The organism is Arthrobacter sp. zg-Y916 (genome assembly GCF_020907385.1).
In the GTDB taxonomy this organism is placed as follows: domain Bacteria; phylum Actinomycetota; class Actinomycetes; order Actinomycetales; family Micrococcaceae; genus Arthrobacter_B; species Arthrobacter_B caoxuetaonis.
In genome coordinates, this window is the sequence record NZ_JAJJOD010000006.1 from 55,579 (window position 1) to 113,249 (window position 57,671).

Below are 57,671 nucleotides of genomic sequence, written 5' to 3' on the forward strand. Positions count from 1 at the left end.
ACGAGAACGCGCACCAACCGGTCTAAGTCGCTTTCAGTGACTTCCCGGGACCAGGACAGGGGCCTGCCCCTGTCATCTGAATTAGCTGAGGGAAGCCATCGATCCCCCGGGGAATCTTCGGCAGGCGTGTAAAGAAGAACTCGTCCATGACCCAGTGGGTTGGCCCGAAACCACTCACCGTGTAAGACACCATACATACCCGGGACCCGCATCCCGTTGGGCATGAAAAGTTCGAATCTCCTGGGGGCGGGAAGGGCCCTGGCATCCGCGTCTTCTATATCGGGGATAGGGGGTACCAACCGTAATCTAGTCAACGGAATTCATAACCTTTCGCGATCGCCGACGCATCGGCGCCAGTGGGATGCAGGATAGGTTGGGCCCTTTCGCCTAGTGAGGAACCGCAGTTATCCCCGGAACGCCAGGGACGGCAACCGGTTCTGGATCACCTGAACATCCTGCACCTGCGACGCCGGCACCACCGCCCAATACACCCCGGCATCAGCCTTGTTCAGCCCCAATGCCTCAGCCCGGTCCGCGTTATGCCCCGTATAGAACAACCGGTAGACCTGCCCGTCCTCACCCTGGGCAACGTCGGTGATCCGGAACGGCTTCCCCTGCCACGAACACGTCGCCAGCAGCTCATAGAAGTCCTGGATCTCCCCCAGTCCCACCGTCCGGCGCCAAACCCCCTTCGGGGTCCGCTCAAAACCCTCCACCCCGGGATCCGACGCGGCCGCCACCTCAACGGAGCGGCCCTCGTCCACCAGATCAGCACGGAACACCTGCCCCTGCCAGACCGCCGACCAGCCCATAATGTGCGACGGAGTATGTGCACCAGGCCTGGAAATCCCCGAGCCATCGGCCACACCCCAGCCGGTCGCTACCTCAAAATAAACCGCAATCAGTTCCTCAGGCTGCCCGGCCCGGATACGCCACAGCTCAGCTCCCGGCGGAATGGCACATTCATCCAGGAAATACACCGGCACCACACCACCGGACCACGCCGCGAAACCCGTCCCCGTAAACGGCGGACGGTCCACGAACTCCGGGCCCGCAGCATCGTGCACATAAACGGACAGCGGCACCTGGAACCGCAGCACATCAACGTACCCGGCACTCCGGTCCCACGGGGACCCCGGGAAATCCAGGCCATGAACCGCAAACAAGTCCTCCGGGGTCCGCGCATTCACCGCATCCCCGGCATTGACCACAAACCCCGAAACCGTATCCCGGTTACCACCCACCAGGAACTCAACCTGCGCCGGACTCAAAGCCTTCTGAAAATAATTCATTACTACCCTTCGGTAGATCAATCAGCCAATGTCGAACGGAACGGTTTCTACGTTGATATCCCGAATACGCCCAGCAGGAAGCCAGCCGGAAACCGGCACGTGCTCCAGCGGCTCATTCCTACTGAACGGTTCGAAGCCGTGATTATTGATGAGCTGCCGCTTATAGAGAGCTGCCATGGGATCAATGCTCTGGACTGCCAGGTTTCCGTCCCGGTCCTCGGCAAGGATTCTCAGCTCACGTCCCGGCCCCATCGATCCGGTAGCCGTTACTTCGTGAAGGTTGCTGACCTCCGCAGCCGGGACACGCCGAACATAGGCCGTATCCGGGTACGCGAACTGGTTCGGCTGTCGAATAGTCCGCCAGTCCGGTCCCGGCGCGGGTCCGCCTTCCACCACCAGCGTGAAGGTGCCGTTTCTGGGACGCAGGCTCCGGACTTCATACTCCTGTCCCTGCCATGTGCAGTATCTGCCGGTGAGCTTGGTTCCATCTTGACGCCACATACTCAGAGACTAATCCACATTCTGGAGTCCAAATCGTAAACTCCCACCAGGACCTCGTTCCTGTCCCTGTCTATCCGCCACATCTCGGCGCCGTCCTCCATATCCACTCCATACTTCACCTTTAGCTCCGGAACAATGGGCAGATCATCAACCCGGCTGCTTGTGAGACCGTGCCCGGTGTTCGGCCATCCAGCGGGGTCTTCGAGCGTCCATGCGCCGGCTTCCGTATTGGCATGTTCACGGTAGGCAGCCATGTCCTGTTCCTTGAGCCGCAGGTCTTCCGTGGTCTGTGTGCCGTTTGCGGCCCGGAGCTGCTCAGCGGAGCGGTCGCGCCGCAGCTCTTCCACCCGGGCATCGTTGGAGTAGTCCGGGATGTGGATGGGGTCTGCTTTCTGCGCGTGAAAACGCACCGCATACACAGCTTCGGTTTCTCCGACCTTGTACGGCATGCTGCCGTCGGGAAGAACGTAATCCAGCCTTAGGCCAAGAATGATCTCGTCCACTGTCCGCAGTGAGGCCGTATCCGCGGCTTGGGTGATGAATCCACCCATGCTGCCCTTGTAGGTGTCGGCATTGTCCAGAACGGTGCGAGCATCATCAGCGCCCAGGATCTTCTGGAACGGCTGGCTGATGTCCCCGCTGCCCAGCAGATGCCGGACGTCGTGGACCAGGACCGCCTGCGCATCGGTCAGGTCGTAGTAGTAGCGGGTCGGGATTCCGCGCAGGGCGTTCTCCAGCGGGCTGCCACCGGGGCGAACCGGTCCACGGGCCTCGCCGTCGAAAGCCTTCTCCAGCAGATCAGCAACCTGTGTTTCCACCACATCCGGCGGCAGCTTACCGTCCGGGCCGCGCAGCCCATCCAGGGCCTGAAACTCAGACGGCGGAAGATGGGCAGCAAGGAAATCGTCAGTGTTCTTCCACGTCGCAGGATCCAGGGAGCGCTGCAGCTGCGCAATCTGGTCGTGGCGGGTCGAGACAGTATGAGTGCGGTCCCCGAACTCAACCTTCTCCACCCGGCCCTCAGCGTCGTAGTGCACAACCGGCTTGGGCGCAGGCGCATCCATTGCATCCATGGCATCCGGCGCCTCAGCTGACGCGGACGAATCAGCGTCACCGTTCCGCTGGCCGCCGGCAGCATCGTCAACAGCACCAGGGCGCACATCGTCGGCGTCGCCCTTTACACCCGGACGGGCATCGTCAACGTCCAAGTGGCCCGCTGGAGCAGACGTCTCCGTGGTCCTGCCTGACGGCGTGCGGTCCTCCGGAACGGCATGCCCGGGCTTACCCGACGGCGGTTCAGCACCAGTACCGTTGCTGCGCACCGGGGCATCCGGTGTGGACGACCGGCCGCCGGAGGACTCAGGAACGTTCGTGCGCACCGGAGCATCCGGCGTCGCCGTAGAATGCGGGACCGTGGCCCCGGAGCCTGATCCGCCGCCGGTGCGGGTAGGCGGAGTGTCCGGAGTGAACGCCACGACCCGGGGCCCCGCCCCGCCGGCACCGGCCAGCGCGGGAGTGCCGAACCGGCCGTGGCCGGCGTTGGCCAGCACGGTATCAACCTTGTTCAGGGCCGAGTTCAGTGCCGCCCGGCCTGAGTCCAGCGCTGACTTGCTCGAATCGATCACGAACTGATCCGCCGCCTGCCACGCGGCGCCGACCTTGCCGACGGTCACCCGGGAGGTGTCCACCACGGTGGTGATGGCGTTGATCTTGAAAGCCTGCGCTGCGTCCGTGATCTTCACCGTTACAGCCCCCACTTTGCCGATGCCGGAGGCATTCACCACCGCAGAGACCTTGCCTGAGGCGTTGGCTATGTCGCCGATCTTCCCCGCTACCGAGCCGACCTTCGCCGTGGCTCCAGCGCCTGCCGTGAGCAGGATCGAAGCCAGGTCGAACGACGTCGCGCCGGCAGCATAGGCAGGATCGGTCTGCCATTCGTCCCAGTGGATAGCGGCCTTGCCTACGGCCAGCAGTTCGTCGCCGGCCTGCCGAACCCGGTCGCCGTTGCCGCTGGCTAGCAGAGCCACCTGGACGACGGGGCTGGTCATGATGGCCAGGTTGGTCGCCAGAGCCCCCAGGCCTTTCCAGGTCTGTGCGAAGGCCTCGCCGCCGCCGAGCCCCACCATGTTGCCCAGGCCGGTGACCGTGCCCGTAATACCGCTCCAGACACCCTTGCCGAAGGAGGCAACACCGTCCCATGCATCCCGGTACCAGGGTTTGTCCCATTCGGTGGGCTGCCCCCAGGGAACATTGCCCTCCACTGCGGCTGCGTCGAGCTGCTCCCCGCTGAAGCCGAACTCCACTTCGCCGGTGCCGGCGCCCTCTTCAGTGGTCAGGACGTAGGACGGGCCGCCGTAGATAGCGCTGATCGCGTTGGCGCAGACGCGCTGGGCTTCCTGGAGATCCGCGTACAGCAGGTTCAGGTCGCCGATGATGTTCTGTTCGGCCTGGATCAGGCCTTCGTCGTCATCCCAGTCGTCCTGGCTGCGTCCACGGGTCCGGGAGAAGAAGTTGGCAGCGTCGGCCTTCACCGCGTCCAGCCGCACCTTGAGGGCGTCCACCGTATCCGCGTAGGCCAGCACAGCTTTATCGACAGTGCCAACGTCGGAATCGAGATCCCCGGCGGAAGTTGTGACCGGACGGAAGGCGTTGAACACCACCTCGGAACCGGCGATGTCATAAACGTCCGGTGACTGCAGGTGCGACCACGCTGCAGATGATTCCTCGGCCGTGTCCACAACGTCGCCGACGGCGCTGACCAGCGCTGCGGCTGCCGCGCGGATCGCTTCCGGATCCGGCAGCACAGCCTCGAACGCTGCGATGTCGATACTCAATGGTTTCCCCCGGGTTTAGCTGGATACGAATGCCGACGCGACTGCGCCTGGCCTAAACGGCCTGTGGCCCAGGTCCTGAATGAACGGCGGGTTCAGGCGCCTGTGGCGGATTATCCGCGGCCCCCTGGGCTGCACGCATCGACGCTTCACGGGCATCGTCGGCCATCTGCGCATCGGATTCGAGCAGGATGGTCAGAACATTGTTGACAGCGTTCACGGCATTTGAGGACCGGCCGGCAATGTTGGTGAAGGCGGGGTTGATCAGCTTCTCTGTCAGAGCGCCCAGTTCCGCAGCCACCGGCTCTGCCATGCAGGCCGTGGCCAGCTCGCTGATCTTCTCCCCCACCGCGGTGAATTCCGCCTGGTATTCCTCCAGCAGCGGTGCTACCTGCTGGAGGACTCCGGACACTGCACCGGGGTTGACGTTGTAGCTCACCGGCTAGCCAATGTTCTGGACAGCGCTCCTGGCACGCGACCCGGCGCTGGTGGCGGTCTGGTCGTTGAGGTTCAGCGTCTGCTTGACCAGGGCAATGATGTTGCGGGTCTCGTTGGCGGCGTTGCGGAAGCGGTTTTCCACTGCCTGGTACTCCTCGGAGACACCGTCGGCCTGGAAATCGGACATGGCCGCGTTGACGGCCTTTTCACGCTCGCCAATCAGCGACTCAAGCCGGGCAACAATGCTCTGGATGTCCCCCTGCACGGCGGCAGAGGTGTCGGTGTCATAGCTCAAACGATCCTGGGACATGGCAGTTCCTTTCGAAGAACGGGTGGGAAGGGGCTTAGCGCGAAGAACCGAAGCGGGCGGCGTCGAAGCTTGCCGCACCCTGCTGCTGGGCCGCGTTGTCCGCCGATTCCTGGTCGCCCATCTGGAAGGAGCGGTCCATTTCGGACTGGCCCATGAGGATTGCCGAGAGCGAACTGTTCAGCTCATTGGCGATCTCATCAGTGCGGGCCTTGAATTCATCGAAGCGCACCCGCCCCTGGCCGTTGAACTTGCCCTGCAGCGGTGTGACCGCCTCCATCAGGTTCCGGACCAGCTGGCCCAGGTCCTCGTTGGAGTGCCCCGTCTGCTGCGTCAGTGTTCCAAGGGTCGAGGACCCCATATCGAATTTCATGTCAAACCACCTTCGGCACCTGCGTGCCCTCGTCCGGTCATTCCCCCCGCTGCCGTCCGGGCCGGCGAGTGCCAAGCCGTTCCGCTGAGCGGTACCCCACCATCCAAGCCGTATACGGAATCTGACGCAATGGGGAGAACTACCCATGTGGATAAGCCTCGCGCCGGCGCGGGCTGCGGCCCGTCATCTGGCAGGATATGTAGCGTATCTGTAGTTGGGGGGAGGCACATCATCGCAAACGACTACGACAACCAGCTCATCGAGTCTGTGGCGGTCCGCCGGAACCGGCTGCTCACTGCCTTGCTCTACGGCAACAACCCCAACGAACGCCGCTGGGCGGACACCGTGAAGCTCTTCCTGTTCAGCATTGCCGTTGCGGCCCTGATCGCAGCGGTCTGCGTCGGCTACTCCTTCGTCACGAACCTGCTGGAGCAGAACCGGGCCAAGCAGGAACAGCAGCAGCAGCAAAGCAGCGCAGGGGCACTCGGCGGAGTGCACGACGGCGGTACGGCCTCTGCCTCAATCCCCTTCCTAAGCATCGAGACAGGAGCCTGGCAGCCATGGCGCATGCCTATACACGGGTGACACTGGTTGGCCGGCAGCGCCATCTGGATTTACTGCTGCCCTCTGACCAGCCGGTGGCAGCCCTCATGCCCCAGGTCCTGGAACTGCTGGGCGACGAGCCCTCCGAGGATGTGGCCGCCAAGGTCCTGGTCGCCCCCGACGGCACAGAGCTCACTCCCGGCGACACCCTGGCCGGAGCCGACGTCCTGGATGGGACCTCCCTGCAGCTCTGCAACGCTTCCGAGGCTCCCCCGGCCCCGATTGTCTACGACGTTACGGACCTGGTAGTCGCCGAAACCGAAGCAGTGCGCGGACGGTGGAACCAGCACTGGAAGAACGCCTGTGCAGGAGTATTCGCCGCCGTGGGTCTCTGGACCGGGGCCGAACTGCTGCTTGAGGCGCTTGCTCCGGGCTCAGCCTGGTGGCTCCTTGCCGCCCTTTCCCTCCTGACCAGCGGCGCCGGGGTTCTCCTGGCGCGGCGGAGCCCAGTCTCGCCCGTGGGGCCGGCTGCGCTGGGTGCGGCATGGCTCATCGGCCTTGGATCATCCCTTCACGCCGCGGGGATCCTCGGCGGAGAAGGGGCTGAGGACTACAGGCGTGCCGGCCTGATCCTCGCCGGGACAACCGTCGTGGCATTGATGGCCCTGGGAGCAGCAAACCGCCAGCCCAAAGCCATGTATACCGGCGCGCTTGTGAGCGTGTTGGCCGCGGCCGGCTGGAGCGCGGCCGTCGCCGCCACCGGCAGCGCGGTCCAGGCCTCCGCTTTAGCCGGGATCGCCAGTGTGCTGCTGCTTGGGCTGCTTCCGGGCCTGGCGCTGGCAGCCTCCGGCCTCGCTGCACTTGATGACCAGCGTGCCAAGGGCGGCCAGGTGGGCCGTCCCGATGCCCTGGAGTCCGTCGCCTCCGCACACACCGGGCTCGCTGTGGGCGCAGCTGTCACCGCTACCTCCGCTGCCCTGGCGTTCTGGCTGCTGGGCACGGACAGCGAACAGCAGGCCTGGTCGCTTCCGCTCCTCGCCGTCCTCACACTGGCAGTGTTCCTGCGTGCCCGGGCTTTCCCGCTGGCACCGGAACGGCTGGCACTGTACGCCGCCACCGCCGTCGGACTCGCTGCCCTGATGGCAGGCAGCAGCCGCTGGTTCGCCGGGCAGCCCTGGGTTACCGGAGCACTGGTCCTGGCCTTGGCGGCAGCCGTATGGATTGCCCTGTCCCTAAACCTGCCGGACCACACCCAGGCGAGGTTCCGCCTGGCCGCCAAGCGGCTGGAAACCCTGGCGATCCTCGCCTCCGTTCCCCTCGCGGCAGGCATGTTCGGTATCTTCGCCCAACTGCTGGAGAGCTTCTAGATGACATCCATGGATCCCAGCGGAGGCTTCGGCGCACCTGGTCCGGTCTCCGACGACGGTTTCGAGTCCACACCGCAGCGCCTGCGGCGCACCCTGCGCACCCGGCCGGCGGAAGGGCCCGCACGCCGGTTCCTGGCCCAGGCCGCCGATATGTTCCGGGGCGATGACTATCCCCAGTCACTGGCCGAAGCCGCTGCCGGCGTGCAGCAGCCGGTTACCACCGGCCGGCGGATCGCCGTCGTCGGTTTCCGCGGCGGTGCCGGCCGGACCACTGCAGCGGCCCTGCTTGCACGCACCTGCGCCTCGCTGCGCGCTGACGCCGCGGCGGCCGTGGACCTCGCGGAGGCAGGGACGCTGGCCCTTCGGCTCGCTGCGCCGTCCGCGCCTCCGCTGGACGACATCGCAGCGCGCCTCGGCCGCACCATCCCCGGGTCGCTGGCAGAGGTGCGCGGCTATGTCGCCTCCCCCGGCCCGGAGAACCTGCTGGTCACCGGGAGGCGGTCCCCCGCCGCCGCGCAGAAAGCCACCGACGACGACGTCCTTCACCTTTCCCGGGTGCTCTCCCGCTATTGCCCGGTCACCGTGTTCGACTGCCCGCCCGGTTTGGGCCCGGAGGCTGTGCGCTGGGCTCTTGCAGAGTCCCATCTGGCCCTCTTCGTGACGCCGGCGAGCGTCGCGGGGCTGGACGATGCAGCACGCGCGGCTGAGCTGTGGCGTGGCAACCCGGCCCTGGCACAGGTTCCCCTGCTCGTGCTGCTGACCAGGACCGCGGCGCGCAGCGCCCTGCGTCCCGCCGCGGAAGCCCGGCGTCTGCACCGCGCCGGGGTGGAAACGGCCGTACTGGACTACGACGCCCATTTGGCTGCCGGCGTCGAGATCCAGCCCCGTCTGCTCTCCCGGGCTGCCCGGCTGCAGGCCGCGGAGCTCTCTGCCCGCGTGCTTTCCGCTGCATCCGCAGCTCCCGGCATGCCTGCCAGGCGGGCGGCATCGCGGCAGGCCGAAAGCGGGACCGGGCGAAGGGCACGGGTATGAGCATCAGGCTGCTCCACCGGCCCGCCCGGACCACCCCTCCCGCCCGCAGCATGGAAGCCTTCACCCTGGATGCCCCGCCGCAGATCGAGGGCGGCAAGGGCGGCATGAACATGATGTCCCTGGTGCCGCTCCTCGGCGCCGGGGTTTCCATGACGGTCATGATGCTGTTCCGCGGTTCGCCGCTCGCCGCGGTGGGTGCGCTGATGATGATCGTGACCATCCTGGCCTCGATCGTGATGATGGTCAGCCAGCGCGGAAAGCAGGGCAGGGCACGCCGGGAGCAGCGGGAGAATTACCTCGAGTACCTGGAGCGCTGCCGGCGGACCCTGCGGGCTGAGGAACAGAGCGCCGCTGCCGTCGCCCGCGCAGCCAGCCCGCCGCCGGACGCCCTTTTCGATATCATCCGGAACCATCGCCGGCTCTGGGAACGCCGCCGCCACAACGAGGATTTCCTGCACACCCGGATCGGCACCGGCACGCGGCGCAACCGGGAAATCACCATCCTCGATTCAGGCTCCGCCCTGGCCCGGGAAGACACGTTCATGGCCACCGAACTGCAGATCCTCAAGCGCCGCTACGAGGCGAGTCCGGATTTGCCCGTCACCGTGCCGCTCGACGGCGCCGGAACCGTCAGCGTGGTCGGTTCCCGGCCGTTCGTGCTTCAGGTCTCCCGCCTCCTGCTGCTGCAGTCCGCAGCCTTTTCCTCCCCCGAAGACCTGCACCTGGCCCTGGTGTCCGGGGAAGAATCCCGCAGCGACTGGGAGTGGGCCACCTGGCTGCCGCACCTGGCAGACCAGGACAAAACCCACCGCACCGGACCGGTTCGCCGCGTGGCCCCGGACATGGAATCGATGGCGGACCTGGTCCAGGACGACCTGGTCCGGCGGTCGAACATGGCAGCCGAAGCCCGCAAGAACTTCCTGCGCGGCGGCATCGGTTCCGCCCTGCCCCGGCTGCTGATGGTCTCGGACAGCTACGGCCGGCTGCCGGCAGAGCTGCCGCTGCCGGACCGGCAGGCATCTCCCGGCCAGCTGGGCATCACCACGGTCCACCTGGTCGAGGACCGGGGACAGGAACCCGGCGAAGTTTCCGTGCGCATCTCCGAAACCGAGACCGGTTTCCTGCTGGAGAACTTCCGGGCGGACCCGGTGGAACCGCGGGTCGATTCCGGTGTCCTCGACACACTTCCGGTGGCATTGGCGGAGTCCCTGGCCCGGTCCATGGCCCCCCTGCGGCTCTCACCGGATTCCCTGGAACACGAGACCTCCGGCAGCTCCGAGGGGTTCCTGGACATGCTTGGCCTTTCCCCGGCCCTGGATGAGGCTGATATCCGCCGCCTCTGGCAGCCGCGCAGCGACGTGGATTTCCTGCGGATTCCGCTCGGCGCGGACGACCGCGGGCGTCCGGCGCTGCTCGATTTGAAGGAATCCGCCCAGTTCGGCCACGGCCCGCACGGGCTCTGTGTCGGCGCCACCGGCTCCGGCAAGTCCGAGATGCTGCGCTCCCTCGTGGTCGGGCTGCTGGCCACCCATCCTCCTGAGCTCCTCGCAATGGTGCTGGTGGACTACAAGGGCGGCGCCACGTTCGCTCCCTTCGCCGATGCCCCGCAGGTCACCGGCGTCATCACCAACCTCTCCGACGACGTCAGCCTCATCGAGCGGGTCTACGCCAGCCTGTCCGGCGAAATCCAGCGCCGGCAGGAAGTCCTCAAGGACGCAGGCAACCTGGCCAACATCACCGACTACCAGCTGCACCGGCAGCACCGCATGGCCCAGGGCCAGGACGTTGCACCCCTGCCGCACCTGGTGGTCATCATCGACGAGTTCGGTGAACTGCTCACTGCACGGCCCGACTTCATCGAGCTGTTCCTCTCCATCGGCCGGATCGGCCGTTCAATCGGCGTCCACCTGCTGCTCTCCAGCCAGCGCATCGAAGGCGGAAAGCTGCGCGGCCTGGATACCTACCTCTCCTACCGGATCGGCCTGCGCACCCTCTCCGAATCCGAGTCGCGCACCGTGCTGGACACCCCGGATGCCTTCCACCTGCCCCCGGTTCCCGGCTTCGGCTACCTCAAGGTGGACACCACCACCTACACGCGGTTCAAGGCCGGCTATGTCTCCGGTCCGCTGGAAGACGCTGCACCGCCGGAGCCGGAGGCGGCAGACGAATCACTGCCCGTGCTCGAAGTCCCGCGTTATGCGGCCGCCCTCGAGCCCGCTGCCAACGCCCAGGGCGCCGCGGCGGCGTCGACGTCCTCCGCCAAACGCACCACCGGGCCCACGGTGCTCTCCACCCTGATGGAAACCCTCTCCCGGTTCCCCCGCGCCGTGGACCCGATCTGGCTGCCGCCGCTGCCGCGCGGCCTGGCGCTGGACACTGCAGCCGGCGGGGTGCTGACGACCAGTCAAGGCCTGCGGCTGAATGCCGGGGGTAACCTCTCCATCCCGGTGGGACTCCTGGACGACCCCGCCAAGCAGTGGCAGGGAATCTGGAACCTCGACCTTTCCGCCAACGGAGGCAACGCCGCGATCGTCGGCGGCCCGTCAACCGGCAAGAGCACCGCGCTGCGCACCATCGTCGCTTCGCTGGCGCTGACCCACACTCCCTCGGAAGTGGGCATCTATGCCGTGGACCTGCTCGGCAGCTCGCTGCTGCCGCTGGAGGGCCTGCCGCATGTGGGCGGGGTGGCGGTCCGCACCAACCGCGAAGTGGTCCGCCGGACGGTGGATGAAATCCTCGCCATGCTGACCCTCCGCGAGCGGATCTTCGAGAAATACCAGATCGACTCGCTGTCCACGCTCCGCTCGCTCTCTGCCCAGGGCCGCATCCCGGAACTTCCCAGCGCGGACATCGTGCTGGTCCTGGACGGCTACGGGCAGCTTCCGGATGAGTTCGAGGACATTGAAAAGTCTGTCCATTCCCTGATCTCACGCGGCGGCGGCTACGGCATCCACGTGGTGGTCACCTGCTCGCGCATGAACGAGATCCGCATTGCCCAGCAGAGTTTCTTTGGCAACCGGATCGAGCTGCGGCTCGCCGACCCGGGTGAGTCATCGCACGGCCGCAAGCTCGCAGAGGCGCTCAGCCCCGGCACGCCCGGCCGTGCCCTGACGGACCGGAAACTGCAGGGACACTTTGCGCTCCCCCGGATCGACGGGGACCCGGACGAGGGCTCAGCCATCCAGGGAACACGCAACCTGGTTGCCGCCGTCGCCGCCTCCACTGACGGGCGTGCCATGGCAGTGCGGGTCCTGCCTGCCACCGCACCGGCTGATCCCTCAACCGTTCCCACCGTGCAGGGCCTGGTTCCGCTGGGCCTGCGCGAGACAGACCTGGGGACGGAGAACCTGGACCTGCAGGGCCGCGAGCACCACCTGGTGGTCATGGGCGATGACGCTTCGGGCAAGTCCAACGTGCTGAAAACCATGATCCGTACCCTGGCCGCCCAGCACAGCGCCGATGAGATTGTGTTCGCCGTTTTTGATCCGCGCAGGGCCCTGGCCGGCGAAGTGCAGGAGGATTACCTGGGCGGATACGCGACCAGCGCGGCACTCGCCGAGAAGCTGGCAGCCGCCGTTGCGTCGGAACTGGAGAAACGCGTCGGCGCGTCTCCCGAAGAAGTAGCCGCATCCCCGCGCGTGGTCCTGGTTGTGGACGATTACGACGTCCTGACCGCCGGCGGGTCCTCACCGCTGGCACGGCTCACCCCGTACCTGCCCCTGGCGCCGGAAATTGGGCTGCACACTGTCCTCTCCCGGCGGGTACGCGGTGCCAGCCGCGGCATGTACGAACCGTTCTTCACCGCCCTGCGGGACTCCGGCAGCGCCGCGCTGATCCTCTCCGGTGACCGGACCGAGGGCGGACTGATTAACGGCGTCCGCGCGCGGTCCCTTCCGCCGGGCCGTGCGCAGCTCATCCAGCCCGGACGGCCGGTGCAGATGCTGCAGCTCTTCCTCAATGACGCCGATGCCGAAGCGTCTGTGGGGAGCGTCCGGTGAGTTACCGGTGGACGGTCCTCAGCACGGAAGAACCCAGCCGCAGGGTGATCGTGGAGTCCCTGCTGGAAACGATGCCGGACAAAAGCATGCGTGAGGCCGCCGAAGGCCAGGTCATCGAAATCGTCGACGGCGAGCGGGTCCCCGTTGCCGTCGAACTCCCCCGGCTGATCCGGGTTCCGGGCGAAGTCCTGCGGCTGGGCAAAGGAGCAAACGTCAGCGCCCCGGCCGGCTCCGGCGTCCCGGCGTTCTTCACCGCCGAAGGATCCGGGTCCGCGCAGCCGCTGTGGTGGCTCGATGTGTACGCGACCGGCGGGGCGCACGACGGCGGTGCCCTGGCCGATGCCCTCTGCCACGCAGTTGCGCGGCGCACCGCCGGTGTTGTCCTGCTCCCGGAAGGAACCGGAAGCTGATGCACGAGTCAGCCTATGATTTCCTGACACCGGCGACCGCCATGGTTTTCTGTGACCAGCCGGTGGTAAGCCTGAGCCCCTGGCTTGCCCGTGCCCACACCGGAGCGGTGCGCTCCGGGCGCCGCTTCGTGGTCCTGACTCCGTCCGCGTCCTCGATCACGCTGCCGCTCTCGGCCATGCTGGACGGGCAGTCGGCGGCCTGGCTGGCGACGTCGCCAGACGGCGGGTTCTATGACGCCGTGACCGGGCGGAGACAGGTATGGGACGGTGCCGAGCTGCGCCCCGGCGACGGCGTTGCTGCCGAGTTCCTGTCCGCAGAACGCGTCGAAAGCGCGTACTTCCATATCCGGGCCAGCGTGTTCCACCCCGCATCCCTCGCCACACAGGCAGGCGCTTTTACGGCCCGCGTCTTTGAAGCTGCCACCGGATCAGCGCCCGTCGGCTGGGGCCTGTATGAACCGGTCAGCGAGCTCTGGGACGCGGCAGCCTTCTCCGAGCACTGCTACCGCCGCTCGCCTGGCACCACCCGGGCGGTGGTCACAGGTTCCGCGCCGGGCCGGGCAGGCGGTCCGGCGACGGCGGCCGGAAGTGTCGCCGTCGTGACCGTCGAGCGCACCCGTTCGGGTGTGGTGGAAACTGTGGAGCTCCTCGCTGAGGCAGAGGCGCCCTTGACCGACGCCGGACTCGATGCGTTCCTGGAGGCCATGCACGGTGCCCGGTCACGAACCGCCGTGCTGGCCTACGGGCTGGGATACCGCGATCTGGCCCGGCCTGCCCGCTTCACCGGGACCGCCGTGCCCGGTTGCGCCCTGTTCGGCCCCGAAGCCCTGGCGGGCAGGTCTGCACAGTCCGCGCTGGCGCTGGCCGGCTCACGCGCGGGGCTATTGGGCACCGCTCCGGCACAGTCCCTCGGGGTGCGCTATGCCCCCGAACCCGTTGCGGGCGAACCCCATCCGCTCGAAGCCTACGGGCAGTTGCTCCTTGAGCTGGGCGGGTCCCCCGGGTCCTCCGCCTAGCCGACTTTGAAGTGCCGGTCCCCGAAGTAGACGGTGCTTCCCGCAGGGGCCAGCACGGGGCTGTGTGCCTGCAGGGCCGTATGCCGCCCGTCCGGTGCCACGACGGAGCTGCCGTTGGTCGAGTTCCGGTCCGTGACCCAGAGACCGGACGCGGCGTCTGCCTGCAGGTGCAGGTGGGTCTTGGAGACCGAACGTCCCATGTCCGCGAAGTCAATCAGCTTATCGACGCTCTCACCGATCGCCGCCGCGGGATTGCGTCCCAGCAGTGCAGTTCCCGTAATGCGTACCGCGGCGCCGTCGTCGAAGATGAGCAGAAGCGCCGCGCCGCCCTTCGGACGGGAGACGACGCGGGTCATTTCGACATCCAGCTCGTCGTCCGCCGGAGCAGGCGCCGGAGCAGGAGCAGGATACGGAGCAGGAGCAGGCGCTGGTGCTGGAACTGGTGCCGCTGCGCGGCGGGCAGATACTCCGGGCACCTGGCTGATGGGCCCGGGAGCGTCCTCGGCCTGCGGCACCCAGCCGGTCCGCACGGGTGCGGGACCGGCTGTGCCGGGTGCGGGAGGGGACGGGAGGCTGGCGCCAATGCGCCCCGCCAAGCCGGCGCCCTGAGCCGCCGGAGCCGCCGCGGATGCAGCGGAAGGCTCAGGGAACGGCTCCCGGTCCGCGAATGGTGCCTGCTTCGTTCCGGGGACTGCCAGTTTTTGCGGTGGCGCGACGGACGTCCCGTTGGTCCACCGGCCCCCGGTGAGCAGCGGATCGCGCCCGGCCCGGATATCCACCATGAGTGTGTGTGCAGCTTTGTCGTGCCAGCCCTGCCTGCGGTGCGGGTAGTCCCACAGGTTGGACACCGTGAGGATCCAGGGACCCGCCACGGTTACCCCCGAGGCCAGCAGTATCAGGTTGCGCACAAGTACGGCTGCGAGGCCCGGCGCATGGCCGTCCTCGCCCACGGTGCGCAGGCCCAGCAGCCGGTTCCCGGGAGTCTGCCCGCTGCCTGCTTCCCACAGCAGGATCCACAGGAGGTAGGCCGCGGCCGCAGCAGCGCACACCGCTAACGCCAGATGTCCGGGGATCATCAAGGCCAGCAGGACGAGCACCAGAAGGGGAACGCTGTCCACCGCCCGGGCGGCGAGCCGCTGCCCGGCAGTAGCGTTCACGAGATTTGGGTTTGTTGCCATGACCTTCCAGTTCCAGATTTCCAGCTTTGTCGCTTGCCGCACTCTGAGCCGCGCCGGAGCGCGGCCTTGCCGCTAGCCGTCGGTTTCTTCGCTCATCTGATCGAGCAGGCCCAGGTCTGCTGCGGTCACCAACTGGGACGTCACGGCATGCTCCACCAGCCTGGCACGCCGGTTCACGGCCAGTTTTCCCGGTCCGCCGCGAAGCCCGGCAACGCCCACCCGGTCGAGTTTGTCACAGACGTTGTCCAGCTTCCGGTTGAACCTGGTCTGCGACCATCCCAGCCTCGCCGCAGCATCGGCGGAGGAAGGCAGCGAGCTGTACCCCGTCCCGTCCCGCCGGAGCAGCGGTTCGGCCAGTGCCACAATCACGGCGCGCTGCGACGGAGTGAAGACCACCGGTCCAATGGTGGTTTCTCCCGATCCCGACCCGTCCAGGGGGTCGTGCCGGAACGCCGGGGTCTTCAGATGGACGTCGAACTCGTAGGTGGTGGGTCCGGCGGTGAATATCACCCGGGTCTGTTCGAAAACCAGCGGGATCCTGGCCCCGGGAGCGACCCACGCCTGCATTCCGCCGGTGGAGTCGGAAATGGTCGCGGAGATGCGGCTGCCGATGTTGGTCAGCCACCAGATGGAATTCTCCTGCGCGATGGTCAGGAACTGCCGGTGAAGGTACGGATTGTCGTCGATCGCAAGGTCTCCCTCGCGCCCGATGCGGAACACCGTACCGTCCTCGGGTTCGTACCATTCCCCGCTGAAGTCAATCGCCAGATCCCCCAAGATCCATCTCCTTCTTACGACGCCGTCCCCGGTCCGATTCAGCGGACCAGCTTGGAGCAACGCACGCAGATGCTCCCCCAAAAGCTCATTATGTCGCATAATCTTCCCGGCTACGGCCCACGGCATGGCGGTCCCCAGCCCGGTGCGAGACTGCGGGCCTTATTGGGTACAGGCCGCGGCCGGTTCAGAGGCACGGCCGTTGGCCCTGGCCACCTGGACTTCGATGCAGGTCTGCACTCCGCCGGAGGGAAGCACTGCCTCGGTTTCCGCCGTCCGGACCAGTTCGCCCCGGCTGGTGGCGGTCACAGTGCGCCAGAGATAAATGTCCCCGTCCTGCGGTTCGGGATTGGTCCAGGTAAACACCGCTTCTCCGGCTTCCTGGGTTCCGCTCAGCGCCGCGGGAGGAGCAACGGCACCGTCCAAACCTCCAAGGGCGTTCGACGGCGGCTGGGTCGGCGCCGGCGCAGCTTCCCGCCGCGGCGAGTCCGGGGGCAGGAGCAGCGCCAGCAGGACAACGGCCAGCACGACGGCGGCGCCAATGCCGGTGAGCAGGCGGCGCCTCGCCGGGGTGCCGTCCGGAACGGCTCCGGGTTCATTGCCCTTACCGCTGTCGGTGTGGTGGAGGCTTTCCTTCACACCGACCGGTGTTGCGGGGAACTCGCCCGGAGCAGGAGCTTCAGCCGCTGCGGCCGGCGCCGGCCGGCGCTCGCGCAGAACCGTACCTTCTTGTCCAGTATCTTGCCCGGTATCCGAATCCGGACCGCCGTGCGGCCCGCGCGGTAGCAGGCGATGGCCTGCACGGAGGGTCGGCGGAAAGGTGGTTGCCGAGGGGTCGATGGACACGATCTGGCGTACCCGGGTCCGCTCGCCGTCGTCCTCTTCGTCTGCCTTTTGCCGTCCCGCATCCTCAAGTACGGCGAATTCAGTCACCGCAAGATTGAGCTCAGCCTGGGTCCGCTGCAGGGCCAGCGCAAAGGCATACGCGGAGGAGTACCGCGACTCCGGAGACTTGGCCATGGCCGTCGCGAGGGCAAGCTCGAGAGACTCCGGTACATCCGCACGTCCGGTGGGACGCAGCGGTTCGGAAATGATGCGGTCCACCAGGTCCCGCTGGGTATTGCCGTGGCCGGGCCGCACAAAGGGCGAGCGTCCTGCCAGCAGCGTGTACAGCGTGGCGCCCAGTGCGTAGATGTCGGCGCGGATCCCGTCCACTCTGGCACCGGCGAGGGCCTCGGGCGGTGACCACGGGATGGACATCCCCACGTGCCCTTCGTCCTCGGCGTCCATGGTTCCCGAGATGCCGAAGTCGGTGAGGGCCGGACGGTTGTAATCAGTGGTCAGGATGTTGCCGGGTTTAATATCCCGGTGCGCAATCCCTGCCCGGTGGGCCGTCTCGACGGCGGAGGCTACCTGGATGCCGACGGCGAGGACCTCAGCCAGCGGCAGCCCGCCCTGCCGGTACCGCGCGTCGAGGCTGGGGCGGGAGCAGTACTCCATGGCCAGGTACGAGCGGCCATCCGCCGTGGTGTCCGCTTCGTAGATCGTGACGATATACGGATGGCTGGACAGCTGCGCCATGAGGTTTGCTTCCGCTTCGAAGCTGGCCCGGGACGTGTCTTCGCGCAGGTCCGAAAGCAGCACTTTGACGGCGACGCGGCGGCGCGGGCGGTCCTGCTCGTAGAGGTACACGTCGGCAAACCCACCCGAGCCCAGGTGTTCCAGGAAACGGAACCCCGGGATGCCGGGAGGCGGCGCGGGCGGCCGTTTGGTCATGCCAGTCCCTCGAAGCGGATGGAGACGTTGTCACCGAGCTCGGCCACGTCGCCGTCGAGCAAGATGGCTGCTTCGCCCTGAGCCAGGCGGCGCGGAAGCTGCCCTTCCCTGACCAGCACGGTGCCGTTGGTCGAAAACAGGTCCCGGAGCATGACATGCCAGCCTTCCAGCCTGATCTCCGCATGGGAGCGGGAGATATCCCCGCTGTCGCTGGGCACCTGCACCATCTTGGGCAGGACTGCTCCCTGCACGCGGGACGCTGACGGCTGCCTGCCGATGACGAAGTTCCGGTCCAGCTCAAAGACAGCCCCCGTGGAGAGGCGCATCACGCCCAGGCTCGGCCGGGGAGCCGGTGCCGGTTCCCCGGAGAGTTCACGGCCGCAGGCCTGGCAGTGGCCGGCCGTCGGAGGATTCACGTGTCCCTGGGGACAGGTTCGGGCCAGGACCGTGGGGCCGCTCTCTTTGGCTGCGGCGGAGGGTTGGCCGCCGGAAGCGGCTGGTGCTGAACGGATCGTCTCTCCGTCCTCGGCCGCTTCATCGTGAAGTTGATCCAGCCGCGGTGTCCCGGGGACGGCTGTCCCGGGCTGGGGGCTGAATCCCATGATGGTCTCTCCGTCATGGTCTTCAAGGACGGGGGGCAGCGTTTCCGTTGGTGCGTCTTCTTCTGCCTGTGGGGCCGGTGTCTGGACAGGGGGTTCCTGGGGCGCGGCCCGTTCGGGTGCTTCAGCGGCAAGGGGCGGCGGCGTGAGTTTCAGCCAGGGAACGGCCGAGCTGAGATCCGGCCCGCCGGATGCCGGTTCCGCCGGTTCCGCCGGTGTGGGAGGAACCGGGGGTGCCGGAGGGGATGCAAGCGTCGGAGCGGCTACGGGTGCCGGAGTGACTGCGGGCACCGGAGTGACTGCGGGCGCCGGAGTGACTCCGGGAGCCGGAGGCGCCGGAACACCCACGCCGGTGCTTGCTGCAGGGGATTCCGCGGCAGCTGCGTCGAGATCGAGTTCAATCCGGGATACGGCGGCCATGCCCTCACGCAGGGTGAGCAGGGGCAGGCGGGCATTGGCGGCGTCGTCCTGCGGGACCGGCGTGAGCACAGCCAGTCCTGCCGCCGGCAGTACCTGTTCGCTCCAGGTGCGCAGGTGGGCTCCTGTTGCTGCCGGTCCGTCCTGGCCGGCGATGCTCAGTTCAAGCGGTCCGCGCAGCAGTACATTGACCTGGCCGTCCACGGAGAGCAGCGCAAAGGGCGGCAGCTGGCTGAGCGGACTGTCAGCGAGTGCGCCGGTGACTGCCTGGAAGACGCCGTCCAGGGAAGGCCCGGAGGACAGTGCCGACCACAGCTCATCGACGCGTTCCTGGCTGGTCTGCGGCGGAAGCAGGACCAGGCGGGAGTCACGGACCAGTGCGATCCAGGCACCGGGACGGTACCGCAGCCCATCCATCACTGACCGTTTTCAGTCGTTTCCGGCATGTGCTGCTCCGGCTGGCCCGGGCGTTCCCCGGGGGCAACACCCGGTGCAGGGAACGTCTCCCGGGTGATCCCCGGAAGGGTGATGGCCCCTGAGTCCGGGTTTCCGGTGCTCGATTCGGCGTCGACCACCAGGACCGTCACGTTATCCCGGCCGCCGGCCCGCAGCGCAGCCTGCACCAGTGCGGCGCAGGCGTCCTGGGGATTGCTGACCGAGGAAAGGATCTGGAAGATGTGGCCGTCGCTGACCTCACCCGTCAGGCCGTCCGAACAGACCATGAGCCTGTCCCCCGGCTCGACCGGGATCAGCCAGAAGTCGGCCTCGGTGTCGTTGCCTGTTCCAAGTGCCCGGGTGACAACATGCCGCCGCGGATGGACCAGCGCCTCATCGGGGGTGATCTGTCCCAGGTCGACCAGTTCCTGGACCTCGCTGTGATCCACGGTGATCTGTTCCAGCACGCCCCTGGACACCCGGTAGGTTCGGGAGTCGCCCACGTTGAACACCAGCCAATACGGCTGGGACTCTTCCTGGACCAGGACGGCGCCGGTCAGCGTGGTTCCCGCGCGGCCTCCGGTGGCTTCCCGGATCTGGCGGTCTGCCTTGGCAAGGAGTTCTTCGACCTCGGTGGCCGAAACCTGGGGCAGGTGCTCACCCACGATCCGTGAGTCTCCGAGCGTCCGCACGCAGATGCTGCTGGCCACCTCCCCCGCTTCATGTCCGCCCATACCGTCGGCCACAGCGAAAATGGGATCCGCTGCGATCAGGGAGTCCTCATTGAGTTCACGCCGCAGGCCGCGGTCTGAGGCGTAGCCGAACACTGCTTGGAGTTCCAGGGCCTCAGAGGTCGTTTCGTCGGAATTCATTCATGCCCTATCCGGAAGCTGCTTGTCTTGGTGTTACTGCAGTGATCTGTCCTGCCTGTCCACTCCATTACCCTAACGGACCCCGCGGACCTTGAGCACCGCTCCGTCGGCGGGTCGCGGCAGCGGCCGCTCCCCGCAACCGCGTGCGCAGCGGGGTACGCCCTTCGAGGCTGCGGTCCAGGCGCAGCGAACGCAGCGAGAACCTGGCGCGCTGGCGCTGCCAGAACCCCAGTCCCGCGGTGAGCTCGCGTCGCAGGCTGTCCACGTCCTGCCAGTAGCCTTCCACTTCGGCCTCGGAAGGGTTCCCGGGCCCGAAGATACCGGCATCTGCCCTCCGTGCCAGCGCAGCCGCGCTAAGGGCGGCCGCTGGAAAAGCCTCCTCCAGGACGGCTGCGTCCTGCCTGCGGGTACGCCGCCCGGTGATCAACACTCCGAGATCGGCGGCGGAACTGAGCACTTCCCGCCACCCTCCGGCCAACCGCGCAGGCGTGGCTCCCCGGGTACGCCGGCGCCTGGCCCTGCGGCTTTTGAGGGCAAGGATCAGCAAGAGGGGCCCGAAGAGCAGCACCAGGGGCACCGATGCCAGTGCCACGATGCGGAGCACCCCGGAAACGGTCTCCCACAGGTCCTCGTCCTTCTGCTCGGCGTCCTGGGGATCGGCTGCTGCATCCAGGGGCAGCTCCGCGGGTTCCTGCGGCGGTGGCGGCGGCTGCAGCACCTGGGGTTTGGGCGTGGACTTCGGCTGCTGCTGCGGCGGCACCGGTTCGTTGTCCTCATCCGGTGTCGGGAAGAAGGGCACCCAGCCGACGCGTTCGAATTCCACTTCCACCCAGGCATGTACGTCGTCGCCGGTGATGCCGATCTTGGCAGGCGGCGAATCCAGCTCCTCCCAGTCCGGGTAGAACCCCATCACGACCCTGGCCGGGATCCCCAGCTTGCGCGCCATCAGCGCCATGGCCACCGCGTACTGCTCGTCGTCGCCCACCATCTGTTCCGCATCAAGCAGACCCGTCATCCGCGCGGCGCCGTGCCCCGGCAGCGACGGCGTCTGTCCGTCCTTGCCGTTGCTGAAGTACCCCTCGGTGGCGAGGATCTGCTGCAGCCGCCTGACCCGTTCAATCGGGGTGCTTTCCTCCCCTGCGTATTCAGCGGCCTTCGCCGCGACGATCGGAGGATCCTCCTGGACCCGCGGAAGCACCGAGTTGGCGAAGCCGTACTGGGCCAGCTGAGCGTCGTCGTACTCTTCCGGGAAGAAGACGCCGGTCTCATAGCTGTCCCCGGCACGTACACCGGCTGTCGTCAGAAGTGTTTGCGAGCCTGCATCGTAAAAGAGGCCGCCGGCGATCTGCCTGCTCCTCTCCCCTTCGGTGTGCAGTGCCTTGATCTCGCCTGCTCCCGGTACCCAGACGCCGGCGTAGTCCTCAATGGAGAACTTCAGCGTGGCCTCGGTTCCGCGGGCATCCGTTCCGGCGTCGCCGGCGAGGGTCCCGGCGTCACCCACCCGTGCGTACCCGCCGGCGGCCTGCGGACTCACGTTGTAGACGACGCCGTCGTACGCGTCCATGACCGCCAGCCGGACCCGCTGGCCCTGCGGCAGGCCTTCCACGGTGAAAAGCGTGGAATCCGCGTTGTCCTTGACGTAGCGGCGGAAATCCGTGAGAGGGCTCGGAAAATCGAACAGTTCAACCGGCGGTTCGACGACGTCGCGGAGCACCTTGCGCTCAGCATCGGCCCCGAGCAGCGGGGAGAGTGCCAGGGACACGGCGGCGGCACCGGCCAGGACGGCGGCGCCGTACGCGGTACGCCGGAGCCGGGCCGCGCGGGCGGGCGCGGAATCCAGGGCAGCTGTCCGGGACCCGTCCCTGGCCTGGGCGGCGCGCCGGTACGAAAGGAGGGCCAGCAGCCCGCCCCCGAGGATCAGGGCCCGCCATACGGGAAACGGTGCATCCGGAGTGCCAAACGCGATGCCCGCAGCAAAAAGCACCAGCACGGGCAGGGCCAGCCAGTAGGGGCCCCGGACCCGCCAGGACAGCAATCCGGCGGCCAGCGCGGACAGCAGTCCCAGGAGGAACGGAACCACCAGCATTCCGCCGGCGCTTCCCACCGGTGCCGCGACAGTCAGCAGGTCCTTCCAGGCGAAGACAACACCGGACACCAGCACCCTGAGTGAGTCAAGTGTGGGCAGTACTCCGGCGGCAGCTTCGACCGGTGCAGCCAGCGCACTCCCGAGCACCAGGTACGTGCCGGCGGTGGCCCCGGCAGTAGTCCAGGGTCCCCAGCGGCGCAGCGTGGAAGCCCCGGCCAGCAGCAGCCCCAGCACGATCCCGCCGATGCCGGCGACGAGGTACCGGGGACTCGAGCCGAACGTGGGACCCAGTCCCGTGACACCCGCAATGAGCAGCAGGACCAGGGCACAGGCTTCGAGGACGGGCCGGAGCGGGACCGTTTTCCGGGCCGGCGCAGTTCCCTGCCGGCGCCTCGGCCGGAGGTCGGCGTCGACGCTCATGCGGTGCCCTTCCGGATCAGGGCGGGCAGGTCGTCCAAAGCGCCGCAGGTGAGGACGGTGAGGTCTGCAATTTCCCGGCGCCCGGGGGCTTCCCCTTCTCCGCAGCGCACGGCCAGGCAGCGGATGCCCGGGGAAATGGCGGCAGCTGCTGACCGCAGCACCGACGCGCTCACGGCGGTACCGGTCACGAGAATGACCACCGAAGCGTTGGGAACGCTGTCCGAGGTGAGGGCCGCCAGTTCGCGGGTGCCCTCCCGGCGTTCGCGGCCTTCGAACCGGGTCAGCCCGTCCAGCAGGATCCGGCCGCTGCCGCTGCGGATCTGTCCGTCTTGGCTGAGCACTGTCAGGTCGCGCTGCTCACGGATGGCCTGCAGCCCCAGGGATCCGGCGACGGAGACCGCCAGTTCCAGGTCCGCTTCGCTGCCGTAGTCAGCGGTATTGCCGGACAGTGCAACGGCCAGGTGGGATCTGCGGGTTTCCTCGAACTGCCGGACCATCAGGGTCCCGGTCCGTGCGGTGGTTTTCCAGTGGATGTGGCGGCGGTCATCGCCGGGTACGTACTCGCGCAGGGCATGGAAAGCGACGTCTGCGGTGGAAAGCTCCCGGGTCGGCAGGCCTTCCAGGTCCTTGATGAAGCCGGTGGCGGATCCCTGGAGGCCCACGGTGCGGGGATGGACGAACAGGTCTACCGGGTCGGTCCAGGCCAGGCGCCGGCCCATCAGCCCAAAAGGATCCCGGCGGACGGATTCCACCGGACCCACCACGATCATGGCCCGCCGCTGGGTGGGGATCCGGAACAGCTCTTCGTGCTCATCGCCGGGGGCCATGCGCGGCAGTTCAAAGACGGCGGTTGCCGCACCGACGGGCAGTTCCAGCGTCGCGGGGAGCAGCATGCGCGCTCCCGGGTTGCCAACGGTCAGCGAGCCGACGGCGTCGTCCCCCACCGCGACGCGGGTGCGGGCCAGATCCAGCCGCACCGCATAGGACTGTCGCCCGACGATGAAGCCCACTGCCGCAACCAGGACAAGGGTCAGGAAGGCAGCGGCAATGAGCAGTTCCCGCCAGCCGAGCATTCCGCCCGCTGCCCAGAAGCCTGCGGCCAGTGCCGCAGCTGACCATCCCAGCGGTGTCATGCTGCCTGCCGCGGCGGCTGCGCGGGGCCACCACCGCCGGCGGGCTGTGTCCAGGAGGTGCACCGCGGATGCCCTAGACGGCAACGCGCTGCTGCGGAGCTGCAATGGAGGCAAGCACCTGTTCCAGCACCGCCGAAGCGGTGGCACCGGCGAACTCAGCCTCCGGGTCCATGACCAGGCGGTGGGTGAAGACACTCGGGGCCAGCGCGATGACGTCGTCCGGCAGCACGAAGTTCCGGCCCTCGGAGGCCGCCCGGACCTTTGCCGCGCGGACCATGGCCAGGGCGCCGCGGACGCTGACGCCCAGCCGGGTTTCGGGAGCTTCCCGCGTGGCCGCAGTAAGGCGCGCGATGTATTCCAGCACCGAGGTGTCGGTGTGCACGGTGGCGGCGAGGTCGGCCATGTCCCGCACGGCTTCGGAGGTGATCACGGCGGACAGCGCCGCGGACCGGTCCCGGGTGGCCGCACCGGCAAGCAGTTCAACGGTCGCGGCGTGGTCCGGGTAGCCCATGGAGGTCTTGACCAGGAAGCGGTCCAGCTGGGCTTCGGGGAGCCGGTAGGTGCCGGCCTGCTCGATCGGGTTCTGCGTGGCGATCACCATGAACGGGCGTTCCTGCGTGTACGTCGTTCCGTCCACGGTGACCCGGGATTCCTCCATGACCTCCAGCAGTGCGGACTGCGTCTTGGGCGAAGCACGGTTGATTTCGTCGGCCAGCACCACATTGGCGAAGATCGGTCCGCGGTGGAACTCGAATGCCTGGGTCTTTTGGTCATAGATCGTGATGCCCGTGACGTCGGAGGGCAGCAGGTCGGGGGTGAACTGGATCCGGGACGTGGTTCCCTGCACTGTGGCCGCCAGCGCGCGCGCCAGCATGGTCTTGCCCGTTCCGGGCGCGTCCTCCAGCAGCACATGCCCTTCGGCGAGCATCGAGATGATGATCAGGCGCACGGCCTCCGGCTTGCCGAGGACGGCCCGGCCAACGTTCGTCAGGATCTGGGCGAACGTCTCGGCAAACCAGGATGCCTGTTCTTCGGTCATGGACATGGTGGTGTTTCCCCCAAGTAGTGCGTGGTTGGTGAAAGAGCGGGCGTCAGCATTGGCCCATCCCGCTGGGCGGGTTGTTGCCGAAGCTGGTGTGGATCCCCTTGATGTGGAGGCCGTTATTGTCGGCATCGCGGTTCGGGCCGGAGAACTGCCGGTACCATCTGTCTCCACCACCGCGGACGATGTAGCAGCGGGTGTCGATGCGCTCCCCGAGGTAGGCCCAGTGGTTTCCGAGGCAGCGGCCGTCTGAGGTGTAGTTGGTGCTGCCTACCGGGTCCATGCAGGTCCGGCGATCGGATTCGTTGAGCTGGTTGCCGACGGTAAGGGTCCACGTGGCTGGAGGGGGCTCGGAGCCGGTCCGGGCGGACGCTTCAGCCACCGGACCAGCCGTCCCCTGCGAGTTCAGCACGCGGACGCGGATGCTGACCGTCTGGTCATAGCCGTTCCCTACGTCGCGGTTGCCGGAGACGGAAACGTTTTCCCATCCGGACCAACCCCCGCCGCCGTTGACCGAGATCTGGACCTGCGCGACGTCGTGCGCATTCTGGTTCGGCGGTGACCAGGACAGCGCAGCGGTCTTGCTGCCCTGTCCGCCGTTGGAACCGGAGGCCGACGGCTGCCCTGGACTGCCGTGTACCTGCACCGCGCCCGACGCCGGAGAGGCAGGGCTGTCGTAGGACGAGCCGTCGGAGTTAACCACGGCGGTCAGCGTCGCGGTGATGCTGGCACCGTTGCCGAAGCCTGTGATCTCTTGGCCGCTGCTGACGATCATCGACCGCCCGTCACTGAAGGCTGCCCGGTAACTGACTTCCTCGGCGCGCGCACCGTTGCGGGCGCTGGCGCTGAGCGGGTTGAAGGTGACGGTTACGGCCCGCCCCTCGGCTCCGGTGCGGGAAGCTGCCAGGACCGGCGCTGCCGGAGCGTCGGGCACGCCGACGGCGCGGCGCGGTGCCGAGGCGGGCCCCCACTCGCTCCAGCCGGCTTTGTTGTAGGCCCGCACGGAGTAGCTGTAATTCTGCTCCGAGTTCGGCACACGCACCGTGAGCTTGGAGGTTGCTCCGGCGTTCTCTGTGCGGACAAGCGTTGAGCCCTGGTATTCGCGAAGCTGGTATTCGGTCACGGGCGCGCCGTTGGGATCTGAGTCGGCCCAGTCCACCGCAAGCTGGCTCTGGGTACCCACCGAGTTGGCCTTCGCCGTCGTGGGTGCCGGCGGGACGCCCGGGAGTCCGGCGGGGATTTCAGGTACCGAGTAGTCACTGAATCCGGAGGGCTCAGGTGCCGCGTTGCGGGCCTGGACGCGCACCCGGTAGCTGGCACCGTTGGCCAGTCCCGTCCACGTGGTCCGGGTCACCGACGCCGGGACGGTTTTTTGGGCTGTCCCGCCGGGAGGTGCCGGAGAAATCTGCAGGTCATAGGACTCGATCGGCGAACCGTCGTTGGCCGGCGCGGTCCAGGCAATATCCAGTTGCTTGTCGCCGAACGCCAGGACGGGAGGTGCCGGCTGGGCAGGCTGGGTGTCCGGGCGTGCGGGAGCGGAGGACGGGGACGGATCGGAGGTTCCGTTGGCGTTGGTGGCCGTCACCGCAAAGGTGTACTCGACGTTGTTGGTCAGTCCGGTCAGCGTGCAGGTTGTTGCAGCACACTCCTGGCTGAACCCGGCGGACCCGGTGACGGTGTAACCGGTGATCGCAGCACCGTTGGCAGCGGGCGGATCCCAGGCCAGGACCACGGTTCGGCTGCGTGTACTTTCCACGACCGGAGTGGCGGGCGCATCGGGCCGGCCCTGCACGGTCAGCAGGATCTGCGCGGAAGCCTGGCGGTCAGGCTGACCGGTCTTGTCCTGGATCCGGTACTGGACGCTCATGCTGCCCACAAAGTCGGCGTCCGGGGTCACCACCACGGAATCGCCCTGGATGCTGGCGGTGCCGTTGCCGTCCGCCGTGGCTTCCACGATTTCCAGCGGCGTGTCCGGGAACGGGTTGTCGTCATTGGCCAGCACGTTGACGCTCGCCGGCTTGCCCTGGACAGCATCGTCCACGGAATCGTCCGCAGCGACAGGCAGCGGCCGGGTGGAGGCGAGCACCGCCAGGTCCACGCGTCCGGGTACAGGGTCGCTGCGGCCGTCCGTGACGCTCACGGCGAGCTGTCCCAGCGTGCCGACTGCGGCATTGTCCCCGGCGGAGACGGACAGGACCGAACCGGAAAGGCTCGCCTCGAAACCCTGGGGTACGGGACCGGCCAGGGCGAAGCTGAGTTTTCCGGCGTCGGCCGGGTTGGGGTCCGAGGCCAGCGGCGCCAGGTCCAGGGTGACCGCGTCTTCGCCCTTGGCCGCTTCCAGCGAACCCGGGCTCATGACGGGCGGCAGGTTCTGCTCCGGCAGCGGGATGACGTTGACCAGGATGGTCAGGGTAGCTTTGAGGCCTTCCGGATCATCCGGGCCTGAACCGTCCGTGACTTCAAAAGTGATGGAGCCCAGACCGGCGTAGTCCTCGTCCGCGGTGTACGAAAGCGTATCTTCGTCAGCCACCCAGGTATCCCGGTTGGAGGAGCCGATTGCGCTGACCTTGGCAGTTTCCGTGATCCTCGGCGCACGGCCCTCACGGACCTCGACCAGTTCGGCCAGATCGAGTTCCAGGGTCTCCGTTGCTTCGATTTCCTGCACCTCGGCACTGCGAAGCGTCGGATACTGGGCGCTGAGACCGGGAACCCAGATCACCGCCGTCGCGGTTCCCCCGTCCATGTCCTGGACCTGGTACGGGATGATTTGCGCTTCTTCGAGCAGCTCCACGCGCACCCGGTCTCCCGTCACCGCTGCGGTGGTCCGCGACGGGTCCACGGAGACTGCCAGGTCTTCGGCCACGCCGTCGGGGTCCTCGTCATTCTCCAGCACGGCGACATCCACGGCGGTGCGTCCGCGGATCTCAGCAACGCTCACCCGGTCATCCTGTGCCAGCGGTGCCAGCAGTTCCGCGTTCGGATCGGAGACGACGGCGATGTTTCCATAGGCTGTTCCGCCGCGGTTGTCGCGCACGGCGTAGCGGATGTTGTAGGTGCCGGCCTCGGCGGGTGCCGTGAACCGGACACGGTTGTCCTCGGCCCGCGCTTCGGTTCCGCTCTCCTGTGAGCTGACGCCGCCGGGGTCGAGCGAGATTGGATCGCCATCGGGATCGGAATCGTTCTGCAGCACCGGCACGGCGACTTCACGCCCCGGGCGCACGGTCACGGCGTCGTTCACGGCCACGGGTTTCTGGTTGGCTTCCGCTACCGGGGCGATTCCCACGCGGACCGTGCCGGTGTTCACCAGCCCCAGCCTGTCCCGTACTTCATAGGTGAACGAGTCAGTGCCCGCACCGGTGGCTGAAGCTGTGTAGTCGATGTAATGGGGTCCCGGAACCGCTGCGCCGAGCCGGGGTGCTTCACTGATCCCGCTGAGGAAGACCGAATCGCCGTCGGCATCAAGGCCGTCCAGAGGCACTGGAATCCGTACCGTGCTCCCGGCGATCGCCCGTCCTTCCAAATTCCTGGGCACCGGAGGGGTGTTTTTCTCGTCGTCGCGCGGCCGGATGTTGATGCGCACCTGGGCGGAGTCGCTCTGCCCAGTGGAGTCGCGTACTTCGTAAATCGCGTAGACCGTCTTGGCTGTATCTCCGGCAACGAAACGGAGCATGTTCCCGGAAGCAAACAGCTGCCCGTCGGCTGGATCGACCCCCTGGGCCGGAACCGGGTTGAGCGTCAGTTCGTCGCCGGTGGGCGACACATCGTTCTCCAGGACGGGAATGTTCACCACGTCACCGACCCGCACGGTAGCGGTGTCCGCGGAGGCCGAAGGCGGGAGCAGGGTTCCCGGCCCGTCCACCGGCAGGACGCTGACTTCGCCGCTGGCGCTGGCGGTGCCGTTGGAAACCATGTAGCTGATCTTGGCGGCTCCGGTGAGTCCACGCACGTCATGGATCTGGAGGATGTTGTGGTTCAGCACTGCGACGTCCAGCGGCGAACTGCTGCCGGTGCTGACGGACTGCACCACCAGCACCCCGCCGGTGGGGTCGGTGTCGTTGCCGAGCACGTCCACCAGCACGTTGCCGCCGCGGGGAAGCAGGGCCACGTCGCGCACAGCGATCGGAGCTCCCTGGCGGCCGGACTCGGCTGCATCCACCCGGATGAGCCCGCTGGCGCTCTGCGGTCCGTTGGTGACGAGGTACTCGATGTAGTACGTCGCCGGATCCGCGGGAGTGAACGTGATGGAACCTGTCTCGTAGTCCGGCAGGAGTTCCGAGCCGTCCTCCGCATCGGCCTTGGCGAGGCTGAGCTGGCCGCCGGCGGGATCAAGGTCGTTCTGCAGGGGATACAGCGTGACGGGTTCACCCGCGGTGGCGGTGAAGTGGTCGAAGTTGGTGACCGGGGGCAGGACGCCCGCGGGCCGGACATCGAAGGTGACAGTGCCGGTGGCAGTTTCGGTGCCGTCCGAGACAGTGATGGCAACGTCCTTGACGCCCTGTGTCTTTCCGATGTCCCGGAACGTCAGCAGTCCGTCGGACCTGGTCCGCACCTGGTCCCCGTCAGCCGTTGGTTCCGCGGCCACCAGAACCAGGTCATCGCCGTCCGGGTCCATCCAGTCGTTGAGGATGTTCTGGCTGACGGACTGGCCCTGTTCGACCAGGATCTTCGTGGACCTGCGCGGTTCGGGCGGGGTGTTCTCGCTGGAACCGCGGACCTGCACTGTCGCACTGGCGGCTGCGCTGCCTCCGCGGCCGTCGCTGACCTCGTACTCGAACGTGCTGGTCCCGGAGGCACCCGGCGGAACGACCAACTGCAGTCCGGCACCGTTGTAGATCTGCTGGATTTCCCCCGCGGAAGGCTGGCTGCCGGAGAGCCGGACAGTCAGCAGGTCACCGTCAGGGTCCGTGTCGTTGTCCAGGACGTTAAGGATGGTGGTGCGCCCGGCCCGGACCCCGAACCTGTCCTGTGAAGCGACGGGCGGCCGGTTCTCGCCGGTCCGGTCCGGAAGGGTGTTCACCGGGTTCTCGCTGGCAGATTCTTCTTCGTCATCACTGGAATCCTGCTTGGGCGGGATGACGTCCCCCCAGTTATCCACCAGCTGCATGTTTTCCAGCACCAGCCACACGCTGCCGCCGTTAATGTCGTTGAGCACCACGACAGACCGGTTGACCCGAAAGACAAGTTCCGAGGAGGCGCCGATCCCGGGAATCTCCTCGACGGAGTCATCAGCGTCGGAGTCGCAGTCCCTGATGTACGTGCCGGATCCGGCCCAGGCAGCGTGCACGCACGAGTCCACCCGCACCGGCGCCGCAGGAACTCCACCGCCGGCTACCGGGGTCACCGTCGCCTCTGAACCGTCCATCGGCTGTTTGATCAGGGCCGAAGCCGAAGCTATGGCAACAAAGTCCGCTTCGGGGCCGGAGTCCTGGAGCCGTGCGCCCTTGGTGTCGGGAAGGCTGACGGTGCGTCCGCCGGGCAGGACAAGGGTTCCTGTTTCGGCGTCGAAGGCGACGGCTTCCTCCCCCACGGCTGCGACCTGGGTGTCCCCGAAACCGCGGAGTTCCTCCGACTCGGTGACCTGCGGCTCGCCGTAGCTGCCGTCCCCGGCGACTTTATAGCCGTAGAGCCGTCCCTCCCGCGGCGCCGCGACAGCCGCGTATCCGTCCGGTGACACCCCGGCCGCAACGCCGGGTGAGTCCTGGACCACGGGTTCGGCTTCGGTGTCGCTGAAGAAGGGCAGTGAAGCGGAGTCCATGAGCCAGACGGCCCCGGCGGCAGGATCGGTCACCGCGATCGCGGAGCCGCCCTGGGTGATGGTGGCCGACGCCGGCAGCTGTACCTCGCTGCCGCGTGCCACGTTGGCGATGTCCACGGGCGAGACCTTGGACTGGTCGGTGTTGGCATGGAAGACGGTGCCCTCATACTGGGTGACGTCGAAGCCGTCGCTGTTGGCGGCGTAGGCGCCGTCGAGCAGCCGGGCGGGGTAGTTCAGGTGGCCCACCATGCCCTGCGTCTGGTTGGTAACCCAGACACCGCCGTCGTTCAGATCGACGTCGGCGCTGGCAAATCCCGGATACAGGATGGCGCCGGCCACGACGGCACCCGTGGCGGCAACGGCCGAGCCGATCGACGCGGCCCTGCGGCGGGCGCGGCTTTGCGCAGGCGTAGCCCCCCTGAAGAACTGCACTTGCTTCCCCCCGTTACAAACCCCAAATAATCCTGCGATTCCCCGCCGTCGGCGTGCCGCGTCCAGGCGCACGGGCGGGCCGCAATTCGGCAGATAGTCGCGACAAGTGTCGCACATTCCAAGTGGCTTTCCTGAAAGTGACAAGCCTGCTTCGCAAAAGCGGCTTGTCGCCAGGGGATTTAGTCCAGTACCAGTCCCTGTCCGGTGCCCCGGGCAAGGGTGACCGGGTGGATCTCGCCGAAACCGCGAACCGCGCGCGGGGAATGGGGTATGAGGATAAAACGCTCATTATTGCGCAGCGCCGCTGCCGTGGACGCGTCGGTGAGGACTGTTCCAGGTTCTGCCAGCGAGGTGAGCCGTGAGGCAAGGTTCACAGTCGGCCCATAGATGTCGCCCAGGCGGGAGAGCACCCTGCCCCACACCATGGCTACGCGCGCGGACGGAAGCAGTTCGTCCTCGGTGAAGGCCTTCGCCAGGGCCAGGGAGATTTCGGCACCTGCCTCGGGGGTCTCAGCGTTGAAGAGGACTTCGTCGCCTATGGTCTTCACGAGCCGGCCGCCGCCAACCGAAATGATCTCCGAGCATTTGTGCTCAAACCGCTGGACCATCTGCGCCAGGGTCTTTTCGTTCATCTGGCGGGAAAGACTGGTGTAAGAGACCAGGTCGGCGAACCCGACGGCCCGTGCCAGCGGGAGCGGGTTGTCATCGGCGTTCGAATCATGGCTGGCCAAGCCTGCCTCGGCACGCAGCGCCAGGCGCTGGACCGCGGCGTTCAGCTGCCGTTTCCACGCGTAGACCAGGGTTTTCTCGAGCGGCTCGATCAGGTCCGGCAGCGCGGCCACCAGCTTTTTCCGGGCCTCGGCGTCAGTGATCCCGCGCTGGACCACCATCTCTTCAACGAGCGCCTCGATCTGCCAGACAACCATCCGGTCCGTCATTTGGCCGATCGAACGCATGATGGAAATCGCGGCCTCTTCGGTGAGCCGTTCCTCGCGGACCAGCTGGATCACGGTGCTGAGGGCTTCCTGGTCAGCCTCGGTGAAAAACACGGCGTCGTCGTCGAGGTTCGGGAAGCCCATGGCGCGCCACAGCTTGCGTGCCGAGAGCAGTGAGACTCCCGCTCCCGCTGCCGCTTCACGGCGTTTGAGGGTTCGCGGACCGCCAATCAGCTGGGCTTCCAGCCGCCGGACGTCTTCCCGGTCGATCCCTCCGGAGGTACCCGGCAGCACCGGCTTCTGCGGCATCGGGACCGCATTCATCGAGAGTGTCAGCGGTTCCGGCTCGGCGGCGGACTCAGGCACGTCCTGGCCCTGATCACTCATTGCCGCTCCATTCGTCGTAACCCGTGCTTCCTTCAATATCTACACCATCGAACATCACGGTCATGGGCAGGTCTTCTATGGTGGCCAACACAATCGACTTGAATCTGTGGACTTCCGGCACCGCGGGGTAGTCGATGACCCGCCCGCGCCCCAGATCGATCCGAAGGGTTCCGGAACGCTGCATCCGCTGCAGTATCCCCTGCCGTGCTTCCAGTTGGTAGACGGAGGCCAGCGGAAGATCGTGTTCCTGCCTTCGAAGCACTCCCCGGCGCTGGATCAGGCGCCGGTTGGTCAGCACGTAGCGGGCGGCGTTCCAGCGGAGCACGGCCGGCAGGCAGAAACGGACCAGGACCAGGACCACCAGCACGGCGACGGTGGGAGCCAGCACGGGCGTCCAGTCGGCAAGCGCAGCCGGAACGGTGTCACGGCCCAGGAACCCCAGGGCGAACCCGCCTGCCGCACATGCCAGAACGGCGAGCAGGACCTGCTTGACCAGCGGCCCGGCATGGGGGCGCGCTGAAACAATGACCTGCTCCCCCGGCTCCAGCCTCATCCGCACCGGAATCCGATGGTGTGCGCGCCGCTCATGCGCCTGCGGGCCTCAGGTGCACGACGTCGGCAGCGGTGACTGTCTGCCGTACGCCGTCGCCATCGATGATCAGGAGCGCGCCATGCGCGTCGAGGCCGACGGCGCGGCCCGTCAGCTCCGCTCCTCCGGGCAGGTGCGCACGGACTTCCTGCCCGAGGGTCGCCATCCGCCCGGCGACGTTGTCCAGCAGGCATCCGCCAAGGGACCAGGGCGCCGAGGCATTCCCATCGACGGCGCAGAACGCCCGGTAGTCCAGGTTGAACCGCAGCAGGAAGTCCTCCAGCAGGATGTTCCTGTCCGTGGTGGACGCGTACTCCATCAGCAGGCTGGTGCCCGTGCTGACCGGCTGGTCTTCGTCAGTGAGGGAAACGTTGAGTCCCACCCCCACCACTACGGCAGGAGGGTTGCCTGTGCTGTCCGGCACCAGCTGTGCCAGGACACCGGCCAGCTTGCGCCCGTCGACCATGACGTCGTTGGGCCATTTCAGCCGCGGTTCCACTCCCGTCCGGCCACCCACAGCCTTGGACAGCGACAGTGCTGCCAGCAGGGAGAGCCACCCGTAGGACTGGGTCGGCAACGGCCGCCCCTGTGCATTAACAGGGCGCAGCAGCACGCTTACAAACAGCGAAGAGCGTTCCGGTGCCTGCCACACGCGGCCCAGGCGGCCCCGGCCGGCGGTTTGCAGCTCGGCGGTCAGGACGGAAAAGTCCGGATATTCACGCGGCGATAACCGCGCACTGTCAGCAAGGTCGGTGTTGGTTGAGCCTGTTTCCTGCACGACATCGAGCCGGGACAGCGGGCCTGCGGGGCCCACAAGGCTGGCCCGCAGCCGCTCCGGCTCCAACGGTGGTCGCTCCATGCTGGAGTAGCGCAGATCCATGTTTCCGATATTACGCGCCCCCTCCCCCATCCCGGGGCGGCGCCTGCCGTGCCCGGCCCTTCCCTGCCGCGCACCTGTCCTAGAGGAAGAAGTCGGCCATCAGCTTGTCCTCAGGTGCGCCGAGGCTGTACTTGGTGAAGTCCGTGATGCCTTCCTCGCGCAGGACCTGCTCGTCCGTGTAGAAGTTGCCGGTGGCAACGCGCCCGGGGCGCGTGAGGATGGCGTGCGCGGCGTCGGCCATGATGTCCGCACTGCGGGACACGCGTGCCAGTTCCGAGCCGCCGGGCATATTGCGGATGGCAGCGGTGTCGATTGAGGTGCACGGCCACAGGGAGTTGACGCCGATTCCGTCTTCCTTCAGCTCCTCCGACAGGCCAAGGGTGGTCAGGGACATGCCGTACTTGGCCATGGTGTACGCGAGGTAGCTGCCGGCCCATTTGGGGTCCAGGTTCAGCGGCGGGGACAGTGTCAGGATGTGGGCGTTGTCCGAGTCCCGCAGCGCCGGCAGGGCCGTCTTGGAGAGCAGGAACGTGCCGCGGGCATTGATGTCCTGCATCAGGTCATAGCTCTTCATGCTCACGTCGTCCGTCTTGCGCAGGTCGATCGCGGAGGCGTTGTTCAGCACAATGTCGATTCCGCCGAACTGTTCCATTGTGGCGGCGACGGCATTCTCAACGTCTTCGTCGCGGCGCACGTCACCAATGATCGGCAGCGCCTTGCCGCCGGCGGCTTCCAGCTGCTCGGCCGCGGTGTAGACGGTGCCTTCCAGCTTGGGGTGCGGCTGCGCGGTCTTGGCGACCATCGCAATGTTGGCACCGTCGGCAGCGGCCCGAAGGGCGATGGCCAGGCCGATCCCCCGGCTGCCGCCGGACATGAGGATGGTGCGTCCGGCCAGCGAACGCGGAGAAGAAGATGCTGTGGTGGAGGTCATACGGACAGGGTAATGCACCCGCGCGAAAAATGTTACTGACCAGTAACATCCGCCGCCTCCGAAGACGGCCGCCCCTCGACGTCGACTGGAGGCTGGCTCTTCAGCCAGCCAAGGCACAGGGACACAAATTGTAGGTTTCCTACACCCGCAGGGCGTGTTGGCGCTCACTAGACTGGGTGAATCGCCCGCACCCTTGTAAGAAACCTACTGAAGCAGCTGCGCAGGGCGTTGGGGTGGCGATCCGCCCGCCATCCGTCAGAATCCAGCACCGGAGAGTAAATGAGCATCGACCAGGACATCGATCTGCAGACAACCGCCGGGAAAATCGCCGACTTCCGGCGCCGCCAGGCCCAGGCCGAAATGCCCTCGGGAGCAGCCGCGGTCGAAAAACAGCATGCCCGCGGCAAGCACACTGCCCGCGAGCGCATCGACCTGCTCCTGGACGAAGGTTCCTTCGTGGAATTCGATGCGCTGGCAGTGCACCGCTCCACCGCGTTCGGCATGGAGAAGAAGAAGCCGGTGGGTGACGGACTGGTATCCGGCTACGGCACCGTGGACGGACGCCCAGTGGCGGTCTACAGCCAGGACTTCGCGGTGTACGGCGGATCGCTGAGCCAGGTCAACGGCGAAAAGATCGTCAAGGTCCAGGAGTTTGCCCTGCGCAACGGCTGCCCGGTCATCGGCATCCTCGACGGCGGCGGCGCCCGCATCCAGGAGGGCGTTGCCTCCCTGGCGATGTTCGCGGATATCTTCCGCAACAATGTCCATGCCTCCGGCGTCGTACCCCAGATCTCCCTGATCATGGGCCCGTCCGCCGGCGGAGCGGCGTACTCCCCCGCCCTGACCGACTTCGTGGTGATGGTGGACAAGACGTCCCACATGTTCATCACCGGGCCGGACGTCATCAAAGCGGTCACGGGTGAGGACGTGGACATGGAAACGCTCGGCGGCGCCCGGCAGCACAATGCCACCACCGGCACCTCGACGTACTTGGCATCGGACGAAGAGGATGCGATCGACTTTGTCCGCGAGCTGCTGGACTTCCTGCCCAGCAACAATCTCGCCGAGGCACCCCTGACGCCGTTTGCGCAGGACGAGGAGATTAACGACGGGGACCTGGCCCTGGACGAGCTGATTCCCGATTCAGCCAACCAGCCCTACGACATCCGCACCGTGATCGAGCAGGTCGTGGACGATGGCCATTTCCTGGAGATGCAGTCCCTGTACGCACCGAACGTCATCATCGGCTACGGCCGGCTCGAAGGGCACACGGTCGGCGTCGTCGCCAACCAGCCGCTGCAGTTCGCCGGCACCCTGGACATAGCAGCCTCGGAGAAGGCGGCCAGGTTCGTGCGCCACTGCGATGCCTTCAACATTCCCATCCTGACCTTCGTGGATGTTCCCGGCTTCCTTCCGGGCAAGGACCAGGAGTTCAACGGAATCATCCGCCGCGGCGCCAAGCTGCTCTATGCCTACGCCGAAGCCACCGTTCCCAAGCTCACCGTCATCACCCGCAAGGCCTACGGCGGCGCCTACATCGTCATGGGCTCCAAAAAGCTCGGCGCAGACCTGAACCTGGCTTGGCCCACCGCGCAGATCGGCGTCATGGGCGCGCAGGGTGCGGTGAATATCCTCTACCGCAGCCAGCTGGCCGCCGCCGCAGCGGACGGGCGCGACGTCGATGAAGTCCGCCAGGGCTACATCAACGCCTACGAAGAAGAACTGCTGAATCCCTACCAGTCGGCCGAGCTTGGGTATGTGGATGCCGTGATCGCACCGTCGGAAACCCGGCTCCAGCTGATCCGCGGGCTGCGCGTGCTGCGCGAAAAGCGTGCCTCACTGCCGCACAAGAAGCACGGGAACATCCCGCTGTGAGCATCGTCGGTGAACCGGACTTCGAACCGGCAGTCCAGCCGCTGCTGCAGGTTCTCACAGGCAGTCCCACGGACGAGGAACTGGCGGCACTGACCGCCGTCGTGCTGGGCCTGGGCGCGGGTGCACCGGACTCCGCGGCGCCTGTGCTGCGCGATCCGGCAACGACCCGCAGGGCGTGGACAAGGCGCCGCCAGCTGAGCCTGACGCCTGCTCCGGGGCCGGGCTCGTGGCGGCGCACCTACCGCTGACACGTTAGGCTCGGGCATGTGACTGAACAGACAACTTCATCAGATTCCCTGTCCAACGCCGGTTCGCGCACGCCAACTGCAATCGACGCCGTCGCCGAAGCTTTCACCGAGAACCTGCTGCGGCTGGACCCGTCCTTCGCCACTTCGCTCGGCATCCCCGGGCACGAGACCGAATACGCGGACTACTCGCCGGCAGGACTCGTATCCACCGCCGAAGCAATCAGCGAAACCCTTGAGCGGCTTGAGGACCTGCAGCCCGTTGACGACGTTGATGCCGTCACCCTTGACGCCATGCGTGAGCGGCTGGGCCTCGCCCTGGAGATCCATGAATCCGGCTGGGACCTGGCCGACCTGAACAACATCGCTTCCCCGGCACAGGACATCCGCGCGGTCTTCGACCTGATGCCCACCGACACCGTCGAGGCCTGGGAGCACATCTCCGGCCGCCTCCACAACCTTCCCGACGCCGTCGCCGGGTACATCGTTTCCCTGCGCAGCGGGGCCGAGCGCGGCCTGGTCGCCGCCCGCCGCCAGGTCTCGATCGTGATGGAGCAGGCCGGCAAGTATGCCGAAGAAGGCGGTTTCTTCGATTCGTTCGCGGCCGACGCATCGCTGCCGGACGGCTCGGAACTGCCCGACGCACTCAAGGCCTCGCTGCGCCAGAACGCCGACGGCGCCCGTGCCGCCTACCGCTCGCTCGTTGACTTCCTCGGCGGAGAGCTGCTCCCGCAGGCTCCGGAGAAGGACGCCGTCGGCGCTGAGCGCTACGCGCTGTTCTCCCGCCAGTTCCTCGGCTCGGCCGTCGACCTGGAGGAGACCTACGCCTGGGGCGTCGCGGAACTGGACCGCATCATCGCTGAACAGGAAGAGGTGGCCAACCAGATCAAGGAAGGCGCTTCAGTCCGCGAAGCAATGGACCTGCTCGACGCCGATCCCCAGCGCCAGCTGCACGGCACGCGTGAACTGCAGGCCTGGATGCAGGAACTCTCCGACCGGGCCGTCGAGGAACTGTCGCAGAGCCACTTCGAGATCACCGGTCCCATGCGCAAGCTCGAGTGCATGATCGCCCCCACCAATGAGGGCGGCATCTACTACACGGGTCCGAGCGAGGACTTCTCCCGGCCCGGGCGCATGTGGTGGTCCGTACCGGAAGGCGAAGACACCTTCACCACGTGGAAGGAAACCACCACGGTCTACCACGAGGGCGTTCCGGGCCACCACCTGCAGATTGCCACCGCAACCGCTGCCCGGGACACCTTGAACAGCTGGCGCCGCAACGTCTGCTGGGTCTCCGGCCACGGCGAGGGCTGGGCACTGTACGCCGAGCGCCTCATGGAGGAACTCGGCTACCTGAACGATCCCGGAGACCGGATGGGCATGCTGGACGCGCAGCGCATGCGTGCAGCCCGCGTCGTCTTCGACATCGGCGTCCACCTGGAACTGGAGGTCCCCGAGCGCTGGGGTTCGGGCACCTGGACCCCGGAGAAGGGCTACGACTTCCTGAAGCAGAACATTGCCATCTCGGAAGGGCAGCTGAACTTCGAGTTCACGCGCTACCTGGGCTGGCCGGGACAGGCACCGGCGTACAAGCTGGGCCAGCGGCTCTGGGAGCAGATCCGCGACGAAGTCCGCAGCCGCGAGGGCGACTCCTTCGATGCAAAGGCCTTCCACACACGCGCACTGCGCCTGGGCTCGGTCGGCCTGGACACGCTGCGCCGCGCCCTGCTGAATAACTAGCCTGCCCTGCTGGATAACTAGCCTGCATTCTGGATAGCCAGCCTGCATTCTGGATAACCAGCGTGGACTCTGACGCCCGGCCGGGCACTCCGGCCGGGCGTTTTTGCTGCCTGCACCAACCCTCCCGGATGGGACAATCGTCACAGTGCGCGCGGGAATAGGAATTCTGTTCCGCGGCCCGGCGCCACAGAACGCTTGTCCACCCAGCATTCCCAAGGCCCCGGCGTCTGCCGCTGCGTAACATTTCGCAATACCGAAAACGCTCTGGTAAAGGATGCCGTCTAGCATCGAACGGTGACATCACCACAGACCTCCCCACAGTCCCCCGCCGCAGCCGAGACCCGGCGCAGGCTTCCGCGCTGGGCCACATCGTTTGGCCCGCAGATCATCGCAGCCCTGCTGGTCGGCCTCGGCCTGGGCCTGCTGGCCAAGAACATGGGCGCCGTCGACGGTGAGCCCAACTGGCTCACCACCACGCTTTCGACCATCGGCTCGAGCTACGTCTCACTGCTGAAGGCAGCCGTCGTCCCGCTGATCTTCACCGCCGTCGTCAGCTCGATTGCAAACCTCCGCGAGGTTTCCAACGCTGCGCGCCTGGCATGGCAGACCCTGCTGTGGTTCGCCATCACTGCCCTGATCGCCGTTGCGATCGGCATTGCCCTGGGTGTGCTGATGCAGCCCGGTGCCAACGCTGACGCCACCGCACCGGACGGCTACGACGGCGGGACCGGCAGCTGGATCGGGTTCCTCACCGGCCTCATCCCGGGCAACTTCCTGGGCCTGACCGCATCCACCACGGAAACCCTCACCACCTCGCTGAACTTCAACGTGCTGCAGGTCCTCGTGATCGCGATCGCCGTCGGCATTGCCGCCCTGAAGGTCGGCAAGCCCGCCGCACCGTTCCTGGCCCTGAACGCCTCCGCCCTGGCCGTCATCCAGAAGGTCCTGTGGTGGATCATCCGGCTGGCCCCGCTGGGCACCGTTGGCCTGATCGGCCGTGCCGTGGCCACCTACGGCTGGGACACCATCGGTTCACTGGGCACCTTCACGCTGGCCATCTACGTGGGTCTGGCGATCGTCCTGTTCGTGGTCTACCCGGTGCTGATCAAGGCGCACGGACTCTCCGTGCGCCAGTGGTTCTCCGGAGCCTGGCCGGCCATCCAGCTTGCCTTTGTGTCCCGTTCCTCCGTGGGGACGCTGCCGCTGACCCAGCGCGTCACTGAGCGGAACCTCGGTGTTCCCCGGGCCTACGCTTCCTTCGCCGTGCCGCTGGGCGCCACGACGAAGATGGACGGCTGCGCCGCGATCTACCCTGCGATCTCGGCTATCTTCGTGGCCCAGTTCTTCGGCATTGACCTCAGCATCGGGCAGTACCTGCTCATCGTTGTCGTCGCCGTCCTGGGCTCCGCGGCAACCGCCGGAACCACCGGCGCCGTCGTGATGCTGACCCTGACCCTGTCCACGCTGGGACTGCCGCTGGAAGGCGTGGCGCTGCTGCTCGCCGTCGACCCCATCCTGGACATGGGACGCACCGCGGTGAACGTGGCCGGCCAGACGGTCGTGCCCACCATCGTGGCCAAGCGCAACGGCCTGCTGCAGCCGGAGCTGTACAACGCCAAGCGCAACGGCGACCCGTTCGCTGACGATTCAGCTGCAATCGATCCCGAAGAAGCTGAACTTTCGGCACAGGAACATACACCTGCAACATCAGGTGCTGGCGCTGCGGCTGCCAGCAGGTAAGGTTCAGGTACTCGCACTTCCTTTGGGAATGGCCGCTCCGACGCCGGAGCGGCCATTCCTTTTTTCGGTGCCTGCCAGCCCGGCACATTAGGCTGGGATGCGTGACTGACCTGACGCTGATCCTTGCTTCCGCCTCCCCTGCCCGCACCAAGCTCCTGGACAATGCCGGCATCGCCCACCGCGTGCTCATGTCCGATGTCGATGAAGACGCTGTCACGGCCCGCTACGGGCTGACCGATCCCCATGACACGGCACTGCTGCTGGCCCGGGCCAAGGCTGAAGCTGTCGCTTCCCTCCCTGAGGCCGACGGCGCCCTTGTCCTCGGCTGCGACTCCGTGTTCGAGTTCGACGGCGAAGCCCACGGAAAGCCCTGGGAACCGGAGATTGCCCGCGAACGCATCCGGCGGATGAGCGGGAACGTCGGTGTGCTCCACACGGGCCACTGGCTGGTGGACTGCCGCGACACCGACGAGGACGGCTCCGGAGCGACCCTCGGCGCGGTCAGCTCAGCCGAGGTGCACTTTGCGAAGCTCCTCGACGACGAGATCGAGGCCTACATTGCCACCGGAGAGCCGCTTGCCGTGGCGGGGTCCTTCACCATCGATTCCCTGGGCGGGGCGTTCATCGAGAAGGTCGTCGGCGATCCGCATGCCGTCGTCGGTCTGTCTGTGTCCACGCTGCGCCACCTGCTGGCCAGCGCCGGCGTCGGCGTGACGTCACTCTGGAAGTAGCCCTGGGTGGCGGTTGGTGCCTTGTGGCGGGGGCCGTTGCCCGGCGGCGCCCCCTCCCCGCAACTTTCGGGGAGATAACGTCGCTTAGCGCCTTCTCCTGCCAACCTTCGGGGAGATAACGTCCTTTCCGGCGACGCCAGGGGTTCCGCGCCAGAAGGCATTCCGTCATCTATTGGTGCACTACAGCCGCTTAGCCCCTGCTCCACGAGTCTTCTGCCGCACTGCGGCTGCTTAGCCTGCCCTCGACTCATCCGTTGCTGCACTGCCGTCGCTCAGAGCACGCGAAAGCGACGTTAGTGCAGCAACAGATCCCGGGGAGCCCTCAAACCTGCGTTATTGCAGCAAAGGATGGGCGGACAGGGCCACAGGGTACGGGAGCTTCATGTACCTCGACACCAGGCCCAGCGACCCCTTTCGACACACAGCGCTCCGGGCGGCAGGACGCTGCCGGGTTGCCGCAGAACGCCGCGACTGTGGATAACTCAAGCAGGAGATGCAGGTACAGGGTAGAAACGGGCAATGCGCACACCCCGGCCCCTTCCACATCCACTGTCTGATCCCTTTCTGGTTGAGCAGGCACTGAGCCTTGGTGTCACACCCGGACGGCTGCGCGGCTCAGATCTGCGCACTCCCAGTCGTGGAATCCGGGTACCGAAGAACACGAAGACCACGGGGACGCCTGCTGAGCTGGCTGCAAGCTGCCGACCCTATCTTGAGCTTTTCCCCGACGCCGTCCTCAGCCACACGACTGCGGCGAGGCTCCACGGCATCCCGCTGCCGCCGTCGTACCGGAACGAATCATTCCTGCATCTCACCCGCCCTCCGAACGCCGCGAGTACCACCCGCAGGCACATCCGCAGCCACCGGTCACGCCTGGAGGACTTCGACGTCGTCCAACCCGCGCCGGGGCTCCGGCTCACGTCTGAAGCGCGCACCTTTGCCGACCTCGCCCGGATCCTGGATCTGCCCGATCTCACCGCAGCCGGCGACTGGCTCGTCTCAGAGCATGGACGCAGCTATGGCCAGGTCCGTCATGCCGTTCTGGGTCTGGAGGAACTGCGCAGCTACGTCAACGGCCTGAGGTGGATTCCGGGCATACGAACTGCCCGTCGAGCCCTTGATCTGGTGCGCGTTGGCGTGGACTCCCCGCCCGAGACATACCTCCGGCTCATGCTGCACGACGCCGGACTGCCGGAGTTCCGTCCGAACATGCCGCTGCTGGACGCGGCCGGGAGGCCTGTCCTGTGGACTGATCTGGGTTGTCCGGAATTCCGCACCTGCGTGGAGTATGACGGCGCGCATCACCTGACCCCCGAGCAGCAGATGAAGGACCACAACCGTGACCTGCTCGTCAGTGAGCTCGGATGGCATCAGGTCAAGGTCTCGGCAGTGGATATGCGCCGCGGCTCCGCGTGGGTGGCGCCAATAGTCGCCCGGGGCCTGCGCCTTGGAGGATGGGTCCGAGAGCAAGGTGTCTTGTGAGGCGGACGTCCCGTTCGCGTCCACTCGGCGTCCCCGCTGAACCATCCTTCCGAACCACCCAGCGGAAACCCTCGTTGTAGGGTCCCCACAACTAAACCCGCCGCCCCACGCAGAAACAGCACGGTTTATGGCGGGACACGACAAAATCGCGCTAGGCTCCGAACAGATCAAAGGAGCCAGTGCATTTCATGAGCCAGAATACCGCCGCCCCGCTGGGGAAGGTCCTGATTGCCAACCGCGGAGAGATCGCCGTCCGGATTATCCGGGCCGCACGCGACGAAGGCATCGCGACTGTAGCCGTCTACGCCGACCCGGACCTGGACGCTTTGCACGTCCGCCTTGCCGATGAGGCGTATGCCCTGGGCGGCAGCACTGCCGCAGAGTCCTACCTGGACATGGACAAAATCCTGGCCGCGGCTGTCCGCGCCGGGGCAGACGCCATCCACCCGGGCTACGGCTTCCTGTCTGAGAATGCCGCGTTCGCCCGCCGGGTCATCGACGCCGGACTGACCTGGATCGGACCTTCCCCCGAAGCCATCGACCAGCTCGGAGACAAGGTCCAGGCCCGGCATCTTGCAGCTAAGGTCGGCGCTCCCCTGGTTCCGGGAACACCGGATCCCGTATCCAGCGCGGACGAAGTCCTTGCCTTCGCGCAGGAGTACGGCCTGCCCGTGGCCATCAAGGCGGCCTTCGGCGGCGGCGGACGCGGCATCAAGGTGGCCCGCACCCTGGAAGAGATCCCCGAACTGTACGACTCCGCTGTCCGCGAAGCCACTGCTGCCTTCGGCCGCGGCGAGTGCTTCATCGAACGTTTCCTCGATGCCCCGCGCCACGTCGAGACACAGTGCCTGGCCGACGCGCACGGCAACGTCGTCGTCGTTTCGACCCGCGACTGCTCCCTGCAGCGCCGCAACCAGAAGCTGGTGGAAGAAGCCCCGGCCCCCTTCCTCAGCGAGGACCAGGTCCGCGCCCTGTATGACTCTTCCAAGGCCCTGCTGCGCGAAGCCGGGTACCAGGGTGCCGGTACCTGCGAATTCCTCGTGGGCACCGACGGCACCATTTCCTTCCTCGAGGTCAACACCCGTCTCCAGGTTGAGCATCCGGTCTCCGAGGAAGTGACCGGCATCGACTTGGTGCGCGAGCAGTTCCGCATCGCCCGCGGTGAAGAACTGGGCTACTCCGACCCCGAAATCCGGGGCCACTCCATCGAATTCCGGATCAACGGCGAAGACGCCGGGCGCGGCTTCATGCCCTCCCCCGGCACAGTGGAAACCCTGCGCCTGCCCACGGGCCCCGGCGTGCGGGTCGATTCCGGCATCGAAGCCGGCGAGACGGTGGGCGGGAACTTCGATTCGATGCTTGCCAAGCTGATCGTCACCGGAGCCACCCGCACCCAGGCCCTCCAGCGTGCGCGCCGCGCCCTGAAGGAAATGGAAATCACCGGCCTGCCGACCGTGCTGCCGTTCCACGCCGCCGTCGTCGCCGATCCCGCCTTCGCACCGGAGCAGGGTCCGTTCAGTGTTCACACCCGCTGGATCGAGACTGAGTTCAACAACACCATTGAGCCCTGGTCCGGGGAACCGGCCAACGGGAACGACGACGACGGCGCACGCCAGCGCCACACCGTGGAGGTGGGCGGCAAACGGCTTGAGGTCGTGCTGCCGGCCGGCCTGGCGCCGTCGAACGGACGCAGCGCTGCCCCGGTCAACGGCAAGCAGCGCAAAGGCCGCGTCCGGACGTCATCCGCGGCGGCAACGGGCAATGAGCTCACGTCCCCAATGCAGGGAACCATTGTGAAGGTCGCCGTCCAAGACGGGACCGTCGTCGCGGAAGGGGACCTGGTGGTGGTGCTGGAAGCCATGAAGATGGAGCAGCCGCTCACCGCCCACAAGGCCGGCACCGTCACCGGTCTCACGGCACTGCCGGGAGCCACCGTCTCAGCGGGTGCTGTCATCGCTGCCATCGTGGACTAGGACGGCGTTTAGAACAGCACACCCGCAAGAAAGCAAAAGGCCCGGATCCACATGGATCCGGGCCTTTTGCTTACCAGCAGTAAGACCTAGCTGGAGTGGTTTACGTAGTCCACGTCCTTGGTTTCGCGGGTAACCCACAGCGCGATGAACGTCAGGATGGCCATCGATGAGAGGTAGATTCCCACCAGCCACGGGCTGCCGTCAGCGGCCTGCCACAGCGCCACTGCGATGAACGGGGCAACAGCTGCACCGAGGATCGAGGAAACGTTGTAGGCGATGGCTGAACCGGTGTAGCGGACATTGGTCGGGAACAGCTCCGGCAGTACGGCGCCCATCGGCCCGAAGGTCAGGCCCATCAGAGTGAAGCCGATGATCAGCAGCGCCATGGTGCCAACGAAGCCGCCGCCGAACAGCGGGTCGAACGTGAAGCCGAAGACGAAGATTGCTGCGGTGACCCAGAGCAGGGTCTTGCGGCGTCCGTACTTTTCGGCCAGCGGGCCGGCCACCATGGTGAAGATGCCGAAGAAGACGACGCCGACGATCAGCATGATCAGGAAGTCGTTGCGGGCGTAGCCGAGGCCTGCCGCGAATGTATCCGGGTCGAAGGCCTTCCCGGATGCTTCCGCCTTGGCGGCAGCTTCTTCCTCCGACTTGGCGGCGGTGCCGTAGGAGAGGGTGAAGGTGGTCATCAGGTAGAAGAGCACATAGGTGGCCAGCATGATGAAGGTGCCGGCGATCATCGGGCGCCAGGAGAACTTGAACGCAGCGGCCAGCGGCAGCTTGCTCACTTCACCGGAATCGACAACCTTCTGGAAGGCGGGGGTTTCGACCAGCTTCAGGCGGACGTAGAGGCCAATGATGACCATCACGGCGCTGGCGAGGAACGGAATGCGCCAGCCCCAGGACATGAACTGCTCTTCAGCCAGGTTGAAGCTCAGGATCAGGAACAGGCCGTTGGCCAGGATGAAGCCGATCGGAGCGCCGAGCTGCGGGAACGTGCCGTAGATGGCGCGCTTGTTCGCGGGGGCGTTCTCGGTGGCCAGCAGGGCCGCACCGGACCATTCGCCGCCGAGGGCCAGGCCCTGGGCAAAGCGCATGACGACCAGCAGGGCCGGGGCCCAGAAGGTCCAGCCGTCCATGTTCGCGGTCGGCAGGCAGCCGATAAGGAAGGTTGCGATGCCCATGGTCAGCAGGGACGCAACCAGGGTTCCCTTGCGGCCCACCTTGTCGCCGAAGTGCCCAAACACGATCGATCCAAGGGGACGGGCGATGAAGGCGACGCCGAAGACGGCGAAGGAGGACAGCAGTGCGGTGACGCCCTCGGCATTCGGGAAGAAGAGGATGGGGAAGACGAGGACTGCGGCGGTCGCATAGACATAGAAGTCGTAGAACTCGATGGAAGTGCCAACCAGGGACGCTACGATCACGCGTCCGCGGGAGTTGGCCGGTGCCTTTTCAGCTTCGGCGCTGGAAGTGTTTGTTGACATGGCAAGTCTTTCGGGTGCGGTTGGAAAGTACGATCATCCTAAAACCCGGCGTCCGCCATTCGGACATTTGTCCACAATGTGGACGTAACGTTGGACAAACCTTGAATTTCCGCGCAAAAAGGCCGCTCTTGGAACGTGGATCCGCCCGGAGGCGGGCTAACCCATCCCTTCGTGGCGGGAGTTAGATGTGCACGTGCAGGCGCCGTGCTGCCTCGGAGATGGAGCCGGTCAGCGACGGGTAGACCGTGAAGGTGTTGGCGACGTCGTCGACGTGCAGTTTCTGCGTGACCGCCAGCGCAATCGGGAAGATCAGTTCGGAGGCACGGGGACCGACGACGACGCCGCCGATCACTGTTCCGGAGCCCTTCCGGGCAATGATCTTCACGAACCCTTCCTTGACATCCATCATCTTCGCCCGCGCGTTGGTGTGCAGCGAGAGCTTGATGACGTCGCCCTGGTACCGTCCGGCGGCAATGTCCGCTTCAGACACACCCACTGACGCGATCTCCGGGGAGGTGAAGATGTTCGAGGCGACGTGCTTGAGCTTCAGCGGCTTCACGCTGTCCCCCATCAGGTGGGCGATCGCAATGCGTCCCTGCATCGCAGCGACCGAGGCCAGGTTGAAGACACCCGTGCAGTCACCGGCAGCGTAGACGTTCGACGCGGTGGTCCGGGAGACGCCGTCGACCTTGATCTGTCCCTGCTCATCCAGGGCGACTCCTGCCTCCTCGAGGCCGATGCCCTGCGTGTTGGGAATAGCGCCGACGGCGACGAGGCAGTGGGAGCCCTCAACCGTGCGCCCGTCGGAGAGCGTGACCCGCACCCCGTCACCGGTGTTCTTCACCGAATCGGCACGGGAACGGGAGAGCACGGTCATGCCGCGGGCCTGGAAGACGTCCTCCAGGACGCGGGCAGCGTCAGCGTCTTCGCCGGGCAGCACGCGGTCACGGCTGGAGATGAGGGTGACGCGTGCGCCGAGCCCGTTGTAGGCGGACGCGAACTCAGCGCCCGTCACGCCGGACCCGATGACGATTAGGTGCTCGGGAACCTCTGTCAGGTTGTAGATCTGCTTCCAGGTGAAGATCCGCTCGCCGTCCGGCATGGACGTGTCCAGTTCGCGGGGGTTGGCGCCCGTTGAGATCAGGAGGGCTTCGGCTTCCACCGTGGTGGTGCCTTCATCCGTGGCGACCTCGATCCGGCGGTTGTCGAGCAGCCTGCCCTCACCCAGAATCACCTTCACGCCCATGCGTTCCAGCGTCCGCCGGATGTCGTTGGACTGTTCCTTGGCCAAGGCCAGCAGGCGGTGGTTGACCATCTTCAGGTCCGCTTCGGCCGGCTTGGCAGCGTTGCCAAAGTCGACGCCGAGATTGGAGGCGGAGCTGAAACGGGTCATCACGTCCGCGGTGGCAATGAGGGTCTTGGAAGGCACGACGTCGGTGAGGACGGCGGAGCCGCCCAGCCCGTTGCGCTCCACGATGGTTACGTCTGCGCCAAGTGACGCTGCCACCATGGCTGCCTCGTAGCCGCCGGGGCCGCCGCCGAGGATCGCAATTTTTCGGGCAGTGAAATCTAGTTGGCTCGTCACAAGGGTCCATTCTGTCCCATCGGGGGGAACGTCTCAAACGAACCGCGCCCGGGACCGGCCGCGCCGGCCGCCAACAAGCGGTAAGTTGTACGGGTGAGCTACGACGATCCCTTTGAACTTGCCCAGCAGGCCGCAGCGTACATCGCCGAGAAAACCGGTGTACCCAGCCACGACATTGCCCTGGTCCTGGGCAGCGGCTGGGGGGACGCAGCAGACCTGATCGGTGAGACCACTGCCACGCTGCCGGCGTCGGACATTCCCGGTTTTTCCGCCCCGGCTGTCCAGGGGCATGTGGGGACCATCCGGTCCGTACTGACTCCCGGGGGCAAGCGCGCCCTCATCCTGGGTGCCCGCACGCACTACTACGAGGGCAAGGGTGTCCGCGCCGTCGTCCACGGTGTGCGGACCGCCGCTGCTGCCGGTGCGAAGGTCATGGTCCTCACCAACGGATGCGGCGGCCTGAACCTGGACTGGGCTCCCGGCACCCCTGTGCTGATCAGCGACCACCTCAACCTGACGGCCACCTCCCCGCTGGAGGGCGCGACGTTCGTCGACCTGACGGACCTCTACTCCCCCAGGCTGCGCGACCTCGCCCGGACCGTTGATCCCACCCTTGCCGAAGGTGTCTACGCCCAGTTCCCCGGCCCGCACTACGAAACACCCGCGGAAGTCCGCTATGCCAAGACCATCGGCGCGGACCTGGTGGGCATGTCCACCGCCCTTGAAGCCATTGCTGCCCGCCATGCCGGCATGGAGGTCTTCGGTATCAGCCTCGTGACCAACCTGGCCGCAGGCATCAGCCCGGAACCCCTGAGCCACCAGGAAGTGCTGGAAGCCGGCGCCGAAGCAGGCCCGCGCATTTCCAAGCTGCTCGCCGGCATCATCGGCGCCCTGTAGCACCGCCCGTATCCGATCTGAGGCACCCAATGACCTTGACTGCTATGGAACGCGAAGAACTGTTCAACGAAGCCCGGATCTGGGCCGATACGGACCCCGACCCTGCCACGGCCGCTGAGCTGCGGACCCTGCTGGCGGCAGCCGAGGCAGAAGCCGCTGCGGAAAGCGGAACAGCCGCGGCCCTGGAGGAACTGGCGGACCGGTTCTCCGGCACCCTGGAGTTCGGCACCGCCGGCCTGCGCGCCGCTCTCGGTGCCGGCCCGCGGCGCATGAACCGCGCCGTCGTCCGGCGCACCGCGGCCGGAATCGCTTCCTTCCTGCAGGACAGGTCCGAGGGGTGGATCCCCAGCGCAGTGATCGGCTACGACGCGCGGCACAACTCGAAGGCGTTCGCCCTGGAAACAGCGGCGGTCTTCAGCGCCGCAGGCATCGAGGCGTTCCTGCTTCCCTGCACGCTGCCGACGCCGGTGCTCGCCTACGCGGTCCGTGCCCTTGATACGGACGCCGGAGTGATGGTCACCGCCAGCCACAACCCGGCACAGGACAACGGTTACAAGGTCTACCTGGGCGGGCGCACGGTGAAGGGGCCGGGACGCGGTGCGCAGATCGTCCCGCCCTACGACGCCGAGATCGCCGCGCGCATCGACTACACGCTGCCGCTCTCCTCCATCGAGACTGCGCCGGAGGGCTGGACCGACGTCTCCGAGTCGATCGCGGCCGACTACATCAACGCCGTCGACGCGCTGGTGAACCACGACGGTTACCCGGCCCGGGACCTGAGGATCGTCCTCACCCCCATGCACGGTGTCGGCGGGGAAACCATGACGGCGGTCCTGCGCGACGCCGGATTCTCCTCGGTGAAGCTTGTGGCTGCACAGGCGGAGCCCGATCCCGACTTCCCGACCGTGGCCTTCCCCAACCCGGAGGAACCCGGAGCGCTGGACCTGGCAGTGGGCATGGCAGCCGAAACCGGTGCGGACATTGTCCTGGCCAACGACCCGGATGCCGACCGTGCTGCCGTCGCCGCCCAGGATCCTGCCACCGGCCAGTGGCGGATGCTGCGCGGGGATGAAACGGGGGCGCTGCTGGGTGCACACATTGCCGACCGGATCCGGTCCGGCCACCACAGGCTGCGCCCGGATTCCAATACTCCCGTCTTCGCAAATTCGATCGTCTCCTCCCGTTTGCTGGCCCGCATTGCCGCTTCGGCCGGATTCGCCCACCAGGAAACGCTGACCGGCTTCAAGTGGATATCGCGGGTCCCCGGACTTGTGTACGGGTATGAGGAAGCCCTGGGATACTGCGTGGCACCGGCGCTGGTCAGGGACAAGGACGGCATCTCCGCCGGCCTGCTGATCGCCGAACTTGCGGCCGCCCTGAAAGCTGACGGCCGCACCTTGTTCGATATGCTCGATGACCTTGCGCTGGAACACGGGCTGCATGCTTCAGACCAGCTCTCGGTGCGGGTGGAGAACCTCTCCCTCATTCCGCAGATGATGACGCGCCTGCGCGCACAGCCGCCGTCGTCCCTCGCCGGGTCCCCGGTGGTGAACGCCGTCGACCTCTCAGCCGGTTCCGAAGCGCTGCCTCCGACCGACGGCCTGCTCTACCTGACGGAGGACGGCACCCGGATCATCGTCCGGCCGTCGGGCACCGAGCCCAAGCTCAAGTGTTACCTGGAAGTCATCGAGCCGGTTGACGGCCGTGCCGGCCTGGCGCGTGCGCGTGCCGCCGCGGCGGACCGGCTGGCCGCTGCCAAGGAAGACATTGCTGCCGCACTGGGGCTGGAGGCCTGACCCGCCGCGCTACCCTGCTCCGCTGGAATTCGCGGGTGCCTGGACCAATGGAAGCACGGCTCCCGTTTCCAGGATGTCGGCAACCTGCCGCGCGGCGAGCGGCCTGCTGAAGTAGTACCCCTGGCCGCTTCGGCAGCCCAGGACCAGGAGGTCCGCGGCTTGGTCCAGGGTCTCGATCCCTTCGAAGACCGCTTCCATGCCGGCCGCCTGGATCAGGCCGTGGACCGCATCCACAAAGTGCCGCTGACCCGGATCAGCGCTGATGTCACGAATCAGGCTGCGGTCCACCTTCACGGTGTGGACAGGCAGCCGGCGCAGGTAGCTGATGGAGGAATAGCCTGTCCCGAAGTCGTCGATTTCAATCCCGACGCCGAGGGCACTGAGTGACCGGAGCGAGTACATTTCAACGTCACCGCCGCTGACGAACGCGCTTTCAGTGATTTCGATGATCAGGCGGCCCGGACTGATCCCGGTTTCGGTAAGCGCCTGCCGGACATGGTCCACCAGGTCCAGCCGCTGCAGTTCCATGGCGGAGAGGTTGACCCGGACTTTGAAATCCGGTTCCAGCGCCAGTTCCCCTTCCCAGCGGGCCACCTGTTCCAGGGCAGCCCGCAGCACCCAGCGCCCCAGATCCAGGATGATCCCGGTCTCCTCGGCGATGGGAATGAAGTCATCGGGCATAACGAGTCCGCGCTGCGGGTGCTGCCAGCGGATCAGCGCTTCCACGCCGATCATCCGGCCGCTGGCCAGCTCAACGACGGGCTGGTAATCCAGGAAAAGCTCATCTCGTCCCACGCCCTGGCGCAGCTCGGCAGCCATGTCACGGCGGAGCTGGCGGGAGTAGAGCATAACCGGCTCGAAAGCCTTGTTTTGCCCCCTCCCGGCTTCCTTCGCCGCGTACATTGCGGTGTCTGCCCGGACCATGATGTCTTCGGCGCTCTCCCCTGCCTGCCCGGCGTGCGCTCCGATGCTGGCACGGGGCCAGACGTCGAGCTCGTCGACCCTGATGCATTCGGTGAGGGCTTCCTGGACCCTTGCCGCCACGCCCATGGCCGCTGTGAGGCTCGTTTCGGGAAGCAGGACGGCGAACTCGTCGCCGCCGAGCCGGGCCACGGTATCCCCGCGGCGCACCGCCCAGCGGATCCTTCGTGCTACTTCAACGAGCACCTGGTCGCCGGTCTGATGGCCGAAGCTGTCGTTAATGTCCTTGAATGCGTCAAGGTCGATCATCAGGACGGAGGGACGCTTGGCGCCGTCCTCGGATGACAGGAGAGCTGCTTCGATTCCGTGCATCAGCGCAGTACGGTTTGCCATCCCGGTCAGTGCGTCGCTCATGGCCATGCGCTGCATTTGCCGGTGTGCTGCCTGCAGTTCGATGGTCCGCGACTCGACCCGTTCCTCGAACTCCTGGTAAACCGAATTAAGTTCTTCGGCCAGCAGGTTGATCCCGGTAATGACGGCGTCAACGTCGTCCCGGTTGGGCGAGGTGCGGATCCTGGTACTCAGGTCCCCAGCAGCGATCCGGACTATACCGTCGACTACCTGCTGCAGTCGTGTGTCTGCTGGCTGCCCTTCCGTCATTTCGTCCGGCTCTCCAGCCACGTCAGAGCTTCGCTCTTTGAGGAGAAGTACCGGGTGGGGCACGGCGGGAGGTCACCGCCCAGCAGGAAGTTTGCAATAACACGGTCCACCTGCGAGGTGCCGACGACGGCGACGGCGGATGCCTTGCGGGCCGCTCCGAAGACGCTGCGGGCGCTGCGGGTGAGGGATTCAACGCCCGTGATCTCCAGCAGCAGGGGAATAAACCCAGGCCCGGCGAGTTCGTCGAATTCCTCCGCTGCGCGGGCGGCGATCCCGCCGGTGATGACCTCGCCCGGCGGCAGGATGATGGTGGCAAAGCCATCCTCCGAAAAAACCTCGGCGTAGCCCTCTTCGCCCGGCCGGATCCCTCGGGTACCGGGAACAGCTTCCTCAGGCACCGGCGCTGCGCTGTCGATGACCGTCATGCGGCCCCTCCAGCCCGGGCTTTTCTGCATGCGCGGTCCGGTTCAGTGCCGTTCCACGGTTCGAGACCCAAAACTTCATGCTTTCCCATGTTTCCCCCCAAAAACCTAAGGTACCTCAGTCGTGCCCCCATTGTCCGGGCATTCCGTAATTTTCTGTTCACGCGCCGTGCGAATAAGAGGCCCCACGCGGCGGTTCTTATTCGACAGGTTCCGAAACGGCAGCTTGGCTGAGTTCCTCGACAAAATTTCGTGCCTGCACGGCCCGCGCCGGAGCCCCGGCTTTATCAAAAAGCGCGGCGCTCTCCAGCCCCCGACTGGCGGCTTCGACCAAATCGCCCGCATCAGCAACAATCCTGGCGTATAGCAAGACGGCGTCTCCATGGCTAAGCGGCGCCATTCCTCCCGCATGTTCGAGCACACCTTCCATCTGCTGGCGCGCCTCGACAGTATCGCCGGTCAGGTAACGCCAGAAAGCACGAATTAATGCGACATCCAACTCGTCCTGTTCGTTGCCGCCGGCGATTGACAGCGCCAACTCGGCCCGCTCAATGCACTGGAGGGTTTCCGGCTCTACCAAATTTGCGGACAGCCGCATGAACGCGGAGGCCTTATTGAACAGTGCCCACAAGTTGAGGTCATTGCTGGGTGAGAGGCACGACGCGGCTAGGCCGTGAAAGTGCGTGGCCTCCTCGTGTCGTCCCATGAGAAAGGCGACGTTCCCAATTGACCAATAGGCTTTCCCCGCCTTTTCAGCCGAGGTATCTCTGCCGATCATTGAAGCCAGGAGCTGCGCTTCTGACCATGCGTCTTCCAAGTCGCCGCTCTCAGCCAGGACGGCAACGAGAACTTGTTGGGCCTCTAGCTTTTCTTTGCTGTCATGCGCGGCTTCAGGCACTGTCAAAGAAGCTGACCTAGCCAGGACGAGAGCCTCGTGCAATTGTCCCGAGCTCCTCAACACTGCCGAAAGCAGCGCCTTGGCCCGGGTGGCAAGCTCAGGATCTTCTTGAGTCATTTCGTGGTCGGTGAGGACACGTGCAGTCTCTGCGCACGCATCCAGCTGGCCGAGCTCGATCTGGCATTCCCCGGAGAGGAACGTCATTCGCCACCAACCTGCATGGTCCTCTTTAGCTGCGGCAGACGCCGCAGCGGCACGAGCAGACACCATCGCTCTTTCGTAGTCCCGACGCTCCCATAGCTGGCGGGCCTTGTACTCGTTCAGTATGAAGTCATCCATCATTCAAGGCCACGGAACTTTCTCGGTATGTTGCCCGGCATTTCCAAGACACCGGAGTTCAATTGTGCCCCCCACAGAAGCGACTATGGTCCAACATTACGTACAGGTGTTGGAATCGGGACACCAAGACGCAAGATATCCTGAATTTTTGTATAGCGCCTACTTTTCTTCACCCGCGTGGGTATAGTTTTCTTACGTCAGCAACTTGAGCGTCACTCTCACTAGGAGAATAAAATGAAGAAACTGGGGGCCTCCCTTCTTCTCGCGGCAGCCATCACGGCCGTCGGCGTAGCAGCACCCGCTAATGCCGCTCCGTCGTTCGGCAGCGGAACGGTTGTTTCGCCGCTCATCGGCTGGTGGCCGTACTAAGCCTTTATTAAAGGGCTGGTTGTCGGTCGCCGGACCGGCAACCGGCCTTTTTCCGTTTCTGAACGGCATCCTTCCGTCTGACTCCCATCCCCACCTTCTCCCCTCCCTGCATATGGGAGACTGGAAGCCCAGTTTGGAAAGGACCGCCATGCCCACGAACGCCGCGCCCGACGAGACCCCGCAGACCGCAGACCTCGCCTCGTATATCGACCACACCCTGCTCAAGCCGGAGGCGTCCCGCGAAGACATCCTCCGAGTGTGTGAAGAAGCCGCCCAGTACGGTTTCAAATCCGTGTGTGTGAACCCGCTTTGGGTGAGCACCGTTCACACGGCCTTGAAGGACAGCGGCGTGGATACGTGCTCCGTCATCGGCTTTCCGCTTGGCGCCTCAACCACGGAGGTCAAGGTTTTCGAAGCCCAGGGTGCACTCCAGGACGGCGCGGACGAAATCGACATGGTTATCGACATTGCCGCAGCTCGCCGGGGTGACCGGGAAGCTCTGGTCCGCGACATCGCCGCCGTCGCCGATGCTGTCCACGAAACGGGTGCCATCCTGAAGGTCATCATCGAGACTGCGCTGCTGACGGATGAGCAGAAAGTCCTCGCCTGCGAGGCTTCGGTCGAAGCCGGCGCTGACTTCGTGAAGACGTCGACAGGCTTCAACGGAGGCGGGGCGACTGTGGAAGACGTCGCATTGATGCGCCGGACCGTAGGCCCTGACCTCGGCGTTAAGGCTTCCGGCGGCGTTCGCAGCCGCGAAGATGCCCTCGCCATGATCAACGCCGGAGCCACGCGAATTGGAGCGAGCTCCGGAATCGCTATTGTTAAGGGTGGTAACGGCGGGTCCGGCTACTGATCCGTCCGCCGCTGAAAACTTTTTGAAACGGAGAAACTCCCATGGCAGGAACCAAGGCCAAGCAGCCCACTCACTCGGGCGAAGGACACCTGGTCAAGAACCTCGTTACGTTCGTCGTCTTCTTCGGGCTGTTCCTCGCCTCGATTTACTCGCTGAACTGGCTGACCCTTGATGTTGTATGGCCGATGGTGGTCTGCCTCGTCGTCGGCACGCTCGTCTACCTGATCCCGTTCATGATGGGCCGCTCGGACTCCACGACTGAACTGGCTGAAGGCAAGTCGCACAACGAGTAGTCTTTCAGGCTTCTGATAACGGCAAAGGCACGCTGGTTCCAGCGTGCCTTTGCCGTTCCCGGACGAAATCCGGTACTTAGCGTCTCCCGCAGCGCGAGTAACATCCGGCAGGAAACAAGTAGTAAGTACTCTTAGTATCTACCGTCGCCCGTTCCTATTGTTGCGCGCATGAGCACAACACTGAGCCGCAGGGAATGGCGCCGGGAACGCAGCCGGCAGCAGCGCTTCACCCGAATCTCCTATTCAGCGATCGGCGCCCTGGTGCTGGCAGCGATGATTGTTTTCGCCGTCGCAGTCACCCAGTAGCCGGCGGGCCCTCCGGGAGGGCCTCAGACCCGGGAACTCCACGAGTGACGGGGATCCTTGGAATACCAGTCCCACGCCAGAAGCTCCGGCACCATGGTCTCCACCAGGACCGCCGTCAGCCAGTGCTCCTGGCCCTGATACTTCACCGACATCTTGGCTTCGGGGAAGCTTCCGCCCACTGCGACAATGGCTGCGCCGCGGGGGGCCATCCAATCCAGCGCCTGCTGGTCCCACGCGGAGCCTGCGAACATCAGGGCACGGTAGTCCAGCGTCTTGGACAAGTAGACATCGACGTGTGACCAGTCTCCCGTCTCGCTGCCGAACGCCGGCCGCCGGGGAACCTCGCGCAGCATCAGGGAACCCTGCTCTGCACTGGACCGCCGCTCAGCCGGAGCGAGCAGGAAGACACCGTCGGGTCCCAGCAACACGTCCGAGGCCTGGGGCAGCCAGTCCCCCGCAGAGGCCAGCAGCTCCCGGTTCCCTGCAGCGGCCAGGCGCGCCGTCTCGCCCAGCTCCCCAAACGAAGCGCCGAAGCTTTCCAGGAGGGCCGCCATGACCAGGACGGAATGCCGGAAGTTCCGGCAGGAGATTCCCGAGACCTCCTCCCCCACATTCAGCGGCAACACGAAGTCCGCCATGGCCGCGAGGCCCGAGTCCGCATTGTTCGTTACAGCCACCAGCCTGCCGGCGCCCTGGTAACGCTGGGCGGCAGCCAGCACTTCCACGCTGGAGCCGGTGGCAGAGACTGCTATGACCAGGAGGTCTGGCGCAGGGGCGGGCAAGAGCGCGGTGCTGGCCAGCTCGACCTGGACGTTCAGGCCGTCAGCCCTGGCCTGGCGTGCCACCGTGGCAGCGGCGTACGCACTGGAGCCCATCGCAAGAACCAGCAGACGGTTCGCTTTCGGCAGCTGCGCCAGGCCGGGGTATCCGCGCTCCAGCATCGGCGCGAGTTCTTCGAGATAGTCCGGGACCGTGTTCAGGTCCTCTGCAAAGCGGGCGGTGTCCACGCGGGCTCCTTGTGCTGTGATGTCTGGTCTGGGGGAAATCGGTGAGTGATGGCGCCGTCCGCGGCGTACCCCCAACGAGGCAGGAAGCGGTGCGCATAGATGAGTTCCCGAAGCAGCTGTTCAGCGATGAGCCCCGGGAGCATTGCCTCATCCAGAAGGTCCGGAACGCCGGCTTCCCGTGCTGCCTCGCGGTAGGACGCCACCATTTCCCCGGTGGCATCCCGCGACCAGCCGTACAGCCGCCGCAGTGCTTGCGGCTCCGATGCCTGGATCCTCTTGGCAGCAACAGACGCAACCATGTCGAAGCTTGCCGCAAGATGCGCGACGTCGCGGGCAGCCGTGTCCGGCAGATCACGTTCAGCAGCTGACAGCTGGGGATCGCCGTCGAAATCAAGCAGCCAGTAGTTCCCGCCGGCGCGCAGGATCTGCCCCACGTGCAGGTCACCGTGCAGGTCGAACGCCGGAGCTGCTGTCTCCGGAATCGCATCCAGGATGTCCTTCAGCGCTGACGCACGGCGGGTAAGCCGGAGGCCCGGGTCGCCGTCGGTCACGGACAGTGCCCGATCCAGGACGTCCGACGCCCGCTTCCGCACCTGCGCGGCCGCCGGCGGCGCGGCCGCACCCACTTCCAGCAGCACCGTGTGGACTTCGGCAGTAAGCCGTCCCAGCTCCGCCGGCCACCGCGGCGCCTCACCGCCCTGGAACCAGGACACGACGTCGTCCACTGCCCAGCTCCAGCCATCCGCTGCATCCGGAACGACGGCGCTGACCAGGGCAAGTGTCCCCTGCCCCCGCGTCGGGTGATGCCAGTCCAAGGACCCGAAATATCCCGGAACGGCCTCCACACCGGCTTCCGCGAGACGGGTCAGAAGCCGCGCCGACCGGTTCGCGCCGCCCCAGGAACGGACAAGCTTGACGATCTTGTCCCCGCCGACGACGACGGACAGGTTGGTCATGTCCACGGCGACAGCGGATTCGTCAGTGGCAGCAGCGGCGGCGGGCAGCGGAGTCCGCACTATTCGAAGCTCCCCGGGTGAGCATGCAAGGCCATCCGGCGCCCCGGACAGAACCGCTGCCACCAGGTCTGCGGCCAGCCCTGATCCCGCGGCAGCCGGCTCGCCGCCGGACCCCAAAGGAGTGAGCACGCCGTCGGTTTCCAGCCGGATGCGGCCGTGCGGGGTCCTTAGTTCATGCATAACCCCACCCTCACATTCCTTACACAAAAGTTTCAAGAACCGTTTGTTAAATGCTTGTTACAGCCTAAAACAACCGTTGTATTCCTTGAACTCTAATGCAAAGA

At 66.3% G+C, this 57,671-nt stretch carries 46 protein-coding genes (1 of these 46 running past the window's edge); 19 read left to right on the top strand and 27 right to left on the bottom strand.

Translation table 11 applies throughout. The features are described 5' to 3' along the window. From LOC59_RS10450 to LOC59_RS10480, 7 genes are all read right to left on the bottom strand, one after another. Positions 1-14 carry the 5' end (the start) of a hypothetical protein gene (locus LOC59_RS10450; protein WP_227894916.1) on the bottom strand. It extends 211 nt beyond the left edge of the window, so only the first 14 of its 225 coding nucleotides appear in the window; its start codon is at positions 12-14; the stop codon falls past the left edge of the window. A 390-nt stretch (positions 15-404) separates the two neighbouring features. After that, positions 405-1,292: a hypothetical protein gene (locus tag LOC59_RS10455; RefSeq protein WP_229971830.1), complete on the bottom strand. Its 888-nt coding sequence runs from the start codon at positions 1,290-1,292 to the stop codon at positions 405-407. Between the two features lie 21 nt (positions 1,293-1,313). Continuing rightward, positions 1,314-1,793 carry a hypothetical protein gene (locus tag LOC59_RS10460; RefSeq protein WP_227894918.1) on the bottom strand — a complete coding sequence of 160 codons (480 nt, stop codon included), beginning with the start codon at positions 1,791-1,793 and terminating at the stop codon, positions 1,314-1,316. A 2-nt stretch (positions 1,794-1,795) separates the two neighbouring features. After that, positions 1,796-4,627 (bottom strand): hypothetical protein, encoded by a 2,832-nt coding sequence (locus LOC59_RS10465; RefSeq protein ID WP_229971832.1) that lies wholly within the window; start codon positions 4,625-4,627, stop codon positions 1,796-1,798. A gap of 52 nt (positions 4,628-4,679) precedes the next feature. Next, on the bottom strand, positions 4,680-5,063 hold the full coding sequence (locus LOC59_RS10470) for a DUF6507 family protein (protein WP_227894921.1): 384 nt from the start codon (positions 5,061-5,063) through the stop codon (positions 4,680-4,682). A gap of 3 nt (positions 5,064-5,066) precedes the next feature. Then, on the bottom strand, positions 5,067-5,372 hold the full coding sequence (locus tag LOC59_RS10475; RefSeq protein WP_227894922.1) for a pore-forming ESAT-6 family protein: 306 nt from the start codon (positions 5,370-5,372) through the stop codon (positions 5,067-5,069). Positions 5,373-5,406: 34 nt separating this feature from the next. Beyond that, on the bottom strand, positions 5,407-5,742 hold the full coding sequence (locus LOC59_RS10480; protein ID WP_227894924.1) for a hypothetical protein: 336 nt from the start codon (positions 5,740-5,742) through the stop codon (positions 5,407-5,409). Positions 5,743-6,009: 267 nt separating this feature from the next. Between LOC59_RS10480 and LOC59_RS10485 the strand changes: the two genes are divergently transcribed. The 6 genes from LOC59_RS10485 to LOC59_RS10510 are packed head-to-tail and all read left to right on the top strand — an operon-like array spanning position 6,010 to position 14,108. Beyond that, entirely contained in the window at positions 6,010-6,327 is a 318-nt protein-coding gene (locus LOC59_RS10485) for a hypothetical protein (protein WP_227894925.1), read from the top strand. After that, on the top strand, positions 6,303-7,652 hold the full coding sequence (eccD, locus tag LOC59_RS10490) for a type VII secretion integral membrane protein EccD (protein ID WP_229971834.1): 1,350 nt from the start codon (positions 6,303-6,305) through the stop codon (positions 7,650-7,652). Before LOC59_RS10485 ends, eccD begins: the two co-directional genes overlap by 25 nt. Then, positions 7,653-8,684, top strand: coding sequence for a hypothetical protein (locus tag LOC59_RS10495; RefSeq protein WP_229971836.1), 1,032 nt, complete (start codon positions 7,653-7,655; stop codon positions 8,682-8,684). It abuts the gene before it with no gap. Further along, positions 8,681-12,682, top strand: coding sequence for a type VII secretion protein EccCa (gene eccCa / locus LOC59_RS10500; RefSeq protein WP_229971837.1), 4,002 nt, complete (start codon positions 8,681-8,683; stop codon positions 12,680-12,682). Before LOC59_RS10495 ends, eccCa begins: the two co-directional genes overlap by 4 nt. Continuing rightward, complete coding sequence (locus LOC59_RS10505) at positions 12,679-13,092, top strand: hypothetical protein (RefSeq protein ID WP_229971839.1); 414 nt, start codon at positions 12,679-12,681, stop codon at positions 13,090-13,092. Before eccCa ends, LOC59_RS10505 begins: the two co-directional genes overlap by 4 nt. Continuing rightward, positions 13,092-14,108, top strand: coding sequence for a DUF6177 family protein (locus LOC59_RS10510; RefSeq protein WP_229971842.1), 1,017 nt, complete (start codon positions 13,092-13,094; stop codon positions 14,106-14,108). The genes LOC59_RS10505 and LOC59_RS10510 overlap by 1 nt, the downstream gene beginning before the upstream one ends. Here LOC59_RS10510 and LOC59_RS10515 read toward each other — a convergent pair. The 13 genes from LOC59_RS10515 to LOC59_RS10575 all read right to left on the bottom strand — a co-directional run bounded on the left by LOC59_RS10515 (position 14,105) and on the right by LOC59_RS10575 (position 34,749). Then, on the bottom strand, positions 14,105-15,286 hold the full coding sequence (locus tag LOC59_RS10515) for an RDD family protein (protein ID WP_229971844.1): 1,182 nt from the start codon (positions 15,284-15,286) through the stop codon (positions 14,105-14,107). The genes LOC59_RS10510 and LOC59_RS10515 overlap by 4 nt on opposite strands. A gap of 72 nt (positions 15,287-15,358) precedes the next feature. Further along, positions 15,359-16,063, bottom strand: a complete 705-nt coding sequence (locus LOC59_RS10520) for a hypothetical protein (RefSeq protein WP_227894934.1) — start codon at positions 16,061-16,063, stop codon at positions 15,359-15,361. A gap of 159 nt (positions 16,064-16,222) precedes the next feature. Then, positions 16,223-17,836: a serine/threonine-protein kinase gene (locus LOC59_RS10525; RefSeq protein ID WP_227894935.1), complete on the bottom strand. Its 1,614-nt coding sequence runs from the start codon at positions 17,834-17,836 to the stop codon at positions 16,223-16,225. Then, entirely contained in the window at positions 17,833-19,269 is a 1,437-nt protein-coding gene (locus LOC59_RS10530; protein ID WP_229971845.1) for an FHA domain-containing protein, read from the bottom strand. Before LOC59_RS10530 ends, LOC59_RS10525 begins: the two co-directional genes overlap by 4 nt. After that, positions 19,269-20,159, bottom strand: coding sequence for a PP2C family protein-serine/threonine phosphatase (locus LOC59_RS10535; protein WP_227894937.1), 891 nt, complete (start codon positions 20,157-20,159; stop codon positions 19,269-19,271). The genes LOC59_RS10530 and LOC59_RS10535 overlap by 1 nt, the downstream gene beginning before the upstream one ends. Before the next feature lie 67 nt (positions 20,160-20,226). Further along, positions 20,227-22,665, bottom strand: a complete 2,439-nt coding sequence (locus LOC59_RS10540) for a transglutaminase-like domain-containing protein (protein WP_229971847.1) — start codon at positions 22,663-22,665, stop codon at positions 20,227-20,229. Continuing rightward, a complete protein-coding gene (locus LOC59_RS10545; RefSeq protein WP_229971849.1) occupies positions 22,662-23,798 on the bottom strand; it encodes a DUF58 domain-containing protein in 1,137 nt (378 codons plus the stop codon). Before LOC59_RS10545 ends, LOC59_RS10540 begins: the two co-directional genes overlap by 4 nt. 73 nt (positions 23,799-23,871) lie before the next feature. After that, positions 23,872-24,843 carry an AAA family ATPase gene (locus tag LOC59_RS10550; RefSeq protein ID WP_227894940.1) on the bottom strand — a complete coding sequence of 324 codons (972 nt, stop codon included), beginning with the start codon at positions 24,841-24,843 and terminating at the stop codon, positions 23,872-23,874. Between the two features lie 46 nt (positions 24,844-24,889). After that, positions 24,890-31,027 (bottom strand): Ig-like domain-containing protein, encoded by a 6,138-nt coding sequence (locus LOC59_RS10555; RefSeq protein ID WP_229971851.1) that lies wholly within the window; start codon positions 31,025-31,027, stop codon positions 24,890-24,892. 179 nt (positions 31,028-31,206) lie between these two features. Further along, positions 31,207-32,271, bottom strand: a complete 1,065-nt coding sequence (locus tag LOC59_RS10560) for an adenylate/guanylate cyclase domain-containing protein (protein WP_423721507.1) — start codon at positions 32,269-32,271, stop codon at positions 31,207-31,209. 70 nt (positions 32,272-32,341) lie between these two features. Continuing rightward, on the bottom strand, positions 32,342-32,902 hold the full coding sequence (locus LOC59_RS10565; protein WP_229971853.1) for a PH domain-containing protein: 561 nt from the start codon (positions 32,900-32,902) through the stop codon (positions 32,342-32,344). 31 nt (positions 32,903-32,933) lie between these two features. Further along, the gene (locus LOC59_RS10570; RefSeq protein ID WP_229971855.1) at positions 32,934-33,818 is read right to left on the bottom strand and encodes a biotin--[acetyl-CoA-carboxylase] ligase; all 885 of its coding nucleotides are present in this window, start codon (positions 33,816-33,818) and stop codon (positions 32,934-32,936) included. 79 nt (positions 33,819-33,897) lie between these two features. Next, complete coding sequence (locus LOC59_RS10575; protein ID WP_229971857.1) at positions 33,898-34,749, bottom strand: SDR family oxidoreductase; 852 nt, start codon at positions 34,747-34,749, stop codon at positions 33,898-33,900. Between the two features lie 279 nt (positions 34,750-35,028). Here LOC59_RS10575 and LOC59_RS10580 point away from each other — a divergent pair, with 279 nt between their 5' ends. The 7 genes from LOC59_RS10580 (at position 35,029) to LOC59_RS10610 (ending at position 44,535) form a co-directional block, all read left to right on the top strand. Next, the gene (locus LOC59_RS10580; protein WP_227894955.1) at positions 35,029-36,624 is read left to right on the top strand and encodes an acyl-CoA carboxylase subunit beta; all 1,596 of its coding nucleotides are present in this window, start codon (positions 35,029-35,031) and stop codon (positions 36,622-36,624) included. Further along, on the top strand, positions 36,621-36,872 hold the full coding sequence (locus LOC59_RS10585; protein ID WP_227916493.1) for an acyl-CoA carboxylase subunit epsilon: 252 nt from the start codon (positions 36,621-36,623) through the stop codon (positions 36,870-36,872). The genes LOC59_RS10580 and LOC59_RS10585 overlap by 4 nt, the downstream gene beginning before the upstream one ends. Positions 36,873-36,890: 18 nt before the next feature. Continuing rightward, a complete protein-coding gene (locus LOC59_RS10590) occupies positions 36,891-38,609 on the top strand; it encodes a DUF885 domain-containing protein (RefSeq protein WP_229971859.1) in 1,719 nt (572 codons plus the stop codon). A gap of 294 nt (positions 38,610-38,903) precedes the next feature. Beyond that, a complete protein-coding gene (locus LOC59_RS10595; RefSeq protein ID WP_229971861.1) occupies positions 38,904-40,349 on the top strand; it encodes a dicarboxylate/amino acid:cation symporter in 1,446 nt (481 codons plus the stop codon). Between the two features lie 101 nt (positions 40,350-40,450). Beyond that, positions 40,451-41,080, top strand: a complete 630-nt coding sequence (locus tag LOC59_RS10600; protein WP_442860586.1) for a Maf family protein — start codon at positions 40,451-40,453, stop codon at positions 41,078-41,080. A gap of 519 nt (positions 41,081-41,599) precedes the next feature. Further along, positions 41,600-42,562, top strand: a complete 963-nt coding sequence (locus LOC59_RS10605; RefSeq protein WP_229971863.1) for an endonuclease domain-containing protein — start codon at positions 41,600-41,602, stop codon at positions 42,560-42,562. A gap of 188 nt (positions 42,563-42,750) precedes the next feature. Next, positions 42,751-44,535, top strand: a complete 1,785-nt coding sequence (locus LOC59_RS10610; protein WP_229971865.1) for an acetyl/propionyl/methylcrotonyl-CoA carboxylase subunit alpha — start codon at positions 42,751-42,753, stop codon at positions 44,533-44,535. Between the two features lie 86 nt (positions 44,536-44,621). Here the strand turns inward: LOC59_RS10610 and LOC59_RS10615 are convergent, their stop codons facing one another. Together LOC59_RS10615 and LOC59_RS10620 are read right to left on the bottom strand one after the other, a co-directional pair. Then, positions 44,622-46,022, bottom strand: coding sequence for an MFS transporter (locus LOC59_RS10615; protein WP_229971867.1), 1,401 nt, complete (start codon positions 46,020-46,022; stop codon positions 44,622-44,624). A 181-nt stretch (positions 46,023-46,203) separates the two neighbouring features. Further along, positions 46,204-47,607, bottom strand: a complete 1,404-nt coding sequence (locus LOC59_RS10620; RefSeq protein ID WP_227894972.1) for an NAD(P)H-quinone dehydrogenase — start codon at positions 47,605-47,607, stop codon at positions 46,204-46,206. Between the two features lie 93 nt (positions 47,608-47,700). Between LOC59_RS10620 and LOC59_RS10625 the strand changes: the two genes are divergently transcribed. Together LOC59_RS10625 and LOC59_RS10630 are read left to right on the top strand one after the other, a co-directional pair. Beyond that, positions 47,701-48,504: a purine-nucleoside phosphorylase gene (locus tag LOC59_RS10625; RefSeq protein WP_227894973.1), complete on the top strand. Its 804-nt coding sequence runs from the start codon at positions 47,701-47,703 to the stop codon at positions 48,502-48,504. 29 nt (positions 48,505-48,533) lie between these two features. Next, the gene (locus LOC59_RS10630) at positions 48,534-50,300 is read left to right on the top strand and encodes a phospho-sugar mutase (protein WP_229971869.1); all 1,767 of its coding nucleotides are present in this window, start codon (positions 48,534-48,536) and stop codon (positions 50,298-50,300) included. Positions 50,301-50,309: 9 nt separating this feature from the next. On the opposite strand, the gene LOC59_RS10635 is transcribed toward LOC59_RS10630, so the two are convergent. The 3 genes from LOC59_RS10635 to LOC59_RS10645 form a co-directional block, all read right to left on the bottom strand. Then, positions 50,310-51,881 (bottom strand): putative bifunctional diguanylate cyclase/phosphodiesterase, encoded by a 1,572-nt coding sequence (locus tag LOC59_RS10635; RefSeq protein WP_229971871.1) that lies wholly within the window; start codon positions 51,879-51,881, stop codon positions 50,310-50,312. Then, positions 51,878-52,306 (bottom strand): DUF7793 family protein, encoded by a 429-nt coding sequence (locus LOC59_RS10640; RefSeq protein WP_229971873.1) that lies wholly within the window; start codon positions 52,304-52,306, stop codon positions 51,878-51,880. The genes LOC59_RS10635 and LOC59_RS10640 overlap by 4 nt, the downstream gene beginning before the upstream one ends. A gap of 196 nt (positions 52,307-52,502) precedes the next feature. Beyond that, positions 52,503-53,543 (bottom strand): hypothetical protein, encoded by a 1,041-nt coding sequence (locus tag LOC59_RS10645; protein WP_229971875.1) that lies wholly within the window; start codon positions 53,541-53,543, stop codon positions 52,503-52,505. A 231-nt stretch (positions 53,544-53,774) separates the two neighbouring features. On the opposite strand from LOC59_RS10645, the gene LOC59_RS16670 reads away from it, so the two are divergent. The 4 genes from LOC59_RS16670 (at position 53,775) to LOC59_RS10660 (ending at position 55,364) form a co-directional block, all read left to right on the top strand. Beyond that, entirely contained in the window at positions 53,775-53,909 is a 135-nt protein-coding gene (locus tag LOC59_RS16670) for a hypothetical protein (RefSeq protein ID WP_269440068.1), read from the top strand. A gap of 148 nt (positions 53,910-54,057) precedes the next feature. Beyond that, positions 54,058-54,765: a deoxyribose-phosphate aldolase gene (gene deoC, locus LOC59_RS10650; protein WP_229971877.1), complete on the top strand. Its 708-nt coding sequence runs from the start codon at positions 54,058-54,060 to the stop codon at positions 54,763-54,765. A gap of 41 nt (positions 54,766-54,806) precedes the next feature. After that, positions 54,807-55,058: a hypothetical protein gene (locus LOC59_RS10655; protein ID WP_227894983.1), complete on the top strand. Its 252-nt coding sequence runs from the start codon at positions 54,807-54,809 to the stop codon at positions 55,056-55,058. Between the two features lie 168 nt (positions 55,059-55,226). Next, positions 55,227-55,364, top strand: coding sequence for a hypothetical protein (locus LOC59_RS10660; protein WP_227894985.1), 138 nt, complete (start codon positions 55,227-55,229; stop codon positions 55,362-55,364). 23 nt (positions 55,365-55,387) lie between these two features. Here the strand turns inward: LOC59_RS10660 and LOC59_RS10665 are convergent, their stop codons facing one another. Continuing rightward, positions 55,388-56,371, bottom strand: a complete 984-nt coding sequence (locus LOC59_RS10665) for an SIS domain-containing protein (protein ID WP_229971879.1) — start codon at positions 56,369-56,371, stop codon at positions 55,388-55,390. Further along, entirely contained in the window at positions 56,341-57,567 is a 1,227-nt protein-coding gene (locus tag LOC59_RS10670; protein ID WP_229971882.1) for a hypothetical protein, read from the bottom strand. The genes LOC59_RS10665 and LOC59_RS10670 overlap by 31 nt, the downstream gene beginning before the upstream one ends. Positions 57,568-57,671: the final 104 nt, after the last annotated feature.

Excerpts from the sequence above, each read along its gene's own strand:
- LOC59_RS10455 (WP_229971830.1), bottom strand. The coding sequence starts at position 1,292 with ATGAATTATTTTCAGAAGGCTTTGAGTCCGGCGCAGGTTGAGTTCCTG.
- LOC59_RS10460 (WP_227894918.1), bottom strand. The coding sequence starts at position 1,793 with ATGTGGCGTCAAGATGGAACCAAGCTCACCGGCAGATACTGCACATGG.
- LOC59_RS10475 (WP_227894922.1), bottom strand. The coding sequence starts at position 5,372 with ATGTCCCAGGATCGTTTGAGCTATGACACCGACACCTCTGCCGCCGTG.
- LOC59_RS10480 (WP_227894924.1), bottom strand. The coding sequence starts at position 5,742 with ATGAAATTCGATATGGGGTCCTCGACCCTTGGAACACTGACGCAGCAG.
- eccD (WP_229971834.1), top strand. The coding sequence starts at position 6,303 with ATGGCGCATGCCTATACACGGGTGACACTGGTTGGCCGGCAGCGCCAT.
- LOC59_RS10495 (WP_229971836.1), top strand. The coding sequence starts at position 7,653 with ATGACATCCATGGATCCCAGCGGAGGCTTCGGCGCACCTGGTCCGGTC.
- eccCa (WP_229971837.1), top strand. The coding sequence starts at position 8,681 with ATGAGCATCAGGCTGCTCCACCGGCCCGCCCGGACCACCCCTCCCGCC.
- LOC59_RS10510 (WP_229971842.1), top strand. The coding sequence starts at position 13,092 with ATGCACGAGTCAGCCTATGATTTCCTGACACCGGCGACCGCCATGGTT.
- LOC59_RS10515 (WP_229971844.1), bottom strand. The coding sequence starts at position 15,286 with ATGGCAACAAACCCAAATCTCGTGAACGCTACTGCCGGGCAGCGGCTC.
- LOC59_RS10525 (WP_227894935.1), bottom strand. The coding sequence starts at position 17,836 with ATGACCAAACGGCCGCCCGCGCCGCCTCCCGGCATCCCGGGGTTCCGT.
- LOC59_RS10530 (WP_229971845.1), bottom strand. The coding sequence starts at position 19,269 with ATGGATGGGCTGCGGTACCGTCCCGGTGCCTGGATCGCACTGGTCCGT.
- LOC59_RS10535 (WP_227894937.1), bottom strand. The coding sequence starts at position 20,159 with ATGAATTCCGACGAAACGACCTCTGAGGCCCTGGAACTCCAAGCAGTG.
- LOC59_RS10540 (WP_229971847.1), bottom strand. The coding sequence starts at position 22,665 with ATGAGCGTCGACGCCGACCTCCGGCCGAGGCGCCGGCAGGGAACTGCG.
- LOC59_RS10545 (WP_229971849.1), bottom strand. The coding sequence starts at position 23,798 with ATGACACCGCTGGGATGGTCAGCTGCGGCACTGGCCGCAGGCTTCTGG.
- LOC59_RS10550 (WP_227894940.1), bottom strand. The coding sequence starts at position 24,843 with ATGTCCATGACCGAAGAACAGGCATCCTGGTTTGCCGAGACGTTCGCC.
- LOC59_RS10560 (WP_423721507.1), bottom strand. The coding sequence starts at position 32,271 with ATGCCGCAGAAGCCGGTGCTGCCGGGTACCTCCGGAGGGATCGACCGG.
- LOC59_RS10565 (WP_229971853.1), bottom strand. The coding sequence starts at position 32,902 with ATGAGGCTGGAGCCGGGGGAGCAGGTCATTGTTTCAGCGCGCCCCCAT.
- LOC59_RS10570 (WP_229971855.1), bottom strand. The coding sequence starts at position 33,818 with ATGGATCTGCGCTACTCCAGCATGGAGCGACCACCGTTGGAGCCGGAG.
- LOC59_RS10575 (WP_229971857.1), bottom strand. The coding sequence starts at position 34,749 with ATGACCTCCACCACAGCATCTTCTTCTCCGCGTTCGCTGGCCGGACGC.
- LOC59_RS10580 (WP_227894955.1), top strand. The coding sequence starts at position 35,029 with ATGAGCATCGACCAGGACATCGATCTGCAGACAACCGCCGGGAAAATC.
- LOC59_RS10605 (WP_229971863.1), top strand. The coding sequence starts at position 41,600 with ATGCGCACACCCCGGCCCCTTCCACATCCACTGTCTGATCCCTTTCTG.
- LOC59_RS10610 (WP_229971865.1), top strand. The coding sequence starts at position 42,751 with ATGAGCCAGAATACCGCCGCCCCGCTGGGGAAGGTCCTGATTGCCAAC.
- LOC59_RS10615 (WP_229971867.1), bottom strand. The coding sequence starts at position 46,022 with ATGTCAACAAACACTTCCAGCGCCGAAGCTGAAAAGGCACCGGCCAAC.
- LOC59_RS10630 (WP_229971869.1), top strand. The coding sequence starts at position 48,534 with ATGACCTTGACTGCTATGGAACGCGAAGAACTGTTCAACGAAGCCCGG.
- LOC59_RS10635 (WP_229971871.1), bottom strand. The coding sequence starts at position 51,881 with ATGACGGAAGGGCAGCCAGCAGACACACGACTGCAGCAGGTAGTCGAC.
- LOC59_RS10640 (WP_229971873.1), bottom strand. The coding sequence starts at position 52,306 with ATGACGGTCATCGACAGCGCAGCGCCGGTGCCTGAGGAAGCTGTTCCC.
- LOC59_RS10645 (WP_229971875.1), bottom strand. The coding sequence starts at position 53,543 with ATGATGGATGACTTCATACTGAACGAGTACAAGGCCCGCCAGCTATGG.
- LOC59_RS16670 (WP_269440068.1), top strand. The coding sequence starts at position 53,775 with ATGAAGAAACTGGGGGCCTCCCTTCTTCTCGCGGCAGCCATCACGGCC.
- deoC (WP_229971877.1), top strand. The coding sequence starts at position 54,058 with ATGCCCACGAACGCCGCGCCCGACGAGACCCCGCAGACCGCAGACCTC.
- LOC59_RS10655 (WP_227894983.1), top strand. The coding sequence starts at position 54,807 with ATGGCAGGAACCAAGGCCAAGCAGCCCACTCACTCGGGCGAAGGACAC.
- LOC59_RS10660 (WP_227894985.1), top strand. The coding sequence starts at position 55,227 with ATGAGCACAACACTGAGCCGCAGGGAATGGCGCCGGGAACGCAGCCGG.
- LOC59_RS10670 (WP_229971882.1), bottom strand. The coding sequence starts at position 57,567 with ATGCATGAACTAAGGACCCCGCACGGCCGCATCCGGCTGGAAACCGAC.